The organism is Marinilabilia sp., from assembly GCF_016278715.1.
GTDB lineage: Bacteria > Bacteroidota > Bacteroidia > Bacteroidales > Marinilabiliaceae > Marinilabilia.
Map to the genome: position 1 here is coordinate 1 of NZ_JADQBH010000284.1, position 57671 is coordinate 57671.

The window sequence follows — 57671 nt, forward strand, 5'->3', positions numbered from 1 at the left end:
TCTGAGCCGCAACCTTAATCGCCAACACATCGCCAACTAGTCGCCGCACTCAAACGGCTTGCGCCGACGCAATTGAGTTTGCCTGCGCTGACGCAGTCGGGTTTGTGTTCAACGCTCTCTCCTTTTCACCTTTCCACCATCCCACCCTTCTACATTTGCTCCATCCAACCCTGAGCTCTCTGGTCATTTCTGATTAATTATACATCCCAAAATATCAGCAGAAACCATAAGCCTCTCCCTGGGAAGGGGTGGGGAGGCTTTACTCATCCCTCAACGCTTCAACAGGATTCTTTGTTGCCGCCCGCCAGCTCTGCCAACTCACAGAAACCAGTGCAATCAAAAATGCCAGAAATCCGGCCAAAGCAAAAATCCACCAACTCAAAGCAGTGCGATAGGCAAAATTTTCAAGCCATCGGTTTACCGCCAGCCACCCAAGAGGTGCAGCCAGGACAAAAGCGATGATCACCCATTTTACAAAATCCCGGTTCAACATAGTCATTATCTCAATTATTGTTGCCCCGTTAACTTTTCTAACACCTATTTCTTTGGTTTTGTAAAGACTTAGAAAAACAGACAACCCCACAATTCCCAGAATAGAAACAATGATGGACAGAAAGCTAAAAGCGATAATAAAACCAGCCTGCCGGCTTTCATTTTGATACAGCGCCTTCATGTGCTCATCCAAAAAGAAATATCTGAAGGGAAGTTCGGGACTCAGCTCCTGGTAAATATTGCGCGCATCCGAAAGTGCTTCTTTTACGTTGTCTCCTGTAAATTTCACACTCACATTTCCAAAGTACCGCGGATTGTCAGAATACCAAAAACAAAAGGTTCCACATTCTCGCGCAGTGACACAAAGTTAAAGTCCTTAAGAATCCCAACCAAAACACCATTATTCACCTGAGTGCCCAATGCCCAGCCATACTGTTTTGCCGCTGTTTCATTACTTATGATGTTGTTCAAATCTCCTTCACCCTCTCTAAAAAAACGCCCCTCCTTTAATTTAAAATCCATCATGGGAATATAGTCTGCACCAACCGCCCAATACCACACCTGGCATTTTTGACCATTCACTACAAAAGAATTCATCTCTTTTGCCTGTCCGGGAACGGCTCTTGAAAATCCCACCTCTCTTATGGATGGTGACTCTAACAACCGTTCCCTTAAATGAAGATATTTATCACGCAAGTCATTGTTCATCTGAATTACCAGGGTATTTTCTTTATTGTATCCCAATTTGCTGTCCTGCATAAACTTCACCTGCTTAATAACACCAACTGATGCAATGATCAACGCAATAGTAGCAGCAAACTGAGTAACCGTTAAGATGGCCCTCATAGTCCCTTTCTGACGTCCATTGAATCTTTTAAGTGAAATAACAGGGTTTTGAGTTGTTATTTGCCACGACTGGAAAACTCCGGCTAAAACTGCAAAAACAAAAACAGAGAATCCGAAAAACACGAAAAGCCAGGGATTTTGCATAATGGGTAATTCAAACCCCAAAAGCATAAAAGAGTAGTCTTTTATCAGAAAAAAGGCAAAAAGCACAGCAAGAATGAAAGAAAATCCAAATAAGAGGAGGGCTTCCAACACATGACTTTTTCCGATGCTCAAACGGTTGCCACCAAGAATCCGGAAGATACTAATACTTTTTATGCGTTGTGGTATCGAAGCAGTTGTGAGGTTTACATAATTAATAAGCGCTACAATAACAATTAATATCCCCACCAGAAAAAGCGCATCCACAAAATTTTTACTGTTCGAGGAGAACAGAGGTGTTTCGGCAACTTCGGTTGTAAAATGCATATCACTCAATGGCCGGAGTACCAACTGCACGGACTCTCCCTCATTCAGAAATTTGTTATATTTCTCGATACTCGCTGATTGGTCATTGATCTTTTTTTGCAGCATCCGGGCATCTGTTCCATCTTTTACCCTGATAAAAGTGGGGTAATTGACAATGCTCCATGTCTCTGCCCGCTGTATATGGTAGTGGTTCTCTCGCAATCGAAGAATAACAGGAGCCTGCACTACTGAATTCTGTGGCAGATCTTCAAAAACGCCGGTAACCCGGTAATACTCATCGTCATGTTTCAGGGTCTTACCCAACACATTGGTTTTGCCCCATGCTTTGGTGGCAAAGTGCTCCGAGATTATCACTGTCCCCGTTTGGGAAAGGGCCTCCAGCTCATTCCCCTCCACAAAACTGAAAGAAAATATCCGGCAAAGGTTTTCATCTCCATACGCATAATTCTCGAATCCATCAGCTTTACCACTGTCTCTCTCCCACTGAAAAAACCCCTCTTCCCATGTTCCCCAAGGCATATAAATGGTGGAGACCTCAATTTCAGGAAATTCATTTGTAATTGTGTTCCCGGTTGGGCCCATCAAATAAACCGAAGTTTTTTCCTGACGCGGAAGCTTTACTTCAACCCTGTAAATCTCAGAAACATGCTCATTGTAGTTGTCATACTGATATTCATGCCATACATAAAGCATTATGAGAGTGAAAGCAGTAAAGGCACTCACCAGTCCCGCTAAATTAAGGAAAGTAGTAAGCTTCGACTTCTTGAGATTAGTTAAAACCAATTTAAATTGCAAATTCATGATGCGTTAGATCATTATAGATTTAGAAAATACTGATTAGCTGGCAAACTTCCTTCAAACGCTATCCAAGGGCTAAAACGCCAACCGGTCACCACGCCATTATGGACTGCGCTGACGCTCTTGGATTTACCTGGGCTGGTACAGTCAGGTTTGTGACCAATGTACTCACCATTCAACCCTTCTACTTTTCACCATCCGCCCCATGCTCCAGGCCCCATGCTCCACGCCTATGCCCTGTGCCCCTCACTCATACTTCAGGGCTTCCACAGGATTGCGACTTGCAGCCCTTACGCTCTGGAATATAACGGTAACGATGGCCACCGAAAGAATAAGCAATCCTGCCAACATAAAAATCCAAATATTCATATCAATCCGGTAGGCAAACCCCTGCAACCATTTGTTCATCAAAACCCAGGCTATAGGAATGGCAACTGAAAACCCCAAAAGTCCGGAAATCAGAAAAGGTTTTATCAACCGGGTTACAATACTTGAGACAGGCTCTCCCATGCACTTTCGTATGCCGATTTCTTTGGTTTTTTGCTCGGCCATAAACATGATCACACCCAGAAGCCCCATAATAAGAACAACGACAGAAAATGCAGAGAAGATCCACACCAATATTTTCAAATTTCTTTCCGATGCCAGAATTATATCCATTTCCTGATCAAAAAACCCATAATCCATGGGAATATCCGGTTCAATATTCCTCCCTGTGTCCTGAATCTGATTCAAGGTGGACTGAATATCACCACCCCCGGTTTTTATTACCAGAAAATTAATGGACCACTCGTCACTGAGCGTTTTAAGGGCCAACGGTTGTATTTCTTCAGAAAATGAGTTAAAGTGAATATTTTTCATTACACCCACAATACGAAAGGTTGAGCCATAAGCTTCCAGCGATTTTCCTTCAAAACTGTCCCATCCAATAAGATTGGCAAAAGCCTCATTTATAATTACCCCCTCCTGATCTGAAGCCCTGAAGTATGTCCCTTCTTTCATTTTAGCCCCAACGGTTTCCATCATGTCTTCATCAGCACGCCAATCAGTAACCAGAGGTTTAAATTCCGGATCTTTTCCTGCCCAGCTCCAGCCTTCTCCGTTATTACCAATTCTAAATGGCAGATATGACATCACCGAGACTGATTCAACATTGGTAAGGCGACTTATCTCTTTTTTAAAGACCTTGTAGTCATCTTTGAGCTTCCCTTCCAGATTAATATATATGAGCTGCTCTTTTTCATATCCCAGATCCATTTTTTGTAAATAGGCAGTTTGCCTGGAAATGATAAGTGTTGAACTGAGCAGCATAAGCGAAACCAGGAATATAACTGCCACCAATGCATTTCGAAAAAAACCTTTACTTTTTAATGACTTATTACTCGATCGCATGGTGCGAACAGGCGAAAACGAAGTAAGATAAAACGAAGGGTAACTGCCTGCAAAAAATACCGTTACCAAATAAATCAACCCCAAAACGAGAAGAGGCTTCCACGAAAAAATGGCCAGAGGATCAATGCTTTTACCTATAATATTGTTAAATACAGGCAACACTGCAGCGGCAATGAGTATAGCTACCAAAAAAGCGCCCATACAAATAACAGCTATATCATAATAAATCATTCTGATAAGGCTCTGACGAGTTGCCCCGAGTGTTTTTCTCAATCCGGTCTCTTTAATTTGCTTAAGCGAACGGGCGGTATTTAAATTAATGAAGTTCAGCGTGGCAGCCAAAAGGACCATCATAGCGATGAGTGCAAAAATATGTACGTTGCGGATATGATTTTCTTCAAACAAATAGCGGTTGGCAAATTTATAAGCCCTCAAATAATTAGTTGACTCAGGCATCTCCTGCTGAATTCGGTCAGTGATGGAAGAGGCAATTTTGTCAAAATTCTCCGGCTCATGCAACAACCCGAACGTAGCAAAACTATTATTGTACCAGGTGTTCAGATAGTTTTCGCGGTTGAACAGATTTGATAAATTAGCCACAGGCATTAACGCAGTAAACTGAATGGACGAGTTCTCCGGAATATCTTCAATTACACCCACTACCGTCAAATCAAGACTGTTATTATATTCTATCATCTTACCCACGGGATTTTCGCTGCCGAAAAACTTTTCAGCTGTGGTACTGGTCAATACCACTTTGTTTTTAACACCTTCTTCCCCACGACCTCCCTTCATAAATGGAAAAGACATTACATCGAACAAAGAATAATCGGCAAATGCCACCTTCTCCATATATTTTTCATCTCCGAACTCCAAAAGGTATTCAGTATATGGTGGCCAGTAGCGGCTGGTGGTCTCAATCTCCGGGTACTCAGCACTAATCGCCGGACCAACAGCCGGGGGGCACCCTCCGAAGGTGACTTTTTCCTGACCTCCTTCAAGATAAGCATGTACCACAAATATGCGGTCAATTTTTTCATGAAAGCGATCGTAACTCACCTCATCAACTGTCCAGAAAAAGATGAACATTACGCAAATAAGTCCCACCACAAGCCCGGATATACCCAGCAAAGATGCCGTTTTGTTCTTTTTTAGTCGTCTGAATGTTAGCAGTATATCTTTCATTTTTTATCTGATTTTCTTTTAAATCACAAACGCCAATTGTGCTTCCTTAACGCCAACAGGTCCCAACGCTCAAATGGCCTACGCTGACGCAGCTGGCTTTGCGTCTTACACACTCACCATTCAACCATTTCATCCTCCTACCCTTCTACCCTTCTACCATCCAGCGCCCCATGCTCCATGCCCTAAAGCAACATCTCCCCCAGCTCCTTCTTCACTTCTTCTGTAATAATCTGACCATCGAAAAGATTAACCACCCGGTGGGCAAATTCAGAATCATGCAATGAGTGGGTTACCATCACGATGGTAGTTCCCTCGCGGTTGAGTTCAGTGAGCAGATTCATCACTTCCAGACCGTTTTTAGAATCCAGGTTACCGGTGGGCTCATCGGCAAGAATCAGTTTGGGATTGGCAACAACGGCCCGGGCTATAGCAACCCTCTGTTGTTGTCCCCCTGAAAGTTGCTGAGGGAAATGCTTCTTTCGATGGGCTATCTTCATTCTTTCCAGCACTTGCTCCACTCTCTGTTTTCGCTCTTTCGCCTTCATTTTAAGATAAATCAAGGGCAACTCCACATTTTCGAACACATTGAGTTCATCAATCAGATTGAAGCTCTGGAACACAAAACCAATATTCCCCTTTCTCATACTGGTACGATGTCGTTCTTTTAAGCTGCCCACTTCGCTGCCATCGAAAAAATACTCGCCCCCCGTAGGGTTGTCCAGCAATCCCAGTATGTTTAGCAACGTAGATTTGCCGCATCCCGACGGGCCCATAATGGCCATAAATTCTCCTTTTTGAACATGCAGGTTAACATGGTTCAATGCACTGGTTTCAATCTCTTCAGTGCGAAATACTTTTGATAGGTTTTTTGTCTTTAGCATAAAAAATGGTTTAAAGGAGAAAGGGTAAGAGGGTGTAAAGGTGAAAGGGAAGGAAGGTTGGATGGTAGTAAGGTTAAACGGTGAAAAAGAAGGTGAAAACCTTTCTCTTTTTGCCCTTTCACCCTCCTACCTTCTCATCGTCCCACCTTTTCTCTATCTTCTTTTCTCCCTGTAGGTTATCATTTTCTGGATTTTAGCGGATAATATTTTTGTTTTATTCATGGGATTCTCATCTTCCTGTACAACACCAACCCTTTCTGCTATTATTAGCTGAGTTCTTAATTCAGCACAAGAACCCTTAGCAATTCTCAAGAATCTCAAAAATTCATTGTTGGATTGACGGTCAAAACCCTCTGCAACATTCGATGGTATTGAAACTGCAGAGCGTTGAATCTGGTCTCGTAACCCATAATCCTTGCAGATTTTCAAAATGCGATAAACTTCAACAGCAAGACTAACTCCTTCTTGCCAGATTGTGAGATCTTCAAACTTTTCAATTCTGTTGTTCATAATTCGTAAGATTTAAGGTTAAAAAATGAAATATAAGAATTTACATTCTATAAAATACAACCTCAAATCCAAACCATTTCACCATTCTACCATCTCACCCTTCCACCCTTCCACCCTTCCACCCTTTCACCCTTCCACCCTTTCACCCTTCCACCCTTTCACCCTTCCACCTTTGCCATTCTCCCTGCCCACGCCCCCTCATCTCAGCTCCAGTCGCTCATTCTCTCCAAACATCTCATAGCCCGATGTAATAATCTTCTCTCCAGGTTCCAGCCCCTCAATTACTTCATAATACCGGGGATTTTGCTTTCCGATTCTGACCTCACGTTTGTAGGCAGCGGTTTCCGACTCATTAAGCACAAAAACCCAGCGGCCACCGGTGCTCTGGAAAAAACCGCCACGGGGGATCAAAACGGCCTTGGCGGGTTGACCCAGTTGCAACTGGACATGATAAGTTTGTCCGGTACGGATTTTTTCAGGCCTGGAACCATCAAAAACCAAGTCAATCTCAAACTGACCATCGCGAACTTCGGGATAGACCTTTTTCACATGCAGTTTGTAATCGTCCCCGTTGCGGTCGAATGCAGCAGGCAGTTCCCTCCTCACTTTATCGATGTAGTGCTCATCCACATTGGCCTCAATTTTATAATCCGACAGCACATGAACCATACCGATGCGCTGTCCCTGGGAAACAGACTGTCCAATTTCAGCATCCAGCATTCCCAACTGACCGTCAACAGGGGCTTTAACCTCAAGATTATCCAGTCTTTCCCGCACCAGTCCCAACATTTGGCGCATCTTCAGAAGGTCATTGTCCAGAGTTTTCATATTAGTCATCAACATAATAGAATCATTCCGGGCTTTAAGCCGGTTTATTTCCAATAACCCTTTCTCATACTCAAAATCTTCTTTGGCTTGCAAAAATTCTTCACGCGGTATCAACTTTTCTTCATACAACATTTGGGATTGTTCATAATTCCTCTTTTTTCGTTGCAGACGAAACTGATTATCAAGCAAACTCTTTTTTGATTGTATCATTTCTGATTCAAAGCTGATGCGGGTATTTCGCAAATAATTCTCTTTTTCGGCCAAAGAGGCTTCACTGTTGAGGATAGTCTGAAAAAGCTGCCGATTCTCCAACCTGAGAATTATATCTCCCTTCTGAACCATGGCGCCCTCTTCAATTATTTTTTCCTCAACCCGTCCTCCTTCAATCGCATCGAGATAGATAGTTGAAATGGGTTCCACCCGACCAATGATGGTTATGTAATCATTGAACATTCCGCTTTCCACGGTACCTATGGATAATTTTTCTTTCTCCACCCGCATCACCGAACTGTGGTCGGCCCAAATAATCTGGTACAAAAGAAACAGCAACACCACTGTTCCCAAGGCAATATAAATATGCTTCTTTTTAATTCCTTTTTTCTTTTCTATGACTCTGTCCATTGACATATTTCATCAATTTAAAATTACACTTTTCATTAGCTGGTGAGTTGAAAAGTTCAAAAACCTCCTTTCTTCTGCCTTGCAACTGAGTTCCTTTGAACCAATACCACCATTCTATCCATTCATCTTTTTACCTTCCTACCCTTATACCATTCCACCCTTTTAATATCCACTTCCATACCAAAAACCACTAAACATTGAACAACAGAACAATAACCTCATCAGAGCACATCGGTATGTAAAAAAAACATACGCACACCTGTAAAATATTTTGACACATTTTTGCTTTACTCTTTACAACCCCATACATTTGAATTATCAAAAAAAATATGCGATATGGTCAAAGGAAATATCCTGATTGTTGATGACAATAAGAGCGTTCTAACGGCTTTGGAGTTTCTTCTTTCATCCGAGTTTGATAAAGTTGAGTGCATTTCAAACCCCAATTTGATAACCTCCCAGCTGGAAAAAACTCCATACCACCTGGTTCTTCTGGACATGAATTTTAAAACAGGAGCAAATACGGGAAATGAGGGAATTTACTGGCTTCAGCACATAAAAACAAAGAAGCCGGAAATATCGGTAGTTATGATTACCGCTTACGGCGATGTGGAATTAGCCGTAAATGCATTAAAAACAGGGGCCACAGATTTTGTTTTGAAGCCCTGGGACAACACCAAACTTTTGGCTACCGTGAAAGCCGCCGTTCAACTCAGCCAATCGCGAGGAGAAGTCAACTCCCTGAAGCAAAAGGAAAAAGACCTGAAAAGCGGTCTCCAGAACAACCGGAAGCACATCATCGGCTCTTCTCCTAAATTGATGCAGGTATTAAATCTGGTCCGAAAAGTAGCAAAAACCGATACCAACGTGCTGATTACCGGAGAAAACGGAACAGGCAAGGAACTTATTGCTCAGGAGATACATCATCTGTCGGTCCGAAGCAATGAGATGCTTGTAGAGGTAGATATGGGGGCCATCAGCGAAACACTATTCGAAAGCGAACTGTTTGGGCACGTCAAAGGGGCGTTTACGGATGCCAAAGAAAACAGAGCCGGCAAATTCGAGGTAGCGAATCAGGGAACCCTTTTTCTGGATGAAATTGGAAATCTCCCCCTTCATCTTCAGGCCAAATTGTTAACTGTTTTACAAAACAGGGAGGTCACCCGCGTTGGTTCCAACAATTCCATACCGATTAACATCAGGCTTGTTTGCGCCACCAACCGGAATCTTACCTCGCTGGTAAATGATAGTCTATTCAGAGAAGACCTTCTCTACCGTATCAACACCATACACATTGAAGTGCCCCCATTGCGTGAACGCGGCGAAGATGTGCTGATACTGGCCCGGTTCTTCCTAAAAAAATATGCCTCAAAATACGATAAATCTCAATTGGAAATTAACAAACAGGCACAAGAAAAACTCCTGAAATACAACTGGCCGGGAAATATACGTGAACTGGAACATGCCATCGAAAAAGCAGTAATTTTAAGTGATAGCAACGTACTCAAACCCGATGATTTTTTCCTGAAGCCTGTTACAGGAAATCATTCCCGAACGATTGAAGATACCCTAAACCTTGAAGATATGGAGAAACAGCTTATTTCCGCGGCAATTGAAAAACACCCCGGAAACATTACCGCAGCCGCCAGTCAACTTGGAATAACCCGTCAGACACTCTACAACAAAATGAAAAAACTGAACCTGCAATGAAGTTTTCTTTTATAACACATTCCGTCATTGTTATTCTTCTGATTGCGACATCAGCAATTACAGCAGGATGGGGCTTCTTCGACTTAAACAGCCAACTGCTCGGAATGATGGCTTCACTTTCATTTTTGTTGCTGATCTGGCATCTGATCTCCTATCAAGCCCGGCTGTTTAGAAAAATAAACTATTTTTTTGATGCGGTACGAAATGAAGACTCTGCACTATCCTTTCCCAAAAATAACAATGACAAATTTCTTAACCAGCTTAGTTCAAATCTTGACAGAATTAACGAACAACTAAAACGAATAAAGACGGAAAGCCATCAACGAGAACAATATTTTCAAACGCTAACAGAACATGTAGCCACAGGAATAATCTCTTTTGACGAAACCGGTTTCATCCTTAATGCTAACAAAAGCCTGAAACGAATGCTGGGCCTCGAGCAACTTACCCACCTCCGGCAACTGAAGAAAGTGGACGGCCAGCTGGCCAATATGCTGTTGAACCTTCCCCCCGGAAATCAGCGAATGCTTACCATCAAAACGGCAGTCGGAAGAACTGTCAACCTCCTAATAAAATCAACTTCTTTTAAGAATGAAAACCGCACACTCAGGTTGGTTTCACTTCAAGACATCAATGACCAACTTAGCGAACAGGAGTTGGATTCATGGCTCAAATTAATCAGAGTACTCACACATGAAATCATGAACTCAATTGCGCCGGTTACTTCACTTTCTGAAAACCTCAGGAACCTGTACACCCGGGAGGGAAAAGTGATTACACCGGAAATGGTTTCCGAAACTGTTATCGCCAAAACAGCAAAGGGGCTGGAAGTCATTGAACAACAAGGCAAAGGACTCATTAGATTCGTGGAATCGTACCGAAAACTCACGCGGCTTCCAAAACCGGAAATAAAGCCGGTCAACCTCAAAAACCTTATTGAAAACACCGTACTCCTCAATAAATCCTCCTGGCCTGACCTGCGAATATCCTTGCAAATTCTGGATGCCGATTTACGCATCCCGGCAGATGAAAAATTATTCTCGCAGGTGCTGATAAACCTGCTCAAAAATTCAGCAGAGGCTCTTGAAGGTAATGATAATGGAAAAATATCAATTACAGTTTTACTCAACCCGGATAACCGGGTAGAAATCACCATTAAAGACAATGGTCCCGGCATTCCACCCGGCATCATGGAAGAAATTTTTGTGCCCTTTTTTACCACCCGTGAAAATGGCAGTGGCATAGGACTGAGCTTGTCCCGGCAAATCATCCGTCTTCATGGAGGAAAACTTAACGCCAGGTCGCAGCCTGGTAAAGAAACCGTCTTTTGCATTGAAGTTGATTCGGCAGATTAATGTTTCAGGAAACTTTTCAGACAACAATCCGTAATTACGACTTAACCCCGATTGTAATTTTGTAAGTTTATTAAACAATTTCTTTATGGGGGGTTCATCACAAAAATTCATACTTGTTCTAAGAAAAATCTATTCAAAAGTTATGTCTCTTTACTATAAATATTCGACACCTTCAGCGTCGAGATGCATAATATTGCAAACTACTATAATCATAGGAGCCTTTCAGGCTCCATTCAGATATAATTTAAGTCATGACCCCGTAAGCGGGTCAAATCTTTATAGAAATCCAAATGTGCCTGAAAATCGACCCAAAAGCGGGTCGTATCAACAATAATGTATTTAGTCTAATGATTATTTTCTACAAATTTGTTTCTTTCAAAGTCCAATAGAGTAAGCGTTATTACAATAAACAAAAAAATAAATCCATGACTGTTGACAATTACAGCAACCTCTAATAACAACATCAAATTTTTTATATAACTTATGTTTCAGACAATCAGCAAATATCTAGGGGCCTTCCTTTTCCTGTTACTGTTGGCCTTAATAGCCATACTTCCTTTCCCTGTTCTTTATGCCATTTCCAACTTCTTTTCATGGCTTTTGGGTAATGTTTTTAAATACCGCCTGAAAGTAATTGAGGAGAACCTGAAAAAATCAGACCTTCCTTTATCTGACAAAGAAAGAGAGCATACAGTAAAAGCATATTACCGCAATTTATCAGATATCATTCTGGAAGGTCTAAAAAGCTTTTCCATGTCGCAGCGCACAGTGATTAAACGCCACAGAGTAGTAAATCCGGAACTATTGAATCGGTTCCATGCTCAGGGAAAAAGTGTTATCGTGGTTACCGGTCACATTGGAAACTGGGAATGGGGAAGTCTCTCGGCAGGCATCTTTACCAATTACAACGTTGTGGCATTTTACAGTCCAATGCGCAACAAACCCATCGACAAAATGATGCGGTGGTCGCGCTCACGGTTTGGCACCATTCTCTCACCCACAAAAGGCACTACCAATACTTTTGCAGAAAATAAAGATTGTCCCACTCTATATGTGATGGCCGCCGACCAGAGTCCCTCAAAGGTTTCATCGGCTCACTGGATTCATTTTCTGGGGAGAACCACCGGATTTCTTCACGGCCCTGAAAAACATGCCCGCCACAACAATTATCCGGTGATTTTTGCCGAGATTGACAGAATAAAGAGAGGTCATTACGAATTAGAATTGAAGATTCTCACCGAAAAACCTATCGAGACAGCTCAGGGAGAAATTACCCGACAATATGCCAAAGTTCTGGAAGATTACATCCGCAGGCATCCAGACAACTGGCTGTGGTCGCACAGAAGATGGAAACGAAAACCACCACAGTAACATCCTCAACGATACATCTCATCAATCACCTCACGATATTTTTCTTCAATCTTGCGCCGACGCAGTTTCAGGGTGTTAGTCATGGTGCCATTTTCGATGGTGAAAGGTTCCTCCAGCAGCTTTACTTTTTTAACTCTTTCATAAGAAGCAAGGTGCTGCTGAGCTGCTAAAACATGGTCTTCGATAACCTCTAACAATCCAGGATGCGACAATAAATCCTGATCAGCTATATTTTCAATAATCTTTTGGCCGGCCATCTCCTTTAACTTACTCATAAGCGGAACAATCAAAGCAGTAACGAACGGACGGTTGTCGCCGACCACCACAATTTGCTCTACCAGCTCTTCCTGCTGCAGCAATGTTTCAATCTTCTGGGGCGACACATACTTCCCCACCGACGTTTTCATCAGGTCCTTAAGGCGATCGGTCATTATCAAATCTCCGTCCTCGGTCAATTTTCCTTCATCACCCGTATGAAACCAGCCATCGGTCATGACAGCAGCTGTCTCTTGCTCTTTTTTGTAGTAACCGCTGAAAACACTATCTCCTTTTACCAAAATTTCGTTTTCCGCACCAATTTTCACCTCAACGCCAGGCATCACTGTCCCACAGGTTCCATAGGTATATACATCATTACGAAAACAGGAAACAGATGCAGTAGTCTCGGTGAGCCCGTAACCATAAGTAACAAACAAGCCGAACGCATTAAAAAACTTCAAAATATCCTGACTTAAAGTCGCACCTGCACACGGCATAGAACGAATGTTCCCTCCAAAAACATTTCTTAATTTCCGAAAAACCAATTTGTCGGCCACTGCCAGTTTCCATTTTAAAATGAGAGGCAATTTAGCATTACGACTTCGATAGCCATTTGCCTGAAGCCCCTCTGCAATAGCCCATTTAAATATCTTCTGTTTCACAGGAGACCACCTCAACATCTCCTCCTGGATGCCCTGATACGTTTTATCAAAAAATCGGGGAACAACACACATTTGAGTGGGCCTGACTTCTTTCAGGGCATCCACCACATCCCGTGGATTATCAAGAAAAACAATAACCACCCTGCTGTAAAGCATGATATGCGACCAGATCCGCTCAAAAACATGACTTAATGGAAGGAAACTTAGAGAAACATCATCAGGACTAAGACTCAGCCGTTCCTCGTGAATTTTCCAGGCGTTTACAAAGTGAGAATGCTTTAGCATCACTCCCTTGGGTTCTCCGGTGGTTCCTGATGAATAAATGATGGTGGCAAGGTCATCAGGCTGATAAGAAACAAGTTTATCAGAAAGGGAAATATGAAAACTTTGTTCCTGGGACAGCCCCAAAAACGAAGAAAAAGACAAAATCCTGTCATCCACCGTGTTGCAATTATCAAACACAATAATCCGCTCAAGCGTGTTCTCCTCATCCAACAGGCATTTCACCATTTCCTTTTGCTCACAAGTACCAACAAAGAGGATTTTTATTTCTGTCTCATTCAGTATGTATCTGATTTGCTCCATGGAGGAAGTAGCATACATCGGAACCACCACTCCACGATTGGCCATTATCCCCAGATCAGTCAAAAACCATTCAGCCCGGTTTTGGCTGATAATTCCCACATTATCTTCTGCCCTGCTGCCCAGAATATGAAGTCCGGACAACACCTCCTCAACTTTTTCGCCCAACTGATTCCAGCTCCACGATTTTTTGGTCTTCTCTCTAAAACGAATTATTTCTTCAGATCCAAACTCCTCAATTCGACTCAGGAGCATTCTAATTACATGGTTTTCCATAAATATTTCTTTCCGGGGTATATTTCAAAAACTAAATAATTCTACGTTACAACTTCAATCAAGATTCGCTAAAAGCACAGGATGAGAGGTGTAAATCTCTATTTATCTCTTTCGTCCCCCGTTAAAACCGTCCTGAAATCATGTATCCTCAGAGTTAATCAAATTTCGATCCGTTTTTTTTAACGAAGAAAACTCTTTTGGGTTACATGAGGCAAGTGGCCATAGAGGTTATGAAAGTTAGCTGGTTCCAATTCCGGAATCGATCTATTTAATAAATGAGTAAAGGGAAGTTTTATTTATGATTGTTATTTTTCTTTCGCTGACCGTTTGTTATAAGAGACGTCCTTACCACATAAAACAATTTCAGCCGCAAGAGGCGACAGAACGATAACTTTCTTCTGTCACTGCTCCTCAGCTATTCGTGATTGCATTGAATGTTTGCTTGTTACAACTCTTTCACATCTCAGCGATTTATGTTGAAAAAGATTGGCTGGTTTAATTGAGCAAGAACCAGCCTTTTTGTGAAAGAAATCATTATCTTTAGCATTACCTGATGATTTTCTGAATTTTGCAAGCCTCTTTCCTTCCATCCCGAAAAAATTTAAACAATGAAACAAGCAATATATCTCATACTTTTCTTATTTATGATAGCAACAACTTCTTCCGAAGCTCAGGAAAAAACAGCCAATTTTAACATTCTGGCTTTCTCCAAAACAGCAGGATACCGACACGGCGCAATTCCTCAGAGCCTAGTGGCGTTGGGTCAATTGGCAGAACAAAACAACTGGAAAATAACAGCAACAGAAGAGGCTGAAATTTTTAATCCGAAAGATTTAAAAGCATTTGACCTGGTAGTATTTGTACATACCACCAAAGATATTCTGGAAGCAGACCAACAGGAAGCTTTGAAGAATTATATTGAAACCGGAGGCGGACTACTGGCCCTTCATACCGGTGCTGATACAGAATACGAATGGCCATGGTATGCAGAGGCTATCGGGGCCTCCTTTGTCGGGCACCCGCCATCACAGGAAGGAAAACTCATCATTGAAGACCGCTCACATCCGGCCACAGAACATTTTCCTGAATCCACCTGGATAGTCACGGACGAATGGTACAGTTTCGATCGCAATCCACGGGAAAATGTGCATGTATTAATTTCCATTGATGAAAGCTCCTACGATGTGGACGACGACCGTTGGTTTGAAGGTGCCAAACAACGAATGGGCGACCACCCTCTGGTATGGTACAAAGAAGTAGGCGAAGGCAAAGTTTTTCAGACTGCTTTAGGGCATGAACCCGGGCTTTATCACAATCCGATATTCCTTAAACACCTTGAAGGAGCCGTTCTATGGACAGCCAAAAGAGATTAGATTGAAAAACACTATGATCGGGAGAAACTAATTTCTTTTCTTTAAACGGACACCAGTGTTTCAATATATTTATTTAGGGTAAGTGTGATTTTCTGTACAACATAATATAAAATTTGGCACTATCTTTGGTTCCAAATTTTACATATTATAATACTAACATAAACCCTAACCAGAAAATGAGAATCGTTCTTCTGAATCTGTTATTCTTAACAGTTTTGGCAACCACCGCCTATGGGCAGCAATTCACCATTAGCGGAACCATTACTGATGCCAGCACCGGCGAACCGCTATTATCAGCCAACATCTACAACCCTGAAACACTAACGGGAACCGTAAGTAATGTTTATGGGTTTTACAGTTTTACACAGCCGAAAGGGACGGTTCCTTTAACCGTATCTTTTACCGGCTACCAGGCATTTCAGTCCACTTTTAATCTCTCTAAGGATACCATATTAAACATCGCTCTGAAACCTGTCATTGAACTTTCAGAGGTGGTAGTTTCAGCCCAAAGCCCCATGCAAAACATCAAAAGCAGCGAGATGAGCACCATACACCTCTCTCCTTCCAAAGCTGAATTGGTCCCCTCACTTTTGGGCGAAACCGACATCATAAAGACACTGCAGTTAATGCCTGGAACCCAAGGAGGTACGGAAGGCACCAGTGGATTTTATGTCAGAGGTGGAAGTCCCGACCAAAACCTGATTTTATTGGATGGTGTTCCCGTTTACAATGTCAATCACCTGTTTGGTTTCATGTCGGTTTTTAATTCTGATGCCATCAGGAATGTAACCCTTACCAAAGGGGGATTCCCGGCCCGGTACGGAGGTCGTCTCTCTTCAGTACTTGACATACGCATGAAGGAGGGAAACAACAAAGAGTTTAAGGGAAATGCCTCCATCGGACTAATTTCCTCAAAACTCACACTGGAAGGCCCCATAAAAAAAGACCAAACATCTTTTATGGTCTCCGGCAGACGGTCGTACATTGATGTATTGTCCTACCCCATTCAGATAATGGCCAATAATGAAAGTGATGACGAGAACCTTTGGATAGGCTATTTTCTGCAGGATTTCAATGCCAAGGTCAATCATATTTTCAACGATAAACATCGACTTTACCTTAGTATTTATACCGGTAAAGACAAGTTTTTCGTAAACGACAAATACGAATTTAGCACAAACGACGGTTGGAGTGATGAATATGAAACTTTTACTTACAAAAATAAGGACAAAGCCAATCTTCAATGGGGCAATACAACAGGTGCCCTGCGCTGGAACTATATCATCAACAATCAACTGTTTGCCAACATGACAGCTACCGTCAGCAATTACAAATTCAGCATCAGCGAAAACTATCAGGAAGAAAAAATTTCACACAGTAACAATGAGATTGAGAAGTCTGAATACTTCTACGAATATTACAGTCAGATTAAAGATTTTGCTGTCAAGGCAGATTTTGACTTCTTCCCTTCTCCTGCCCATCACATTCGCTTTGGGGCACAAAACACGCTCCATTATTTTTCCCCCGGTGTAACTGTAAACCGTGACAATTACGGTGGCAATGAAGCCGCCATCGACACCACCTACGGCAACAAAAATCTGGAAGCCAACGAATTTCTTTTATATGCTGAAGATGACATTACGCTCAACGATTTCCTGAAAGTCAACATTGGAGCCCATTATTCTGCATTCAGCATTCAGGGCAAGACTTACCAGTCACTGGAACCCCGTATATCGGCCAGAGTTATGCTATCGAACCGTATGTCCCTCAAAGCCTCGTACAGCAGGATGCAACAATATCTGCATCTGTTGGCCAACTCCTCCATGGGATTGCCTACCGACCTGTGGGTGCCGGCCACAAAGAAAATAAAGCCTCAAAACGCCTGGCAAAGTGCTATCGGACTTTCCTATTCACCAAATCCCAACTTCGAGTATTCTGTTGAAGGTTACTACAAAAAAATGAGTGGCCTGATTGATTACGCTGAAGGAGCCAGTTTCTTTGAGCTCAACCAGGGCAACTGGGAAGACCTGGTAACCAGCGGCGAAGGCGAAAGTTACGGTGTGGAACTGTTGGCCCAAAAACACGACGGCATCCTCTCGGGATGGATGGGATACACTCTTTCCTGGGCAAATCGCCGTTTCGATAACATCAGCTTTGGCCGGACATTTCCTTTTAAATACGATGCCCGTCATGATTTCTCGGTGGTATCGACCATCAAATTTTCAGAAAAGACAGACATGGGCGTTACCTGGGTTTATCGTACCGGCTATCCGATGACCATGGAAGACGAAAAATACAATTCGCCTTTTACCTTCTTCAGGGAGCCCAATTCAGTTGAAACCTTCCGAAGCAATGATATGATAGACCATTTCGACAACCGTAACAATTACCGAATGCCTGCTTATCACCGTCTGGATTTAGGAATAAATTTTCACAAGAAGAAAAAACGTGTTGACCGTACCTGGAGTTTTGGAGTTTACAATGCCTATGCCCGAAACAATCCGTTTATGATTTACAAATCGAATGAATGGGATGAAGAGAAGCAACAGGAGGTTTCCCGCCTCAAACAATTAAGTATCTTCAACATCATCCCTTATGTGCGCTGGAGCATAAAATTTTAATCCTCAAACCTCAATATACTTACCGATGAAAAAAGCATTGATAACAACATTGTCAGTAATTCTGATAATCCTGACCACCAATTGTGAAAAGTACGTTTCCGATTTCGAATATGATAAAAAAAATCCACGATTGGTACTGAATGCTATACTTCAGCCTGACAGCATCATCAAAATCAACATTTCCACCAGTCAGATATTCAACCCTCCCACCAAAACAACAACTATCAACAATGCAGAGATCTCGCTGTATGAGGATAAAACGGCTTTAGGAGAACCAACTTCGATTGGTGGAGGCTATTATATTTTCGAGAGCCACTATCCCAAGCCTGGCAGCACCTACAGAGTCGAAGTAACTGTCGAAGGTTTGGAAACCGTTAGCGCAGAGACAACCGTTCCACCCATCGTGGATTTTACAGCAACCAGTCACGGCCCTGTTGACAAACCCTTGCAGGATTGCACTGGATGTGAACCGGAATTACGTGCCGAATTTTCACTGACGTTAAATCCCGACACCGAAACCCAGTTGTTTGGTACCTCCATTATGATCAACAAAGCAGTAATAGAATACGATTACGAAAGTTGGGAATGCATACAAACTGAAAGAACATTAGATGACGGTAGCATTGTAATTTACGATAGTTGTTACTATAGCAGCGCAGACACATTGGGATATTATAATGAATATCCGAGCTTTTATACCAATAACAGGGCTGTGAAATTCACAAAAAACTGGAGAGAATATTACATTAGTTTCCAGGAATATGAGAGTCATGGCACAAAGGTTTACTATTCCACAAAGAACCAGCCTTCAGGTGCTTTCCAGCTTAATCTGACTGTTCCTTACTGGGCAATGAATGGGGACGAAGTGGACAAGATTACTTTCTGGGTAGATGCTTACGATGAGGCGCTTTTTCAGTTTATGTATTCACTGGCCCAGGCAGAAGAAGTTGATGGAGATCCCTTTGCCGAAAAAGTCCAGATATACTCCAATGTAAATAATGGATTGGGCATTTTTGGAGCTGTCTCGTCCTCTTCGGTTACCCTGGAATTTGATGTAAATACTTACAACAATTATTACTAATTTCTTTGGTGAATAATTCGTTAATAAAAACTTAAACGCAGAGACGCGATGACGCAAAGGTTTTATTATGAGTGAATTGCGCCGCAGGTGCATAGTCTTTTTAATGAATTAACTATCAGCTGTTTATAATCCAGAAACTTCTGGACAACGGAGTATTTTTGAAAAGAGAAACTAATTTATTAAAAAAATGTTGCGCGCCGCAACCAAAGCCCCTGTTTCTGTGACAAAGAAAACTTCAATGAGTAGTTGGCCTCCATTAGTGGATCCGGTTTATATGTTCTGACTATCCCTGGTTGCTACACGGAGATTTCGTCATTGCAAATCCCGACTATTCGAAAAAGCAATCTCTGCAAAGAAACAACTAAACAAAACCTCTCCTAAACAGTTATTCTGATATGACACACAAAACCGCAACAATCATTGGGTCCACCGGACTGATAGGCAGTCATTTGCTCGAAAAGATTCAAACAGATGACCAATTTAAGTCTGTAAAAGTCCTGGTGCGTCGTCCGGTAGGTTACTCACATCCCAAAGTAAAGGAGATGGTCATTGATTTCGAGGATCTGGAAGCATTCAAATCCGGAATCAAAGGAAGCGATGTGGTATTTTGTTCCGTGGGAACTACCAACAAAAAGGTAAAAGGCAATAAAACCGCCTACAAAAAAGTGGACTATGACATCCCCGTTCATGCAGCTCGGTTTGCAGAACAAGAGGGTTGCTCCCAATTTGTACTGGTTTCGGCCATCGGGGCCAACAGCCAAAGCAAAAATTTCTACACCCGGCTAAAGGGCCAGGTGGAAGATGCAATTAAACAAATGAATATCCCTGCCATACTGTTTTTCCGTCCGTCCCTGCTCCTGGGCAACCGCGAGGAATCCAGAATCGGAGAATCCATCGGGAAATGGGTAATGAAACCGCTTTCTTTTCTGTTGCCTTCAAAAATGAAACCTATACAGGCTTCCGATGTTGCCGGGGCTATGCTGAAAGCCTCAAATGCCATGTTTCAGGGAGTGCATATTTTTCATTATCGGGAGATGAAAGAATTATAACCGCATAAGAGATTAAAAAGTGCTTAAAGCATATTAACATTATACTAAGATAAAAGTAGCCCAGTCCCTGGGGCAGAAGGCAGCAGCTAAGAGTTGTGACGGATTCTTTGTGAGCAAAGCAGCAGAGTTGAGTGCTGACCAGCCACTCTTAAGCCGCAGAGTTAAACCTGCTTTGAGACAAGCCCCGACAAGATAAACTACACATCTTCAATAGACTACAACCCTTCTCGAATGAAAGTAAATCAGTCGTCAGGCAGTACTAACTACCGGCAAACCACCATACTGCTTTTATTAAACTAATCATACCCCATCTTTAAATGCCTTATAGCGTTCAATTCTCCGTTTAAAACATAATTTTTTTATCTTTGTCCAACCACAGACCACTTATTTTCTCCCCTGAGCGAACCACCATCATTCATTAAAAGCTCACACTGTGATGAAAAAACATCAAACTTCCCTTTCCCTGAAACTTCGTAGCGCTGCTATGATTAAGTCAGTTTTTACCTTACTTTTTTTCCTGATTGCCTCCTTTGTTCAGGCACAAACCACCATGCCAAAGGTTTTTAGCGACCACATGGTTTTGCAACGCGACATACACATTCCAGTTTGGGGAAAAGCAAACCCAGGAACCAAAATCAAGGTCACTCTTGCCGGTTACACCTCTACCTCCTTTGCTGATGATGAAGGACAATGGATGGTGCGACTTCCGAAGTTAAAAGCTGGTGGCCCATTTACACTGAATATATTCGAGGCTCAGAAACCCGGACCTGTTCTGACTTTTAAGGATGTGTTGATTGGTGATGTTTACGTAGCCTCCGGACAATCGAATATGGAATGGCAGGTACAGCAGGCCATGAATGCGAATGAGGAAATCAAAAACGTCAATTATCCCAACATCCGACTGTTTAATGTACCCCACAACAAAACCATTGCCCCTCAGGAGGACTTAAGAGACGGGAAATGGGCAGTTTGCGACACCTCAAGCGTTAAATCAGTCTCTGCTGTAGCTTATTACTTTGCACGAGAACTGAATAAAAATCTGGAAGTACCCATCGGAATTCTGCAATCGACCTGGGGTGGCACCCCTGTGGAAGCATGGACGAGCCGGGAGATGCTGCTGTCATCTCCCTTAACGCGGAACAACGTCCTGGGCTTTGACACCATAACACCTTCTCATTTTGTGAAAGACAGTTTGGATTTAATTCGTTTCTGGGATATTGTTTACAACCCACAAAACAACAGCGAACAAACTTATTCCGAACCTGATCTTGACGACTCCCAATGGGCCAAAATTAAAATGCCCACCACCCTCAAAAACATGGATATGCCAGCTTACGAGGGCATGGTCTGGCTGCGGAGAAACATCATTATTCCGGAATCAATGACCAACAGAGAGCTAACCATAAATCTGGGTCATCCTGAAATGAATTATTCGCTCTTTTTTAACGGAAAAGAGGTGTGTAAAAACATCTGGAATGCCAATCTGCCCCATGAGTATGTGCTTCCCGACTCGCTTATAGAAGAAGGAGAAAACACGATTGCCGTTCGTATGGCATTTCTGTGGGGCGGTGGTGGTTTTAATCCGCCGGCAGAAGAGATGTACCTGACCGATGGAAATATAAATATCAGTTTGACAGGCGCATGGAAATATCAAAAAGATCTGGAACCTGAAATCCCTTTTATCCAAAACTATCATCAATACCCGTCGTACTTGTTTAATGCGATGATTGCACCAGTCATTCCCTTTGGCATCAGAGGTTTTATCTGGTATCAGGGCGAAAACAATGTGGAACAGGCTTATGATTACCGCACCCTGTTCCCCATGATGATTGCCGACTGGCGCATCAGATGGCAGCAGGAATATCTGCCTTTCTTGTTCGTGCAACTGGCAAATTATATGGAGCGGGATTCTGTACCAACAGAGAGTAACTGGGCCCTGCTCAGAGAATCGCAGACCAAAACACTGAATCACCCCAATACCGGTATGGCCTGCGTCATCGACATTGGAGATGCCAATACCATTCATCCCCTTAATAAACAGGAAGTAGGGCGACGACTTGCGCTCATAGCACGAAATAGGATTTACCGAGAGCAAATTCAAGCATCAGGGCCCGTTTTTGAGGACTTTGAGATTGAAAACAGCCAAATCAGGATTCACTTTTCTGAAATTGGCTCTGGATTATCCATTCGCAATGAAAAAGAAATAAAAGGCTTTTCCATTGCAGGAAAAGATCAGCAATTCTATTGGGCAGAAGCTGAGATTAATGGCAATGAAGTGATTGTGCAGGCTGATGAAGTTTCGAATCCTGTGGCGGTTCGCTATGCATGGGCCAATAACCCCGATTGCAATCTAATTAACAAAGAGGGTTTACCGGCTGTACCATTCAGAACCGACCATTGGCCCGCAACGGAATAAAACCTTTAATCAGCTTATTTCAGGAAGACCACCGGCAAATAAACCTTCGATTTTTCCGGTTTGCCATCGGGCGATTGCGCGGGAATCCATGGCGGCATATCCATGACAATATCCACCGCCATTTCATCAAGCAAGGGTGACAGAGCTTTCTGCACCTTTACTTTTCGGATTTTCCCGTTTGATTTTACTTCAAACACAACCATTACCACCCCTTGCTGAGTGGCAGAATCCGGCATCTGAACAACTGAGGTTAAATATGCATTCAATCCCTCAATTCCACCGGGGAAAGAGGCCCGGGAAGTAAATCCCGAAATTAAAGAACCGAAAGCTTTTTCCGTACATTTCACATCATCTGTATAAAGTTTATTCTCCATTAACATTCGAGGAAAGTTTCCACGGCAATAGTTTCGGACAAGGATTGATTTCAAATCTCCCTCATTAAAAGTCCGTTGTTCGGTCAACAAAGCGTCGTCGTCATAAAGAAATTTCTCCCTGGTAACCGGACCTTTAGCCCCTGCTGATACGATTCTCTCAACAGGCAGGGAGTGGTCATTGTAATGAATATGAGTGTTGCTCATAGTAAACCCCTGGGCCTGTTTAAGAGAAATGCGCCCGGGAAGATTCGTTGCTGAATAATGAATTATTTGCCAGAAAGAAAGTTCACCGGCATAATTCAGCTGGCGTGTTTTGTAAAGATGCCCCTCTGCATTGAAGAAATAAAGTGTTTTGCCATCAACGGAGCCATCTTCGGCATATTCCACCCGCTCAATCAACTTTCCGGACACATCATAGAAAAAGCCCTCGTGCCATAACAATTTACCACCGGAATCATAGTGAGCCCGTTGAACCAGATTACCGGGATCATCAAAGGTATAGCATGAATAGTTTTCAGGTTGGTTGAAACGGTTAAACTCCACTGTTTTTACAATTCGCCCAATTGAATCAATAAAAACTGCAGAAAAATGGTTTGCCTCTCCGCGGGCTTTGCTGATTTTTCCTGAATACTGATAATCAATAAATCCGGAAACTCCCGATTCTGCCAGTTTTTGGCTACCTCTTCCCGGAACAAGGTCAAAAAAATCATCAATAATCTGGGTTTTGGCAGGAATTACAGAAATGAAAAGCAGCATACAAAAAGTAACCAGTAGTCTCATATCGGAAAGGATGGATTTGTCTTTTAAAACCATCAATTTACAGAAAAGAAAACCAGAAAATCCACACTTTTTACACCAAATGCATTTCTGCATTGGTCAATATAAAAAATGCCATGCAGATGGGTTACTTTCCACCTGCCATTCATTCGACTATATCCTTCAAAAAAAAATCCAATCAACAATTCTATTTCAAAATAGTCTTATTAACAGATAACCCTTTATCCAATTTGATATGGAGGAAATAAACTCCTCCGGGTATTTCGGGAAAAGTAACCTTCTCCTGTTTCTGAATTCCGGAGAATTCCTGCTGGAACAGGAGCTTACCCGCCAAACTGATAATCTCCACTCTTTCCAGAAACTCCGGACTGTCAATAACAAAGAAATCACTTACTGGAACAGGAAACACTTTTACGGAAGCATTCAGCGCGGATTGAGCGTCATAAGAATCAACCGTGAATTCCATATCTCCCAGGTTAAACCCTCCATTGCCCATATCCAAACGCAATAATTCATCCTCCTTGTAAAGATCAACTTTCGCCGTAATGGTAATAAAGCTGTTCCAACCAGTTGTTTTAGGAATTGTAACCTGGCCCCTCTCTTCTTCTCCCACATAAAATGTTACAGGCCCCCGCAAATCTGCATCACTGGCAATTCTAAGTTCCACAAGATATTCAGCAGTTTCCTGCACCTGAACAGTATATTCCAGCCATTCGCCGGACACAATCCAACCCACATTGGCATTTCCATTATCTCCGTATTCAGTATCCACCTGTTCATCCTGCCGGGGGCCGGCTCCCTCATTGGCAATGGATTTATCGAAATAAGCAATATTCTGACCTCCAATATCATAGTGAGTGGAATTGATGGTTCCGGGAATGAGATGCGGTTGATTAATGTCGGGATATGGATATTGCCCCTTAGGAAAAACGTTCATATTTATAGCAAATTGATCGAGACAGGCATTATCCACCACCACTTCAACACTTCCGGATTCTGTTCCCCAGTTTACTTCAACCTGATGGGTTCCGATGCCTGAAACCACTTCGACACCTGTAGGAAAAGTCCATGAATAATCAGTTGTATGCATCCCGGGAAGTGAATATTGCATCCCCGTTTGGTTCATATCAAAAAATACAGGCCCTGCCAGTTGTGGCATTTCCAAATTAACCGGAAACTCAATAATCTCTGAGATCCCGGCACCTGAAACCTGACATTTTACAGTGCCCGCTGTGCATCCCCAGTCCAAAACAACAGAACTTTCATTTACCCCGGTTTGTATGGTGGCATCATCAGGAACCATCCATTGATAAGTCCATCCCTCAACAGCGTCAAGGCTGTATTCCAGATTTTCCTGGTTGGGAACCACCGTTTCGGGGCCTTCAATGAACACGGTTTGGGGCGACTTAAAAACGCGAACATATTCCACCTCCATGGTTTTGGGAAATAAAGTCGCATCCACGCCTTCAGCACCTCCCCAGCTGCCACCAACAGCGATGTTTAAAATTAAATGGAAAGCTTTGTCAAACGGCCATTCCGCAAATGTTTTGTTTTCGTTGCTAAAAGAGAAATGCTTCACATCATCCACGAAGAAATCAACACGGTCGGGGAACCACTCAATGGCATAAGTATAGAAGTTGTTCTCAGGATCGTCCAGTATGGTGGAATTGCCCACCTGGGTGTTGATGGAATGGTTGTAAGCTTCGGTATGAACTGTAAAATGCACCACATTGGGATCGTAGCCCACGTATTCCATGATGTCAATCTCTCCGCTGGCAGGCCATCCGCCATACTCCCAGTTGGTGGGAAGCATCCAGATGGCGGGCCATGCACCACGTCCGCCTGGCAACTTCGCACGAACTTCCACCCTACCGTATAGCCAGTCGCCTTTGCCTTTAGTCAGCAATCTGGCTGAAGTATAAGCGCTTCCAAGGTACGATTCTTTCCGGGCTTCAATTATCAAACGGCCATTCTCAACCCGCGCATTTTCCTCTCTGTTTTTTGTGTAGTATTGTAACTCATTATTTCCCCAGCCATCGCCTCCTACATCATAAACCCACTTTTCAGAATCGGGCAATCCGGTGTAATCAAACTCATCGGCCCAAATGAGCGTCCAGTTTTGGGCAAAAGCACTTGTCACAATGGTAAACAGCACAAAAAACAGTAGGAATTTCTTCATTGGTAGATTTATTTATTATTCCCCAAAAATGAGAAAACATTTGCAAAACAGCACATTATTTAACACATCAAAACCTCATCAATGACCTCATAAAAAACTCATCTTTTCACATCTCTTACGCACCTGAAACCTAAGTGCATCATTCCACTGTCAGGAGTTGATTTCATTCTTGCCGAGGCTCTGTAACCCGCACAATATGAATCATTACAAAGAAATGAGCCTCCTCTGTTGCTTTTTTCGCAACACCCAACAACCCGGATTAGTTGAAACAAATCCAAACAACAAAGGTGAATTCTCCTGAATGAACAGGAAAACTCACCTTTATTTTAGAACTTTACAAAGACTAATCCTTCTGGCTATCCTTTACAACAACCCCAAACGATTCCAGTTCCTCAACATCATCAGGATTCAGTTGCCAGTCATGTTCAAAAACACCTTCCACCAGAACATTATGATTGCTCTTCTCGAACAACAGAAAATCCTTCATCCCCTTTAATGCCTGAGCACCTTTGGCTCCTCCAAAACGACTGCCGGTTTGTGGCATTTGTCCTTCCTCTTCGGGGATAAAAGTCCAGAAAGGCAACCCCGAACTTACCACCACCAGATTCCCATTGTTGGGAAAGCAGTAAACCAGCCCCAGGCTATCCTGCTCGTTTTCAAGCCGCATCGGCAATTCAGCCGACAAGTCGGCAATTACACTGTTGGTTTCCCGGGTGCCAAACAGCACAAGGTTGGCGTTCAGCAAATCATCACGACTCACCTGACTATCTGCAATCACACGTGGATTGACAGTGCTGTTCTGTTCAAAATAACCTCCAAAAGAAACAGAAAAATCGGCCGCTTCGCCGGCCACTGCTTTCCTGGCGGCAACCTCTTCCATTCCTTTTGCATTCTGTGTCCCATAAACATACAGATGCCGGCTTGTAACCACCTCATAAAGCGGACCTTCCAGCCCTTGCTTTTTAGCAACCACAGGTGCATGGTATTTTCCGCTCTTCCATTTCCCGTCAACTTTCGTGAAAGAATGATTGTATTTAGGAAGACTGGAAATGGTCTGACCATCGATATTAACCGCAACCTTTTCGGAAGCATTAAACAACTTATGACCATTCATCTCCAGGGTAAAAGCTTCCAGATTATCCGTTTTAACACTGATGGAATTGTTACCGGTAAACTGAGCATCAATACGGGCCAGTGTTCCGGGAGAAAGTTTATCAATTTGTACCCAATATGCACCGGGACGTTTGTACCAACGGGTCGCATACTTTATTCTGCCGGGAAACGGATCGCGTTTTATGTTATCGAACCATTTAAAAATTTGCCCGTTGGCATAAGCATTTGCCCAGGAATCATGCTGAACACCCGGATATTCATGATACTCCACCATGGTTCCCATATTTCGCAACTCTTCCACAATCTGACGTGTTCCTTCGGGACGAACCACAGGATCAGCTCCTCCCTGATGAATGGCCACAGGAAGATTGAGCGCATTCTCTGTCAAATCAAAATATTCCTGAGGTGGTGCAGGACAAACAGGGGCAATAGCAGCAAATAAATCCACATAAGCCATTCCAAGATAGAGGGTGCCACCACCTCCCATAGAGAGGCCGGTTAGAAAAATCCGGTTGCGGTCAATTTTAAAATCCTTCCGGCATTTGTCGATAATCTGCAACACATCATCTTCCGGAATGCCCACGTAACCCATTGTTCCACGGGCATAAGGTGCCACAACAATATACTCAACATCATCCCATTCGGGGAAATAGCGGGATGCCTCTGCATCATTCTCTCCGGGCAAATTTGTCTTCCCAAACACCCGCTTTAACGCAAGGCGGTGGTTCGACATTGCACCATGCAGCATTACAACCAAAGGATATTCCTTATCGGGATTAAAATTTTGCGGCAGGTAAAGCCCATAGGGTTGCTCCGAATCGTCAATTTCGGAATAGAAGGTCTCTACCTGAGGGCCGGGCTGGTAGTACTGGGCCGAAATTGCTGAAAAGATGAACAGGGTAAAAAGAAATAAAATAAGAAGTTTTCTTAAAGACATATCAGAAAGTTTACGTTATGGAAATTGATCATGCTTTCAAAAATAAATAAAGTTTTAGGATATTCTTTCCCACAAAGGAAATGTTTCTCAAACCAGTGTCGTTTAAAGCATAAAAAAAGGGGCCACCCACAAATTGCAGGCGCCCCTTTTATGGGATGTTTACCAGTAGTGCTAAAGAAATGTTTAAGATATGTTTATGGAATATATTTTAGAAAGATTGAGTTCTTATATCAGGTAAACTTAAGTTGTGCGATATTAGTTGTGCGAAGTATAAGAGCTCAAAACACAAAATCATTCCAAAGCATAAAACTCAAACAGTTTCTAAAGCTCTTTTAACTTAATGTTTCTAAACCAAACATCATCTCCGTGATCCTGTAAACCGATAAATCCCAAATGTTCTTCCCCTCCTGCATTAATCATTTCTTCCCAACCTTTAAACTTGCTGTTTTCAATCATTTGTTCCCATTCCGGGGTCCAAAGATTATATTGGACTACAATCTCATCATTTTGCTTATGAGTAACAACACCTTCTTTAACTGTCACTGACCCGGAATTCCACTCCCCCCAACCTTTACTGTTTTGAGGATTTGCAGGAATCAGATCGTACAGGGACGCCGATTGACGATTGCCATTTTTCCCAAGCTTTGCATCCAGGTGATTAACATTATCTAAAATCTGATATTCAGGAGCTGAGCGGTAAATAGGTAATTCATCAAACTCCCGCGCCAAATAAAAAACCCCACTGTTGCCTCCCTTTGACACTTTCCAGTCAAATTGCAATTCAAAGTTCTTAAACTTTTTACCATAAATAATGTCTCCTCCATCCTGCGCACCAGCTTCTCCTTCACCAGATCCATTTATTTTTATGGCATCATCTTCAATAGTCCAGGCACCGGGAACAATATTTTTCCCATACCCTCTCCATCCATCAAAATCCTCTCCATTAAAAAGTAAAACCCAACCATCTTGTTTCTCCGAATCTGTCAGAGTATTTAAAGAAATAGCCTCTTTTGTGATTTCCGATTTGTTTTTTTCGGGTAGCTCGGATGTTTCATCACCATTCTTCTTTTGACCAGATGAGCCACAGGCTGCAAGAAATAATAAAAAAACGAACAGGCTCAAAAGAATAATTTTATTTTGCATAAGACAAATTTTTTAATGTGTTCAGGTAAATGAATTTAATTTTGCAATACTGAAAAGCACCCTAATCGACAGGTGCTTTTCAGTCTCAGGTTTTTAAAAATAATACCTCAATTAATAACCATCATTTTGAGTCAAATCTTCATTCACATCAATGGCCGAAGTGGGCAGTGCAAAAACTGTTTTGGTTGCATCCGTAGCTGGCTTTTCCTGCCACGTTCCTGTAAATTTACCAAACCGGATTAAATCCTGACGACGGAAACCTTCCCAGTAAAGCTCAAAGCCCCTTTCGTCTAAAATATCATTAAGCGTCAAAGTCTCAAGTTCAGGAAGCTCCATCCCCTCAGCACTTCGGTGCGATCGGATAAAATTGATATCTTCAAGGGCCCCGGCCTCATCACCATTTCTAAATTTAGCTTCAGCACGTGTCAGATAAATATCGGAAATCCTCAGAATGGGAACATCGTTGGACGAGGAAAACTGACGTTCTGTTTCGGGTTTGGGTGCAAACTTAACCACCCTGACACCGTAATTTTCGGGAGAATCTCCCAGAACAATGTCCGGCACAAAAATCAGGGGATCACCATTCCTCATCTCCAAAGGTTCACCATCAGGTCCATATTGCTGGCCAATAAGAAATCCCTGATTAAAACCGGTTTCGTCCATAATACGATCGTCATAAAACCGTGCATCGTTATCCCGGTCCCAGGTATCTACAAATGTAGATGTTGTGGAGCCACCATTCCAAAGACTGGTATAATTCCCAAAGGTCTGGCTATAGTGCAAAGTAAAATTGACCCAAACACTGCCACCGCCCATATCAAATTCATCACTCATGGGTACAGTAAAAATAAATTCAGGATGATCACCGGTAACATCATGCTGAAACATTGACCAATAGTCGTCCGTCACTTCATATTCACCAGAATTGATAACATCATCTGCATAAGAGATTGCCTCACTCCACATTTCAGCGCCTCCATAAACCTCATAATTAAGATAAAGTTTGGCCAGCAAAGCGTTTGCAGCTCCCTGGGTAACACGTTCAGTTCCAACTTCCGTTCTGGTTTTGAGATTCGGCAAAACTGCTTTCACCTCTTCAATGATAAAATCAACGGCTTCTTTTCCTTCCAAAACCTGCGGTGTTACTGAAAAATCAAGCTGATCAGAAGGGCGAAATGGGACTTTACCCCAAAGATCATAAATGACATACATATAATAGGCTCTTAGGAACCGGGCCTCATTGATATACTGCTCAGTTGTTTCATTCTGCTCAAACTGTCCAATATAATGAATGGCTGTATTGGAACGTGAAAGCCCACGGCTCATGGCATCCCAAACGTTCTTAAGTCTGATGTGATCTGCATTCCAGGTATGAACATGCAACTGCTGCCAAGCACCATTGTCAAACCAGTCAGTTCCCCGCGTAGGAAAAACCGTCTCGTCGGTGGTAATCTGCTGAAGTCCCCAATAGTCATACCACTCAATAAGCTGTCGGAGACTTGCATAAGGCGGATTAATAAGTGACTGAACGTTATTTGGATTGCGAATCAGATCGCCTCCAAGTGTTTCATCTATTATATTTTCTTCCAAATCGGTACATCCCATCATTGAGAAGGCCAGGAAAAACACCGACAGTGAAAAAAGGATATTATTTCGTTTCATAATTTTTTATATTAAAATAATTTATCAACATCAAAACTGAAGATTTACACCAAAAGTAATTGTCCGGGGCAATGGGTAAGATGTATAATCAACGCCCATAGACGGAACACCATTTTCTCCTGCATCCACACTCACCTCAGGATCAAATCCCGAATAATCAGAGATTAAAAGCAGGTTGTTACCGGTGGCATAGATACGGGCCGTACTGATCCAATCCAAAGCATTGGTATCAAAGGTATAACCCAGAGTAAGATTTGAGAAGCGCAGGAATGAACCATCTTCCACAAAACGGGAAGAAAATGCATTGGAGTTGGCGGGTGACTCATTTGAGTTATAAACGGCCTCAGTTACATTTGAATTACGTTCAAGTGTTCCCTTCACAAAAATGGCATTAGCTGTGTTGTTATAGACCTTATTACCTTCTGAACCATACCAAAACATGCTAAGATCAAAACCTTTGTATGTGAAAGAAGTGTTGAAACTGTAAGTGAAATCGGGCAAGGCCGAACCCAGTGGCTCCAATACATCATTTCCTTCCTCATCTTGTTTATATTGACTGATTCCTTCTTCGTTGAACCCCTCAAAAACACGTCCATAGAAAGTACCAATAGGTTCCCCATTTGTAATTATCTGCACCCGGGTTCCCGATAATCCCTGACCGGAAGCATTTCCTGTTTCGATTAACGTCACAGGAAGGTCTTCCACCTCATTCTTTACCTTAGAAAAATTAAAACCCAGATTCCAGATCAAATCATTATTTTGAATTATATCTCCATCCAATCCAATTTCATAACCGGTATTTATTATTTTAAGATCCGGAACATTCTGCCACTGAGTGTCTGTAACGGCAGGCGCTTTTGCAAAAACTTCAAGTAATACATCTTCTGTTTGTTTACTGAAAATATCAAGAGTACCTCTCAGGCGGTTATCAACAAACCCAAAGTCCAATCCAATATTAGTCTGATAGGTGGTCTCCCACTGAATATCAGGATTCGGAGTTCGAAGAAAGGTGATTCCCGGTGTTAAAACTCCGTTGAAATACCCATTGGCTGAAGGAGTTGTTCCGACAGCCAACAAAGAAATTTTATCCTGGATTTCCTGATTACCGGTCATACCCCATCCAATACGAAGCTTCAGATTACTAATAGCATCAACATCGGCAATAAATTGTTCTTCTGAGAGACGCCAGGCAATAGCTGCAGAAGGGAAAAAACCATATTTATTATTTTCTCCGAACTTGGAAGAACCGTCGGAACGTGCTGTTAGGGTAAGTAAGTATTTTTGATCAAGAGAATAATTGAAACGTCCAAAAAACGACTGCAATTCTCTTTCATATGCATAAGAACCAGCCTCGGGAGAAGAGGGACTGCCATATCCGAGATTATTGGTATAAAGAATATCATCAACTTCAAAACCAGTTACCCTGATTTGTGTCCCCGAGACTTTAAAATACTGATAAGCATGGCCGGCAAGAACATTAACTCTGTGCCGATTATTCAAATCAGAATTCCATGTCACGAAATTTTCAACCAAACGGTTATTGGCCGCAATTGAATTAACATTGGCTTCCCCTTTGTTTGTCAGATAATTAAGCTCATATCCCTGATTAACTTTCCGCTCAGCCACCGACCGGTCCAATCCGATATTCAGTTTATACTTCAGATTCGTGAGAAGCTCTAACTCTACCGACATATTGGTTAATATGCGATTGGTACGAGTAACATCATCCGTCAGATTCATCATAGCCACCGGATTACGCTGTTCTATAGTATGCTGATAATAGCTGCCATCTTCTGCATAAATAGGAAATGTGGGATTAAGTTTGAGTGCAGTAAGAATCAGATCACCCTCAAATCCACCTGTTTCACCAATGGGGGCACGGCTGTCTTCTACATGAGAGGCAATCAGGGTTCCCTGTAAATTCAGTCTGCCATCAAATGCAGTCTGGCTTACTTTTATATTACCATTGATCTTCTCCATGCCGGTGGTGGTAATGATACCTTCCTGATCAAGATATCCAATCGATGCACGATACATCAGATTATCAGTTCCACCCCCGTAGGAAAAGTTGTGGTTTTGAGTTTTAGCGGTCTGGAAAATTTGATCCTGCCAATCGGTACTGGCACCCAGATCAAGTAACTTAGTTCCATCCTGCTTGGTATATTGGCGGAATTGACTAGCTGACAACACATCAATTTTTTCTCTTACCTGCGATACTCCATAGTATCCATTATAAGAAATGGTTCCCTCACCTTTAACTCCCTTTTTTGTGGTAATCAGAATCACACCATTGGCACCCCGGGCACCATAAATGGCTGTGGAAGATGCATCCTTCAATATATCAATAGATTCAATATCTTCCGGGTTCAAAAAACTAATCGGATTTTTATTGGACGCCTGGTTAATTCCCGCAGGTGCAGCCCCGTCAGGGGTAAGATCGGCATTATCAAGCGGTACTCCGTCCACCACATACAATGGCTCTTGTCCGGAACGGATCGAATTTGTACCCCTTACCCTGACTGACATTCCGGCACCAGGCTCACCGTTATTCTGGAAAAATTAACACCAGGAACACGGCCCTGCATCATTTCAGCGGGTGAGCTAGCCACACTCTTGTTCATCTCGTCTTCAGTAAGCCGGCTGGTTGCACCTGTCATATCCGACTTTCTCATTACGCCATAACCAATGGCAACAACTTCGTCCAAGCCAATGGAAGTCTGCTCCATAACCACATCAATTCGATTTCTGCCTCTAACTTCAATGCTTTGTTGAAGCATTCCTACAAATGAATAATTGAGAATCGCATTTTCGGGAACATTCTCAAGTACATAATTACCATCAACATCAGTAATGGTTCCATTCATCGTTCCATCTACCACAACAGAAACACCCGGAACCGGATCTCCGTTTTCATCTGCAACCTGTCCTCTCACCGAAATTTCCTGTTGCTGGGAAAGGTCACTGTTCAAATACCTCGGAACAATCACAATACTTTCATCGATTACCTTGTATGATACGTTTTCACCCTCAAGAAGCTGGTTTAGCACAATATCGACATCATAATTGTCCACCGAAATAGAAATAATCCGTTCATCATCCACCACATCCTTTTTATAAAATAGTGAATAACTTGTTTGAGATTCAATTGCATCAAACGCTTTTGACAGTTTAACATTTTCAAGATGAATCGAAACTTTCCCTACCTGGGAAAAAGAATTGTTTGCAGAGGCTGTAAATATTGCCACAAACAAAAACATAGCTGACATTTTCATGATCAACAGGGTTTTACTTGCACGAGAATTGTAGAACCTTCCCGCACAAAGTGCAAATTTTTTCATACATTTGGATTGTTTAAACGTTAGTAAATGGCCCCGCTTTCGGGGCGTTTATTGAATTCTGACAGGAATCAGCCCCCACTGATTCCTGTTGTTTTATAATAATGTCAGTTACTTTTTCAATAGTATCTGATTTCTATTTATTTCATATTTTATACCTGTAGAAACCCGCAACATCTCCAATGCTTTAAGAATTGATTTATCAAGGCTTACAGCGCCTCGGTAACGAAAGTTTTTCAAATCTTCAGTTTCAAAAACAAATTCAACATCATAAATTTTAGCCAGCTGCCTGGTAATACAACTCAACTTTTCATCTTTAAACTCCAGCAAACCTGAATGCCAGGAGGTAAATATCCGCGTATCCACATGGGAAACTTTCATATCCGAGTTCCTTACTACCACCTGCGTCCCTGGTTCTATCTCCACTTTTTTATCAGCACTCTCAACACTAACCTTCCCCTCCTCAAGCGTTATTGTAACAGGTTCTGAAGTCTCGTAAGCCTCAACATTAAAGCTTGTGCCCAAAGCCGTAACTCTCACATTTGCTGCTTCCACCAGGAAAGGAGCGCTTTTATCCTTTTCAACCTGAAAAAACCCCTCCCCGTTTAATTGAATAGTCCGGTTCTTTTGACCATATTTTGAAGAATAGACCACTGAACTACCACCGTTTAACCAAACCCGTGAACCATCAGGTAGTTCTATACTGGATGACTGACCGTTAACAGAGGAGACTGTATAAAAAAACTCTTTCTGAAAAATGCCTGTATACCCAGAATACCAAACTCCCACCGACGCCATTAAAATGATAATGGCAACAGCTGCAACTCTTGTCCAACTGTAAAATCGATGAAGAAGTGTATATTTTGATTTTTGTTCCTCTGCTTCGTTTAGATTTATTGAGTGGTGAATTTTATCGAGAACAGAGTCAAAATCCACACCGGTTTCTATCTGTTTTCCCTCCAATTCGTACCAATATTTACTCAAAAACTGATGCAATTCACCTGTGGAAGCCTTAGCCCTAAACTTGGCCAAAACCTGTTTTTCCTCATTCGGGTTGCATTCCCCTTCAATGTATTTTCTAAAAAGCTGCTCCATTCAAGTTTTCATGGCAGGGACATTCATCCCTTAATTAATTTCCTATGACTTCTATATAGTAAAACGCACAAGGTTCGATTAACCCCTGAATTATTTTAAATTTAATTTACATTTTTTTATAATTTCATTGTTTAAACCTCACGAAAATCACTTCAAATCAACCATTTTCGGGTATGTACAAACAAGAATAATCTATAATATTCACTTAACCTGAATTGCTCATAAACAATCTATTACAACGCCCAACTATCAGCAATCAAAAGCCTCCTCATCAAATTTAAATTGAGAATAATTCACTATTTCTTTTCTCAATTTGTTTGCTAGTACCAGTCATTTTGGGTATTTAATCATCTCCTAACGAAGATTCGTGAATCAAACAAGTTAATCACTATATGGTTACAATCATGCTTCGCTGAAAAGTGTTGACTTATTTATGTTTTTCATTAAATTTTCACGCTGCATACCTAATTGAATAAAAAAGAAAAGACACCCCTTTGTGATTTTTTGTTTAATTTTGCAAAAAACAGAAAAAATGCCGTCAATTCAGGAAAAAGAATTTATTACAGGCTTAAAGAACAATGATAAATCTGCAGTTGATTCATTGTACAAGCATTTTCATAGCCGAATTTACGCTTTTGCCTTTTCTTTAATGAAAGTTGAAGAGGATGCGATGGATATCGTACATGAAGTTTTCATCAAGCTCTGGGAGAATCGCAAAAGTCTGGATGATGACACAAAAATAGATTCTCTTATTTTCACCATTACAAGAAATTCAGTTCTGTCCTACTTTAGAAAATTATCCAGTCAAAAAAAGTATTATAATCAGATGATTTATACGACTTTCCAAAACGACAAGAGTTCTACGGAAGAAATGATAAATTACAACTTTTTAAAAGAAAAAGTAGATTCACTTATACTTCAATTGCCACCTAAAAGTCAGAAAGTTTTTATTTTAAGTCGCGAAAAAGGTTTATCGAATAAAGAAATTGCAAAAGAATTAAAAATCGCTGAAAAAACTGTGGAGGATCATATTACAAGAGCCCTCGTCTTTTTAAAAAAGAATTTAAAAGAAGTTGGTATCCTTGGAACATTGTTCTGGCACCTGTTCATTTGTTAGTCTTTGCATGAAAGCACCAAATCCGGCCCGAAGCAGACTCCGGACAGAGTGTTATTTTCGTATTTGAAACAGTTTTCCAGAGAATCAGAACGCCCTACTTCAAAAAACTTATCTTTGACACCTTCTTATAAAAAATAGAAAAACAGGAAATTTTCCTACTGTCACTGGTTTGTTGGTTTCCTATTTTTTCTTTGTTTTTAAACAAATTTTGTTCGCTCATGTCCATTCTATCACATATCCTTCCTCAGGATGCATTACCTATCCGACTGAGCGATTACGGTCCGGGAATTTTCCCGGGTCTCCCCACCAAATCAGCCTTCAAAAAAGCATTGAAAAAGGGAGAGATACTGGTTGACGGACAGTCAGGAACCACAGGACACATCGTTAAGCCCGGGGAGAAAATTACCTGGAAAGCAACTGTTCAAAGGCCTGTAAAACTCTACCATATTGATCTGATGGTAATTTTTGAAGACGATTTTCTGGCTATCGTGAATAAACCGGCAGGTGTGGTGGTCAGCGGCAATCAGTTCCGCACGCTGGAAAACGCCATACCCCTGCACTTGAAACCATCTCCGCATACGGATGCTCTGGCGTCACCAAAAGCAATTCACCGGCTTGATGCCCCAACCAGCGGATTGATTATTATTGCCAAAACAGCGGGGGCCCGCGTAAAGCTGTCCACCCGAATGCAACAAAAAGAAATTCATAAAACTTACACCGCCGTTGTTATTGGAGAAACTGAAGAATCCTGGAGTTCCGAGACTCCGATAGATGAAAAACCGGCGAAGACTTTATTTAAAAAAATTACCTCAACCCCTTCCCTGCGCAGTGGTACTCTAACCCTGGTGGAAGCAAAACCAATAACCGGACGTACGCATCAAATAAGAAAACACCTTGCAGAAGCAGGAACACCTATCCTGGGAGACAAATTATATGGCAAAGAGGGGTTGATCATGAAAGGAAAAGGATTGTTCCTTTGTGCAACACAAGTGGATTTCTCTCACCCCTCTTCAGGTGAACAAATGAGCATTGAAATCCCACCTCCTAAAAAATTTGAGAAGTTTATGCAGGATGAACAACGGAGATGGGAGAAGTACAGGGTGTGAGTTTTGGGTTCTGAGTTTTGGGTTCTGAGTTTTGAGTTCTGGGTTCTTAGTTCTTAGTTGAGTTCTGAGTTTTGAGTTGAGTTGCGGCTTGAGAGTTTATTTCGAGTGGCGTGTTTTGAGTTTTGGGTTTTGGTTGCGGGTTTGCAGTTCCCCTTTCAAGGGGTTAGGGGGTGGTGGTAGCGAAATGGGTTTTGGTTTTTAACCACGGAGCGGTGCCAGACCGGTAGAAATAGATCAGGCGCTAGAAAAAAGCTGCGGAGCTACAACAGATGTGAAAGATATTGTTGAGTTGTTGGTCGTCAGGAGAGTAAAGGTTAATGCCCCTCGTGCGGAAACGAGGGGGAGTTTAGTTTTTTCTTAACCTTAACCTCATTCTAAGCCTCAAATCTTATCTATTGAAAAAAGTGTCACCACTGCCGTGGCTATACTTCATTAATTGCAAATTTCTCATTCCCATCCCCATTCCCAACTGACTACTGATTATCCACTTAACCCCCGTATCTCTTCCACAATCTCTTTGGTGGGCCGGAAACCACAGTCATAAATGGGAATCTGGGAAGCAATATCCAGAATACGATCCAAATGCCGGCCGGTCATCTCTTTATCGTAGAAATGCTGGATGCCGTTGGCCATAAAACGCATGGCAGCATTGATACCCGTGAGTTTGGTGACTTCGTTTTCAGGCGACTGCCGAATAAGAAAGATTTCGTTGAGTGGCGCCATCTGTGGTTCCTGAGCATAATAAGGCATCGGAGTATTGAACATAAACCAGCAGCCATCGACCTTACGCAGCCACAGCCTGTCGTCGTTAATTAAAGTTGCCCCTTCATTTTTCCAGATACCTGCCATCGTACTTTTGCCTGTGCCTGATACGGCGGTAAAAAGGCGACCGGTGCCATTTTCTAAAACCCCGGATGCATGAACCAGCACATCGTCCTGAAAATGCGCCAGCACAACCATCAGTACAGAGCCAAAAGGTTGGAAAAGCGGGTCAATGATAATATTTTCAAGGCCTTTTCGGGGAACCAGTGTTCCCAAAATAGTCTCTTTTGTAAAATCAATGACACCCAAGACTTCTTTTAATTGAGGGTCATCATCAAAAATCACCTGAATGGCAATCTCCTTGTCTCTACGAAAAATAGTCCAGGAATAAGGAATTTCAGCTCCGGGAAAAGATTCCCCTGATAGAGCACGGGAAAAACCAGTTGAGTTAATAGATTCAGAAAGAGAATAAGATACCTCAAAGGATTTGTAATCTTCGGTAAGAGAATGATTGTATAAAGAACTTCCAAAAGAAGAAAGTTTTATTTCAGAGGAAAATGTTTTGAAATTCAATCGCAGTCCGGGAAGAAAAACATCCATGATGCAGTTGCTATTAGAACCTATCGTTCATAGGTAGGTGTACCACCACCGAAAGGATTGTCTTTGGGGTATTGTTGAGTCTCGTTGTAGTTCGGTTGATCTGTAGTTGTCAAGTCTTCCTGTGACGTAGATCCTGCAACAAATGGAGGATCAGTATTTGAAGTCATCACTAGGGAGATTTCTCTATCAATATCCACCACCTCCATCACCGGTTTCCGGTAGGCCTTTTTACGAATCTCTATATGTAAGTTATTCCCAATTCTCATTCGGGTTAAAATCTCTCTTGGTTAATTATTTCAACAACTTTTTTGTCAATGGCTGTCTTTAGGAAATCATCTATGTCAGCTTCAAGTGTTGCCTTATCTACGTCGTATAGGGTAAAAAGGTTTTCGGTCATCTCCTCAATGGTCTTCGGGTTCTCCAGAATTTTCAGGATATCAGCCCCCACCTCATTGAGCGTTAACACGCTGGTCATATCGGCTACCTTATCGGTCAACGGAACCATTACCATTTCGCTACCCATCTGGCGGGTAACAAATTGTTCAGCATTCAACCGGTAAAGTACTCTTTGTTTATCCACGCTCACTTCTACTCAATTTCAACGGGCAAAGATTGCAAAAAATGAGGAAACTGCATAGGTGATTAGACAAATACAGAGATTTCTTTGACTAATGAAGTGGAAATGAGGTTGAGGCTGAGGTTAAGAAGTTTTTATTGAACAGTCACATTTCTTAAAGATTTGCTGACTTTTGTATAAAGGCACATCAGCAAATTTAATAGTTGATCCCGGCCCGGAATGGAATCCTCAATCTCAACCTCAACCTCAACCTTAGCCTCATTCTTTTTATATTCCCATCCTGGCATACGGGGCCACTTCTTGTCCCACAAACTCTTGTTTCTGATATTTAAACAATCCCGTAATGGCAATCATGGCCGCATTATCGGTAGTATAGGCAAATTTAGGAATATAGGTTTTCCAGCCGTACTTCTCATTTCCATCCAGAAAAGCCTGGCGCAATCCCGAATTGGCAGACACCCCACCAGCAAGCGCAATCTCTTTGATTCCGGTTTTTTTTGCTGCAGCCACCAGTTTGTCCATCAGAATATCCACTATTGTTTTCTGCAAAGATGCACACAAATCGTTTTTATGATTTTCCACAAAATCGGGTTCTTCCTTAATGTGGTCCCTCAAAAAATAGAGAAAAGAAGTTTTCAAGCCACTGAAGCTGTAATCGAAGTTGGCAATACGGGGTTTGGAAAACTGAAATGCATCCGCGTTTCCCTCCTTAGCCAGTTTGTCAACAAGGGGGCCCCCGGGATAAGGAAGTCCCATCACTTTGGCGCATTTATCAAAAGCCTCTCCGGCAGCATCATCAATGGTCTGGCCGATAATTTCCATATCCAGGAAATCCTTTACCAGTACAATCTGACTATTTCCACCGGAGACCAGCAAACATAAAAAAGGAAACTTCGGTGTCTCATGCCTTTCTTCACGTTCCTGAATGTAATGTGCCAAAACATGAGCCTGCAGATGGTTTACTTCAATTAAAGGAATTTTTCGTGCCAGGGCAAACCCTTTAGCGAAGCTGGTGCCAACGAGCAAAGACCCCATCAACCCGGGTCCCCGGGTAAATGCTACAGCAGAAATTTCCTCAGGAGCAACCCCGGCATCCTTCATAGCTTTATGCACCACTGGGATAATGTTTTGCTGATGAGCCCGTGAAGCAAGTTCGGGCACCACACCACCATATTCCTCATGTACCTTTTGTCCGGCAATAATATTGGAAAGAATGACATCACCTTTTATGATTGCAGCAGAAGTATCGTCGCAAGAAGATTCTATACCTAGGATAATGGGATTCATGGTAATCTCGTTTTTTATTTAGGGCGGTAAAGATAATGAAAAAAAAGCGTCACTCCTTTCCTGGGTTTAACTGCTAATTGAAAAAGCCGGCTTGAAGCCGGCTAATATCTATCTTAGCCGGTGTTACCCTTTTGAGGTTGTCCAAAAAGTCATAGTTTTCGTTTTTTTTGTCATTCTGAACGTAGTGAAGAATCTCTTTATCAGCGACCTATGAGGCTATTGCCAGCACAATGCAAAAAATGTAGTGACTTTTTAGACAGCTTCCTAATCTCATTCAATAATGTCTGACTGACCGTTGAAAGAGTGCCGTCATTGTTGTAAATTTCCAAAACGCAAAAAATTGACACAAAAAGCATCATTCACATAACAAATTCATTATCTTTAAGCCTCAGAGATGAAAAACAATCACTGCTATGCGATTTAAGAAGAAGCCGCAATACCGAGCCGTTGTACCCGGAATCATCATCGTATTACTTGCCCTGTTTGCTACCCATGCTACCAATATTCCGTTATTGTGGTCCGGTTTTATGATGGGTTTTGGAACGGTTCTTTTTTTCAACGGTTTTATACAAGGCAAAAAAGAGCACGGGCGACTTCGTCTTTTCAGCAAAAAAACAAACAACAATCGTCCGCTAAAAAAAGCTTAAACGCAGAGACGCTATGACGCAAAGTTTTTATTATACGTGAGTTGCACCCTGCATGTATGGCTTTGCAACGGCCTCATTATCAGTTTATTATTACCCAAAAGCTATGGGAAAAAGGGAGTATTGAAACAAAAAAACCGATATTAAAATCAAAATATGAAGATTCAATTTGAAAAAGCCACGCTCAACGATTTGGTTCCCATCAAAGAGATATACGACTACTACATTGCCGAAACCACGGCTACTTTCCATACGCACCCTGTCAGTTTTGAAGAATTACGGGAAATCATCCCTTTTCACAACAAAAAATACCCGTCTTTTCTAGTTAAAGCCGATGGTAAAACAGCAGGGTATTGCTATTTGTCGCAATTTAAAAAGCGCCAGGCCTACGATCGTACAGCCGAAGCAACCATTTATCTGAAACCGGAATTCTGCGGACAGGGGATCGGATTCAAAACAGTAACCTTTCTGGAAGAAGCAGCCCTCAACCGTGGCATCAAAGTTCTTCTTGGAACCATTACGGGCACCAACGAGAACAGCATACGCCTTTTTGCCAAGTGTGGGTTTGAGAAATGCGCCCACTTCAAACAGGTAGGTATTAAATTTGACGAATTGCTGGATGTGGTTATTTATGAGAAAATTCTGGAATAATTTATAAGTCCAGTCTTAACCTGCATTCAATTATTATTGCTTCAGATATTTATCAAACAATTGTGCAATTGATTTGGGTTCTCCAATCAGTGTCAGGGCATCATGTTCCTGCAAAACAGTATCACCATGAGGAGCAAATGTTTCTGAATCACGCTCAACAAGGGCTACCAGCACATCAGGAGGAAGTTTAATCTCTTTCAGCTTCTTTCCAACCAGCTCGAACTGAGCAGACTGAGGCAGCAACCTCACGGTGAAGAACCTTTCGTTGTGTAACAGATATTCTTTTATTTTTCGATGGCTCTTATGGTCAAACATCTCTTCAACAAACTCATCGCGCTCAATAACATCCACCAGTCGGGAAAGCATACGCAATTGTTGTCGTGAATCACTTGGCGGATTTACCAGGAAAAAGAAAATTTTAATGTAATCTTCTGACGAAATACCTCCCTTGCCAACAGGTTTGCGAACGCCACGACTCGATAAAACAATATGCAGCGAGGGATGGTCTACCCCCTCACTTTTAGCGTATAAGATAGACACCTCAGGAATAATCAGCGCCGGCTCAATCGCCGAAGTCGTAAGAAATTCATTGACAAGAGTCTCTTTACTGGCATGCATCTCGGTGGAAAAAACTTCAGCCACTTGTGACACCAACTCATCAAACTCCATATCCTTATCCAGGTTGGTTATCCGGGCTCTTGTTATTGTTTCATCGAATGGATCACCCTGCCGGAGACCCTTTTCTTTCAGGATGGTCATAAACTCATTCTCCAGCTCTGAGTATTGATACTTACCCAAAAGCGCAAACCAATGGAATATTGCTCCCTCCCTTTTAACTTTTTCACGGGCATAGTAGTAATACCACAAAAACGAAATCAGCGTGACAATACCACTGAACAGAACGGCTGTCCATCCCATATAAACAATCAGCACCAGGGATACAAAAATACCGGCAATCTGCATCCCCGGATACAAGGGTGATTTATATCCCGGATCATAAGAATCAATATTACTTTTTCGGAAAACAATGACCGCAAAATTGATCAGCAGGAAAATAAAAAGCTGAAAAGCACTGGCAAGTTTGGCAATTCCTTCTTCCGAAACCACCAATATCAGAAATAATACCAGCGCAGAAGTAAATAAAATAGACAAAACAGGAGTGCCTGAATTCCCCACCTTCGCAAACCGTGGAGGAAAAAGCTTGTCCCGGGCCATGGCAAAGGGATACCTAGAAGACGAAAGCAATCCTGCATTTCCGGTTGAAGCAAAGGCAGCCATGGCAGCTCCTACCATCAGATAAGTTCCGGTCTGACCCGGCATCCATTTAAATAGTTGTTTGGCAGCAGTAGCAGCCGGGGCCAGTTCATTGGCGAAATCGGCCGGGTCGATCAATGCTACCATCACAAAAACTCCCAGAAAATAGATGACACTGGTAATGACCAGAGAAAGCAACATCCCAAGAGGAATATTTCGCTCGGGATTCTTGATCTCTTCAGCAACACTGGCTACTTTGGTCAACCCAAGATAGGACACAAAAACAAAACCAGCCGTGGTGATAATTCCTTCTATTCCATTCGTGAAAAACGGGGTGAAATGCTCATTGGTTGACGGGCCATCGATTCTTTCAGTAAAAAAAACGGTGTATAATCCATCAAAAATAAAACCACCTAAAACAACCAGAAGAAAAATAATAAAAAAGTTCTGAAGCCCGGAAGTTTTCTTAGCCCCTATCAGGTTCAGTCCGGTAAACACCATAGTTGCTGCAACAGCCACCAATTGAACCGGGACATCCCAAAAAATTGCGGCATAAGCACCGATACCAATAATGGCAAAAGCTGTTTTAAAAACCAGTGAAAGATAGGTTCCCAGTCCTCCGATGGTTCCCATCAACGGGCCAAGACTACGATCAAGAAAAAAGTAAGCTCCACCGGCACGTGGAAGTGCTGTGGCAATCTCGGCCATACTAAACATGGCAGGTAAAATGAGCAATCCGGAAACAAGATAAGCAACAAAAACAGAGGGACCGGTGTACTGTGAAGCCAGGCCGGGCAAAAGAAAAAAACCGGAACTAAACATAGCACCGGTACTGATGGCAAAGACATCAAACAGTCCCAACTCTTTTGTTAATTTCCTTTTCCCTTCCATGTATATTGTTTAATGCGTTAAACCACTAAAAGTGCTTTATTGTTCTCCGTCCAAATGAAAAATATTTTGTTCATCACCATAATCAACAGAACCCCGATCCCAAAATATAAGTGTAGAGTTTAATGATTAAAAGAATTGTATTTCTCAACGCTCATTACAATATTGAACCGGATTCGCTCAATTAACACAAATTCGGATTATACACTCAATTCTTTTATCAAATCAGAGATTTTGGCAATAACATTATTGGAAAGTTTTTCCATCCTTTGCCTAAGATCGAAATGTTCCTGAAAATATTGATGATCCGGAGTAATCGGAAAATCTTTGTTGTAATATTGAAGTTCCTGCTCCTGTGTTTTGATTCGTCCCATCATCTTTTTTAATTGCTCTTCCCATTCATCAAGAATCATCTCTTCAACAGCATTAAGTTCTTTTTTGCCCTTTCCGCCTGCGATTTCATGGTTACGCTCCCTGATGATTTTAAAGTCACGAAGAAACCATTCAATATGGTTTTTCCACATTTTATATTCAAAATCAAGGTCTATAAGGTGTATTTTACCCTCCTTCATAGCGACAGATTTATGGTGATTTTTGCTTACATAAGATACAGTTTTTTTCATTATTGTCAGAAAAAAAACAGGCAATGCGAAGCGAACAAAAAAAATTTGCCAGCTCCGCATTGCCCGTGTAAACGATCAATCTATGTCCGGTTACAATAAATCTTGCAACTTAAACATTAACCACCGATACCTCTTTCACAATTTCCAATCCACGCTTGATCGCCTTTTCATTCATCGGTATCAGATGGTGGTGTCTTTCGGGAAGTGATTTTTTCAATCCCAGGAGTACATTTTCCATTTTCATCACAGGTTTCAACTTCAGGAAAGCCCCCAGCACAATCATATTAAAAGTTTTTGCGGACTTCATCTGTGCCGCCTCTTCCGCAGCTTCAATCATAAAAATATTGATATCTTTCCTTTCCGGATGGCGGGTAATACCATTGGGATCGTAGAGCAACAGACCACCGGGTTTCACCAATGGTTCGAACTTGTCCATCGACTGCTGGTTAAGAATGATCGCCGTATCAAAAGCGTGAAGAATGGGCGAACTTATGCGATTGTCACTCAAAACCACGGTAACATTGGCTGTGCCACCCCGCATTTCAGGTCCATAGGAGGGCATCCAGGAAACTTCCTGGCCTTGCATTACCCCAGAGTATGCAAGAATTTTACCCATCGACAGGACACCCTGACCGCCAAAACCTGCAATTATTATTTCTTCCTTCATAACAAACTTTTTTTTGTGCATTCAAACACTCGCATCTCACATTTTAATTTTGAGAATGAAATTTTTGAATTCACAAATGTCTTGTTAAACATTTCACCGGTTTATTGACCGGTATTTTTAAACGTCTTTTATATCACCAAGTGGATAAAACGGGAACATATTTTCTTCCATCCAGTTATTGGAATCCACAGGATTCATTTTCCAGCCCGAACTACAGGTAGAAACCACTTCAACAAACGAAGTCCCGGTTTTCTCTTTTTGCTTTTCGAAAGCTTTCCGGATAGCCTTTTTAGTCCGTCTTACCGCAGCAGCAGAATGAACAGCCTGACGGGTAACAAAGTTAGTCCCGGGCAACTGAGCAACAATTTCCGTTATTTTCAACGGATTACCATCGGTTTGGGGATCCCTCCCAAAAGGACAGGTTGATGCCTTCATACCCTCAAGAGTAGTTGGAGCCATCTGACCACCAGTCATCCCGTAAATACCATTGTTAATGAAAATCATCACCATGTTTTCACCACGGTTACAGGCATGTATAGTTTCCGCGGTACCAATGGCCGCCAGGTCACCATCGCCCTGATAAGTCACCACAAACCGATCTGGACGTAACCTGGAAATGGCTGTTCCCAGAGCAGGTGCACGTCCGTGGGCAGCTTCCTGCCAATCGATAGCAAGATAGTTATAGATAAAAACAGAACATCCCACCGGAGCAACACCAATAGTTTTGTCCTGGATACCCATTTCCTCGATGACTTCGGCCAGCAGTTTATGAACAACGCCATGGCTGCAACCCGGGCAGTAATGCATCACCTTATCAGTTAGAACACTGCTTTTTTTATGAACCAGGTTCTCCGCTTTTTTTATATCTTCAATTAATACCGACATAATCTTATCCTCCAATCAGTTTTTGTTCCAGAGCATCAGCAACCTCATCAGGCGAAGGAATTACTCCGCCATAGCGACCAAAATGCTCAACCTTTACTTTTCCTTCAATAGCAAGTCGGACATCTTCCACCATTTGCCCGCTACTCATCTCAACCGACAGAATACCCTTCATTTTTGCACCCAGTCTCTGAATTTCTTTGGTAGGAAACGGATACAGGGTAATGGGGCGCAGAAGACCAACTTTAATACCTTTGTCCCGAAGAATTTCAATAGCTGCTGCCGAAATACGGGCGCTGCTGCCATAGGCAACAATCAGGTATTCTGCATCTTCAACATCGGTAGTTTCGAACCGCACTTCTTTCTCTTCCATCTCCCGGTACTTTACCTGAAGCTTATTATTGAAAACCTCATGAGCCTCAGAATCCAGCTCTACGGATGTAATGATATTGTAGTCGCGGGAAGCCGGCTTTCCGGTAGTAGCCCAGGGATGCATTTTCTCAACCTCTTCATCCGTCCAGCGCTTCTGCTGAGGTTTCAACTCAACCTTTTCCATCATTTGTCCAATCATTCCGTCAGACAAAATCAAGGCAGGATTACGATATTTAAAGGCAAGATCAAAACCAAGTTCTACAAAATCGGCCATTTCCTGTACAGAGGCAGGAGCCAGAACAATTAGCTTGTAATCGCCATGCCCGCCACCTTTTACCGATTGAAAATAATCGGACTGGGAAGGCTGGATAGTACCAAGCCCCGGACCTCCTCGTACCACATTGACCACCAGACAGGGCAACTCAGCCCCCGCCATATACGATAATCCTTCCTGCATGAGGCTGATACCCGGACTGGAAGAAGATGTCATCACTCGTTTCCCGCATCCGGCACCGCCATACAACATATTAATTGAGGCAACTTCACTCTCGGCCTGAAGAACAACCATTCCGGTTGATTCCCACGGACGCAATTCCATTAGTCTTTCCATCACCTCCGACTGGGGTGTAATGGGATACCCGAAATAACCGTCCGCGCCACAACGAATTGCTGCTTCGGCAATGGCTTCATTGCCTTTCATTAACCTTAGTTCACTCATTTGTTTATTATTTCTGTGATTCTGACCGGATTGATAAAAAATCAGGCCATTTCAACTTTTTTACGATAAACTGTAATACAACTATCCGGACAAACCAATGCGCAATTGGTACATCCGTTGCAAGCATCAGGATTTGCCATAAATGCATAATTATACCCCTTACCGTTCACCTCATCTGCCAGGGCTATTACACTTGTCGGGCAGGCTTCGACGCAAAGCGAACAACCTTTGCAAGTCTCAATGTCCACCTCTATTGCTCCTATCATTTTTGCCATAACAAAATTTGTTTTTTCTTTAAACTATATTACGAATTTAGAGAAAAATTGTAATTAACCTTCATGATTCTCGTCATTATTTCCTATAAACAAAGCGAATATAATGAATTACAATTTGTAAGCTTAACGAAAATCAGAGAGTTAAGATTCTAGTTTATATGCATTCTATATTGCCCTAGCACCCGGAGTATTAACGGCTGAAAAGTGCTGTAATCTGCGTCCTAGTTCATCCATTCTGTCCAATGGCGTATGGGAGACACAAATTCTCAGCCCTTCACTTCTGGAACTACCTGTGGTGTCGAGTGTTATGGCACTGATTCCAAATCTCAACAACTGCCCAAGCAGCTCTTCTCCCGTCATTCCCGGGTAACTGACTGTAAAATAGAAACCATCTGCCACATCGTGTTCTTCATCCTTATCGTACACCAACTTAAATCCATTGTTCAAAAAATGCTTCTTCATTATTCCCGCCCGATCACCATATTCCTTGACATAACTCCGGAAATCAAAATCACCATCATTCACTGCTTTCAGTAAAGCAGTAAGACCAACCTGCGCCGAATGAGCCGTGCCCGCAGTCGTGGAATAGAGGGCATCCTGTAGAATGGCCGTTCCAAAGCGGTCCGAATTGAAAACGGCACCCAAATCAGGATAAGATTTATTAAACAAGGTGTCTGAAATCAGCAAACTCCCTATGCGCTGACCGGCATAGCTGAAAATTTTGGAACTTGAAAAAAGTAACACATAATTATCAGTATATCGGGCAACAGTGGGCTGGTGCGGAGGTTTTCCGGGTGCTCCGTAATTGTGGCGAAAATCCATTCCGAAATAGGCCAAATCCTCCATCACAATCACATCATATTGATTGGCAAGCTCTCCGATTATTTTCAATTCTTTATCGGTAAAACAGATCCATGCCGGATTGTTGGGATTGGAATAGAGAAAAGTGCTGATATTTCCTTTTTCCAGATAGCTTTCCAGCTTATCCCGGAGCTTATCACCACGATAATTGTAAATATCAAAACTCTCATATTTCATGCCCTGCACCGCAATCTGTCGCTTATGAACCGGAAATCCGGGGTCAATAAACAGGGTGGTGTCCTTTTTTTTGTCACGCTTATTGGCAACCATAAAAGTGACAAACGACGATTGCATGGAACCAACTGTCGGCACACAGGAGTTGGGACTTATCTCCACATCCAGAAAAAGTTTAACAAACCGCGAGAGTTCAGTTCTCAGCTCCCGCCGCCCTTCAATAGGGGGATAAACTGATGCCACGCCCTCATTCAGGGCCGCTATTTCTGCCAACACCCCTTCTTTTGGAGCTTTGAGCCCCGGAACGCCCATTTCTGTACGTATAAATGATTCCCCACTGAATTCCTGCAACCGGTTAACCAACTGCACTATCTGCCTGATGGTACAAAAAGACAGACTTTTAACTCCCAACTCTTTACGGAGTTTCTGCATTACATTCTCTGAGATGGGGAAAAGACTGTTTTGTGTCATTTTAATTTCCTTTTATCAATAACTCTTTTGGCTTTTCCTTCACTTCGCTCAATAGTCTTGGGCTCCACCAGTTTCACATTCACACTCAATCCAATGGTGCTTTCAATCTGGTTCTTTATCTTTTTTCCAAGATTTTGAAGTTCACTGATTTTATCCTGATAAAAACGGTCTTCCACCTCCACATGCAATTCAAGCGTATCCAAATTATTAACCCGATCCACCACTAACAGATAGTGAGGCGTGGTTTCATCCATTTCAAGCAACACGCTTTCAATTTGTGAAGGGAATAAGTTCACGCCCCGGATGATAAGCATATCATCACTTCTTCCGGTACATTTCTCCATTCGGACAAGCGTTCTGCCACATTTACAGATACCGGTGTGTAACCGGGTAAGATCGCGTGTACGATAGCGAATAATAGGCAACCCCTCCTTAGTAACGGTGGTAAAGACCAGTTCACCCAGTTCACCCGCAGGCAGCACCTCCAATGTTTCCGGATCAATAATTTCAGGGATAAAGTGATCTTCATTAATGTGAAGACCATTTTGATATTCACAGTCAAAAGAAACCCCGGGACCAATTATTTCACTCAATCCGTAAATATCAAAAGCTTTAATCTTTAGTTTCTTCTCTATTTCCTTACGCATGTTATCCGTCCAGGGCTCAGCACCAAAAATCCCAACTCTGAGTTTCAGATCCGCACGATCAATTTCGCTTTCATCAATCGCTTCGGCAAGATAAGATGCATACGATGGCGTACAGGCAAGAACCGTTGAGCCAAAGTCATTCATCAATTGTAACTGTTTCCGTGTATTCCCTCCTGAAATTGGAATTACAGAGGCTCCAACTTTTTCGCCACCATAATGAAGCCCCAATCCGCCAGTGAATAGACCGTAACCGTAAGCAATCTGGATAAAATCGTTATTGGTAACCCCTGCGGCAGTAAGTGTACGCGCCATTACCTCCGACCATACCGCTATATCTCTACGCGAATAACCAACCACAGTGGGTCGTCCGGTGGTTCCGGAACTGGCATGAAGGCGGATAATTTCACTCATGGGCAAAGCAAAAAGTCCGAACGGATAATTGTCGCGCAAATCCTGCTTGGTGGTAAAGGGCAATAGTTTTAAATCCTCCAGTGACTGAATATGCTCCGGTCCAATTCCCTGCTCCTGCATCTTGGCACGATAGTAAGGCACATTATAATAAACCCGCTCAACAGCCTCTCTTAAACGCTCACTCTGAACATTTTTCATTTGCTCTCTCGGCATTGTTTCAAAATGCCGGTTCCAAATCGATATTTCCATAAGATTTTTAAAATTTGTAGAGGTCACTTGCCGAAATCAGCTCCATCTCGTGTTTTTGAAACTCTTCCACAGCTTTTTTTGCATCATCGGGACATACAACAATAAAAGATTTGTCGTCCGGAGAAAAACCATAGAGATATTCAATTCCAATATTGGCATCTGCAAGAATTTTCAAAGCTCTGGACAATGCTCCGGGAGAATTTGGAGCAGCGAATGAAATCACCTCACTGACATTGACCGAAAAAAGATTCTTTTTCAGAATTTCCCTGGCTTTAGAAGGATCGGATGGTATTAATCGCAAAATACCGAATTCGGAAGTATCAGCCAGACTACATGCAGAGACGTTAATATTTGCATTTCCAAGTATCTCAAACACTTCGTGCAATCGTCCTGAACGATTTTCCAGAAACACCGACAGTTGTTCGATTATCATAACATTGACTTTTTAGGACCTGTTGAATTCATCGCTGACCGATTTTCAATAACCCCGGTTCAGAAATATAAGGAATCAATGATAGAATCTGATTAAATGCAAATATCACTGAAAAACCTGCGTTACACGAATAATTGAACATCGTGACGGAGGCGATGAATTGACCAGGTAGGTTAAAACGACGGAAAATTACAAATTTTTAACAACTTTATTTTATTTGAAACCAAATTTATTTGAACAGAAGACATGGAGCATGGGGCACAGAGGGAATGGAGAAGGAGGCCCGGGAAAAAATGCTGTATTCACTGCTACAACCGGAGTCAAATCATGTTCGATATTTTTTTTCAATCTAACCTCTTATTTATTAGAAAACTTAACAGGTTTGCACTATTTTTGCATAAGAACATATCAATAGTCCGTTAAAAAAAGGCCTAAACGCAGAGGTATAAAGCCGCAAGGTTTTTAATTATCGGAGAGTTGCATTCAACTCTTGCTTCCTTGAAAATAAGTTGTAATCAGGTATTTACAACAAATTAACGGAGTATTGACATTTAAAACATGAATTTATTACGTTTTGATTCCACCCCTTCCTAATCCGGCAAAACGATTCACCATAAAACCGCGACGGACATCAAGAGTTTCAATAAAATAGTTTACATCCTGTTGCTTGTAATCATCGGATTACCGCTCCTAGGCTCCATCATTTTCATGTTGCCGGGGGTGCAAACCCGTGTCGTTACCAGTGTCACCAATCGTTTGAGCCATGACCTGAACACAGAAATATCCATCGGACGCATTCAGGCATTGCCATTTTCAGGAATTCGCATTAAAGACCTCCTGGTGCGCGATCTCCATAACGATACTCTCATGTTTGCTCCGGAAGTACACTCAGAGATTGATTATTTCTCATTCTTCAAAAAACACATATTTCTTGGACGGGTGAAGCTCACCTCACCAAATTTGAATTTGAAACAAGAAGGAGAAGCGATGAATTTCACCTTTTTGTTGGATTCCCTGAAAAAAAACAAGCCAGATACTGTAAAGTGGCATTATTCAGTTCGGGGAGTGGACATCGAAAATGGAAGGATAACCTTATCCAACAGCATATTCCAGAATGAATCTTTCAAAATTGATGCACTCGAGTTTTCGGAACTTAATCTAAGTGCCACCAGAACCTCCAATGTCAATGACTCTCTTAATTTTAAATTGGAAAACCTGAGTCTTGTGGAGAAAACCGGCTTGAAAATAACAGGTGCAGGAGCAGAAGGAAAAATCAGGGAAGATAAAATCAGCATTCAGGATATCTTTCTTACCACCGACAAATCTGATTTGAGCATAAAAAAACTGGAGTTCACCAGAAATCCTAAAGAAACGGGGCCCTCAGCCGAACAACGATTTCACACCGAACTGGATAAACTACTCATCTCCCCAAAAGAGTTGGCGCTATACTTCCACGGCATTCCTGTTCCCGACAATCCGTTGGTTCTCTCAGGCGAAATTTCCGGATCTCTGAAAAACATTAAAGGACGTAATATTGTGCTCTCCCTGGGACGTCGCACCCGATTGAAAACCTCTTTCGACCTGACAGACCTCAGTAATTTCAGGGAAACCTTCATTTTTATGACGATTGAGCAACTTCAAACCACTTCAGATGATATATTAAAGTTCAGCAAAAAGTCACAAGATCCTCCTGCGTTTCTGGAAAACCTCGGCATGATTCACTACACCGGCAACCTCACCGGATTTTTTAGCGACATGGTAGCTTTTGGTACTTTCGACACCGAATTTGGCTCTCTGAGTACAGATATAGGAGTCAAATTCAGTAAAGAAGAGGGCATATCTTTCAGCGGATCCCTCTCTACCAGAGATTTTCAGACAGGAAGAGCTTTCAGCAACAAGAATAATCCGGGAAATCTGAGTATGGATATTGAACTTAACGGATTCTGGAAAAACCGAAAAAGTTATTTTGCCTATTTGATGGGAGACATCAACTCTTTTGAGTGGAACGAATACATCTATCAGGATATAAACATTAATGGATTATTTACCTACCAGCGCTTCGACGGTTCGGTGGAAATGCTGGATCCCAACGGAATTTTTCGCTTTAACGGTGAGATTGATGCCTCAGGAAAAACTCCGGTCTTTCAATTTCGTGCCGAACTGGAAAATGTGTTGCCCGACAGGCTCAACCTCGTTCCTTCCATGAAGAATGCAGTAGTCACCCTTTCGGCAGGTGCCAATTTCAAAGGAGACAATATCGATAATTTATCTGGTAAAATAGACATTACGGAAGGCCTGATATACACCCCAAAAACATCGCTCTCACTGGATTCATTATCCCTTCATGCATATCAGAAAGGAGCCGTAAAGAAAATAGAACTCACTTCAGACTTTATTGAGGGAGAAATTTCAGGGCATTACAATTTTTCGAAATTCAGGCAATCATTTCTCGACATGGCTTCTCATTATCTGCCCTCACTTACCAACAGAGAACCAGGCAGAGACCTGCCGGAGAATAAGTTTGATTTCAATTTCAACTTCAATGGTTTCGACAGGGCTGCTGCCATTATTCTGCCCGGCCTTGAAGCAGCATCGTCCGGGACTTTAAAAGGAAGGGTTGATTCGGAAAACAAAATCCTGATCATTGATGCTAATTTTGAAAAAATAGGATACAAGGGCATTTCGGTAGACGATATTGAGTTTCATGCCAATACTCTTGAAAAAAACAATCTGGAAGTTATTTTGAGAACATCAAAAATAGAAAGAGACAATACTATTGCGCTCTATAACTTTTCCATGCACAATAAGGCCTCCAAAGACACCCTTGGCGTCAATTTATTCTGGAACAACTGGGATGAAGTCACCAATAGCGGAGCAATATATACCACAACTGCTTTCAGAAGAGACAAAAATAAGAAGTTCTATTCAGACATCCGACTTGGGCCATCAACCGTTATTTTACGTGATTCTGTCTGGAATATCAGTGAAGCCCACGGGTTTATCACCCCCGTTTCCTTCAGTATTCAGGGGCTTGAAATCGACCATTCCGGTCAGCGACTTGCCCTCAATGGCTTTTTGCACAAAAAATCGATGGATGGGTTACGATTGGAAATGGACAATATTGACCTTGCACAATTTCTTGGAAAAAACAGTCAGCTAAAACATAGATTTGGAGGAACAGCTGATGGCAGCATAGAACTTAAAAATTTTTATCGCACCCCCCTATGGACAGCAAACTTTTCCATCGATCAATTTAGCTTTAATACCGATACAATGGGCTTTTTCACCCTGGGTTCACGATGGAATTCGGAAAAAGATGTGCTGGAAGTCAACACCTCTCTAATGCAAGAAGATCGGCAACCGCTGATTGGGGAAGGCTATATCAACCCTTCAGAAAACAAGATGAATATTGGCGTGAAACTCGACCACTTTGAAATCAATTTTGTTAACACCTTCATCAGCAATATCATCCAGGATTTGAACGGCACTGCCTCGGGCAATTTATTTCTAACCGGACAGCTAACCAAGCCGCTTCTCTCCGGAAAAATAAATTTAGATGAAGGGGAGTTTGATGTGGATCTGCTTCAGACAAGTTATGAAATTAGTGATTCGGTGTGGTTTTATCCAAACGAAATCAGGTTTCGCGACCTTACCTTAAAAGACCGCCATGGCAAAAAAGGGAATTTCAAAGGCTCCATCTATCACGATAATTTTACCAATATGGTTTACAACCTGCAAATGGATGTAAATAAAATGCTGGTACTGGACACAAAGATTAAAGACAGTCCCTATTATTACGGAACTGTTTATGCCAATGGCCAGCTAATGGTAACAGGAACCACCCGAACCATTGAATTGAACATAGAGGGTGAAACATTGGAGAACACCAGATTCTTTATACCAATGGCCAACAAGGAAGAGGCGGTACAAAGTAACTTCATCCAGTTTATTGGCAAAGAGGGAGACAACCAACAAATCAGGGTTAATTCGGGTTCAGAGGAATACCAAGTGGACCTTTCAGGCCTGGCACTAAATATGGAAATTGATGTAACGCCTCAAGCCCGCATAGAAATTATCTTTGATTCCACTCTGGGAGATTTGCTTAGTGCATCAGGTGATGGCAATATTCAGATTCAAATCGACCGACAGGGGAATATTAGTTTTTTTGGCGATTACATTATTGACCGTGGAGAGTATCTTTTCTCCCTGCAAAACCTTGTAAACAAGAAATTTGCCATCAATAAAGGGGGAGTGGTTTCATGGCAGGGGGCACCCTACGATGCGAAAATTGATCTCACTGCAGTTTACAAAGTAAAAGCCTCTCTTTCCGATTTGGTAGGTCCCATGGGTAATGGCTCTTCAGGTGAAGAAAGCAGCGACCTCCAGCGACGCATCCCTATCAATTGTAATCTGATGCTCAATGGCCCTCTGGAAAAACCAGGGATCAAATTCGGACTGGAAGCACCTACGCTTACTGAAAGCCGGGAAAGCTACATGCTTGATTTCATCTCCACGGAAGACGAAATGAACAGGCAGGTCCTGTCATTGCTGGTTTTGAATCGTTTTTACACTCCCGAATACATGCGTATGGGCAGCGACGCCGGACTCCAAACCAACAACGCCGCCCTGGTCACCACCACAGAGATGCTCTCGAACCAACTAAGCCGCTGGCTTTCCAATATAAGCAATGATGTAGATATAGGTGTCAGTTACCGACCCGAAGATAATATCTCAAGTGAGGAAATTGAGGTGGCCTTGTCAACCCAAATGTTTAACAATCGCGTGAGCATCAATGGTAATGTGGGTTATGGAAGATATCAGACCAATACAAGTAAAATGGTAGGGGATTTTGATATGGATGTAAAACTCAACCCCAGCGGAAACATCCGGGCAAAAGCATATACCCGTTCAAACGATGATATCATTTACGAAACATCTCCGACCACCCAGGGCATCGGACTTTCTTTCAAAGAGGAATTCGACCATGTTATCAATTTATTACAGAGATACTGGCAGGCACTAACCGGGAAAGAGAGTGACAATGAACAATGAGCAATTATCAATGAGCAATTATCAATGAGAACACTATTGTGTGATACCCAAAACCGAAAATTACCACCCTGTAATTGGCAACTAATAACTGATAACTGATAATTGAATCCCGTTAACTGATAACTGCTTCCTGATCCAATAACCAAAGACTCTTGTCTCTGTTTACACGTGCTGCCGGATACTTTTGATAATCCTCCTTTTCATTAAGAATCTCATCCACTTTCTCTGCCTTATTCTTCCCGGTCACCAGAAAAACAATCTCGCGGGCGTTATTAATCACTTTACCGGTCAGTGTTATCCTCTTTTGTCCGGAGGTTGGGTGCGTTCCGATTTCACAAAGTTCTGATGAATCCCAGAGGTCAATTTCGTGAGGAAAAACAGACGCTGTATGTCCATCATCACCCATTCCGAGCAGTACCACATCAAAAAGTGGAAGTCCCTCCTTTGAAGGCAGCTCTTTAGCAATCACCTCGCGATAATCTTCAAGGGCCTCCTGGGAAGGTAACTCCCCCTTTACCCTAAAAATATTCTTCTCAGGAACAGACAAAAGAGAAAAGAGATGCTGATGAGTCATATTAAAGTTGCTCTCCGGATCACCTGGGGGTACACAACGCTCATCGCCCCAGAAAAACCGAATTCTGTCCCATTTTATAGTCTCCCTGTATTCCTGAGATAAAACATCGAAAATAGTTTCGGGTGTGCTGCCTCCCGACAGGGCAATATTAATTTGGTCATTTTCCTGTGTCAGCGAAGAGAGATAATCGCCAAAGAAACGAGCCAGTTGCTCCTTCGAATAAAAAATCTTTGTTTCCATAATGCTATATTTTTGGGTTCAGAGAATTCTTAATGCTGGAGGTTAGAAAAAATTCTCCACAGCTGACAGCCTAACCCCGTTCGGCAATAATCACATCGAAGCCTGAAGAACAAACCCTCCCACAACTCAGAACTCAGAACCCAGAACTCAGAACCCAGAACTCAGAACCCCTATCAACCTAACCATCTGCTATGTTTACAATGCCCTCTATTTGCCAGTCCCTTTATGATGAATTTAGGGCTCCTTAAAGCTCACAATACAATCCGTCATCCGACAGGTTTTTGCATGGATATCTCCAGGTCATTTTTCCTTCAATCAAATCATCACTTACATCGGGCCCCCATGTACCGCCGGGATATCCGTGAACTTTGATACCGGGATTCTCTTTCCAGGCTTTCAAAATGGGGTCAATAAATTTCCAGGCAGCCTCCACGGCATCTCCGCGTGAATAAAGCGTTGGATCGCCAAGCATACAATCCAACAACAAACGCTCGTAAGCCGAAGGGAGGTATGTGTCGCCCAGATCGGAGTAATGGAAACCCATATTCACATCCTGAACCCTGAAACCGGCACCCGGCACTTTCATACCGAATTTCATCAACAAACCTTCGTCGGGCTGAATCCTGATAACCAACTGATTCTGTTGTCTCAGGATTTCCTGATCTTCCGAAAACAGGTGATGAGGAGTTGGCTGAAAATGAATAACAATCTCCGTCACCCGGGTAGGCAACATTTTGCCGGTTCTG

At 42.3% G+C, this 57671-nt stretch carries 44 protein-coding genes (1 of these 44 running past the window's edge); 13 read left to right on the forward strand and 31 right to left on the reverse strand.

Going from position 1 to position 57671, the window contains the following annotated elements; all coding sequences use genetic code 11:
• Positions 1-259 precede the first annotated feature (259 nt).
• From QZZ43_RS17220 to QZZ43_RS17245, 6 genes are all read right to left on the reverse strand, one after another.
• The gene (locus QZZ43_RS17220) at positions 260-781 is read right to left on the reverse strand and encodes an FtsX-like permease family protein (protein ID WP_291861901.1); all 522 of its coding nucleotides are present in this window, start codon (positions 779-781) and stop codon (positions 260-262) included.
• 2 nt (positions 782-783) lie between these two features.
• Positions 784-2607 carry an ABC transporter permease gene (locus tag QZZ43_RS17225; RefSeq protein ID WP_291861903.1) on the reverse strand — a complete coding sequence of 608 codons (1824 nt, stop codon included), beginning with the start codon at positions 2605-2607 and terminating at the stop codon, positions 784-786.
• Between the two features lie 243 nt (positions 2608-2850).
• Positions 2851-5181 (reverse strand): ABC transporter permease, encoded by a 2331-nt coding sequence (locus tag QZZ43_RS17230; protein WP_291861905.1) that lies wholly within the window; start codon positions 5179-5181, stop codon positions 2851-2853.
• 182 nt (positions 5182-5363) lie between these two features.
• A complete protein-coding gene (locus QZZ43_RS17235; protein WP_291861906.1) occupies positions 5364-6062 on the reverse strand; it encodes an ABC transporter ATP-binding protein in 699 nt (232 codons plus the stop codon).
• Positions 6063-6215: 153 nt separating this feature from the next.
• The gene (locus tag QZZ43_RS17240; protein ID WP_291861908.1) at positions 6216-6572 is read right to left on the reverse strand and encodes a four helix bundle protein; all 357 of its coding nucleotides are present in this window, start codon (positions 6570-6572) and stop codon (positions 6216-6218) included.
• A gap of 198 nt (positions 6573-6770) precedes the next feature.
• On the reverse strand, positions 6771-8021 hold the full coding sequence (locus tag QZZ43_RS17245; protein ID WP_291861910.1) for an efflux RND transporter periplasmic adaptor subunit: 1251 nt from the start codon (positions 8019-8021) through the stop codon (positions 6771-6773).
• Positions 8022-8357: 336 nt separating this feature from the next.
• On the opposite strand from QZZ43_RS17245, the gene QZZ43_RS17250 reads away from it, so the two are divergent.
• The 3 genes from QZZ43_RS17250 (at position 8358) to QZZ43_RS17260 (ending at position 12457) form a co-directional block, all read left to right on the forward strand.
• Positions 8358-9731: a sigma-54 dependent transcriptional regulator gene (locus tag QZZ43_RS17250; protein ID WP_291861912.1), complete on the forward strand. Its 1374-nt coding sequence runs from the start codon at positions 8358-8360 to the stop codon at positions 9729-9731.
• Entirely contained in the window at positions 9728-11086 is a 1359-nt protein-coding gene (locus QZZ43_RS17255) for an ATP-binding protein (RefSeq protein WP_291861914.1), read from the forward strand. Before QZZ43_RS17250 ends, QZZ43_RS17255 begins: the two co-directional genes overlap by 4 nt.
• Positions 11087-11569: 483 nt before the next feature.
• Positions 11570-12457 carry a lysophospholipid acyltransferase family protein gene (locus QZZ43_RS17260; protein ID WP_291861916.1) on the forward strand — a complete coding sequence of 296 codons (888 nt, stop codon included), beginning with the start codon at positions 11570-11572 and terminating at the stop codon, positions 12455-12457.
• Positions 12458-12462: 5 nt separating this feature from the next.
• Here QZZ43_RS17260 and QZZ43_RS17265 read toward each other — a convergent pair whose 3' ends face one another.
• Positions 12463-14235 carry a long-chain fatty acid--CoA ligase gene (locus QZZ43_RS17265; protein ID WP_291861918.1) on the reverse strand — a complete coding sequence of 591 codons (1773 nt, stop codon included), beginning with the start codon at positions 14233-14235 and terminating at the stop codon, positions 12463-12465.
• 608 nt (positions 14236-14843) lie between these two features.
• Between QZZ43_RS17265 and QZZ43_RS17270 the strand changes: the two genes are divergently transcribed.
• The 5 genes from QZZ43_RS17270 (at position 14844) to QZZ43_RS17290 (ending at position 22775) form a co-directional block, all read left to right on the forward strand.
• Positions 14844-15608, forward strand: coding sequence for a ThuA domain-containing protein (locus tag QZZ43_RS17270; protein WP_291861920.1), 765 nt, complete (start codon positions 14844-14846; stop codon positions 15606-15608).
• A gap of 176 nt (positions 15609-15784) precedes the next feature.
• Positions 15785-18229, forward strand: a complete 2445-nt coding sequence (locus QZZ43_RS17275; protein ID WP_291861922.1) for a TonB-dependent receptor — start codon at positions 15785-15787, stop codon at positions 18227-18229.
• Between the two features lie 25 nt (positions 18230-18254).
• Positions 18255-19310 (forward strand): DUF4249 family protein, encoded by a 1056-nt coding sequence (locus tag QZZ43_RS17280; protein ID WP_291861924.1) that lies wholly within the window; start codon positions 18255-18257, stop codon positions 19308-19310.
• A 395-nt stretch (positions 19311-19705) separates the two neighbouring features.
• Positions 19706-20359, forward strand: a complete 654-nt coding sequence (locus QZZ43_RS17285) for an NAD(P)H-binding protein (protein WP_291861926.1) — start codon at positions 19706-19708, stop codon at positions 20357-20359.
• Positions 20360-20795: 436 nt separating this feature from the next.
• Entirely contained in the window at positions 20796-22775 is a 1980-nt protein-coding gene (locus QZZ43_RS17290) for a sialate O-acetylesterase (protein WP_291861928.1), read from the forward strand.
• A gap of 14 nt (positions 22776-22789) precedes the next feature.
• On the opposite strand, the gene QZZ43_RS17295 is transcribed toward QZZ43_RS17290, so the two are convergent.
• The 9 genes from QZZ43_RS17295 to QZZ43_RS17335 all read right to left on the reverse strand — a co-directional run bounded on the left by QZZ43_RS17295 (position 22790) and on the right by QZZ43_RS17335 (position 35390).
• Positions 22790-23929 (reverse strand): energy transducer TonB, encoded by a 1140-nt coding sequence (locus QZZ43_RS17295; RefSeq protein WP_291861929.1) that lies wholly within the window; start codon positions 23927-23929, stop codon positions 22790-22792.
• A 184-nt stretch (positions 23930-24113) separates the two neighbouring features.
• Entirely contained in the window at positions 24114-26105 is a 1992-nt protein-coding gene (locus QZZ43_RS17300; RefSeq protein ID WP_291861931.1) for a family 16 glycosylhydrolase, read from the reverse strand.
• 98 nt (positions 26106-26203) lie between these two features.
• Positions 26204-26383, reverse strand: coding sequence for an SUMF1/EgtB/PvdO family nonheme iron enzyme (locus QZZ43_RS17305; protein ID WP_367221706.1), 180 nt, complete (start codon positions 26381-26383; stop codon positions 26204-26206).
• A 65-nt stretch (positions 26384-26448) separates the two neighbouring features.
• Positions 26449-28155: a dienelactone hydrolase family protein gene (locus tag QZZ43_RS17310; RefSeq protein ID WP_291861933.1), complete on the reverse strand. Its 1707-nt coding sequence runs from the start codon at positions 28153-28155 to the stop codon at positions 26449-26451.
• Positions 28156-28476: 321 nt separating this feature from the next.
• Entirely contained in the window at positions 28477-29298 is an 822-nt protein-coding gene (locus tag QZZ43_RS17315) for a DUF1080 domain-containing protein (RefSeq protein WP_291861935.1), read from the reverse strand.
• Between the two features lie 111 nt (positions 29299-29409).
• Positions 29410-30960, reverse strand: a complete 1551-nt coding sequence (locus QZZ43_RS17320; RefSeq protein ID WP_291861937.1) for a RagB/SusD family nutrient uptake outer membrane protein — start codon at positions 30958-30960, stop codon at positions 29410-29412.
• A gap of 30 nt (positions 30961-30990) precedes the next feature.
• Positions 30991-33486: a SusC/RagA family TonB-linked outer membrane protein gene (locus QZZ43_RS17325; protein ID WP_291861939.1), complete on the reverse strand. Its 2496-nt coding sequence runs from the start codon at positions 33484-33486 to the stop codon at positions 30991-30993.
• The gene (locus QZZ43_RS17330) at positions 33471-34232 is read right to left on the reverse strand and encodes a SusC/RagA family TonB-linked outer membrane protein (protein ID WP_291861940.1); all 762 of its coding nucleotides are present in this window, start codon (positions 34230-34232) and stop codon (positions 33471-33473) included. Before QZZ43_RS17330 ends, QZZ43_RS17325 begins: the two co-directional genes overlap by 16 nt.
• A 174-nt stretch (positions 34233-34406) precedes the next feature.
• Complete coding sequence (locus tag QZZ43_RS17335; protein ID WP_291861943.1) at positions 34407-35390, reverse strand: FecR family protein; 984 nt, start codon at positions 35388-35390, stop codon at positions 34407-34409.
• A 532-nt stretch (positions 35391-35922) separates the two neighbouring features.
• Between QZZ43_RS17335 and QZZ43_RS17340 the strand changes: the two genes are divergently transcribed.
• Together QZZ43_RS17340 and QZZ43_RS17345 are read left to right on the forward strand one after the other, a co-directional pair.
• A complete protein-coding gene (locus QZZ43_RS17340) occupies positions 35923-36507 on the forward strand; it encodes an RNA polymerase sigma factor (protein WP_291861945.1) in 585 nt (194 codons plus the stop codon).
• Between the two features lie 218 nt (positions 36508-36725).
• Entirely contained in the window at positions 36726-37613 is an 888-nt protein-coding gene (locus QZZ43_RS17345) for an RluA family pseudouridine synthase (protein WP_291861947.1), read from the forward strand.
• 480 nt (positions 37614-38093) lie between these two features.
• On the opposite strand, the gene QZZ43_RS17350 is transcribed toward QZZ43_RS17345, so the two are convergent.
• From QZZ43_RS17350 to tsaD, 4 genes are all read right to left on the reverse strand, one after another.
• Positions 38094-38975, reverse strand: coding sequence for a hypothetical protein (locus tag QZZ43_RS17350; protein ID WP_291861949.1), 882 nt, complete (start codon positions 38973-38975; stop codon positions 38094-38096).
• Positions 38976-38995: 20 nt separating this feature from the next.
• Positions 38996-39142 (reverse strand): hypothetical protein, encoded by a 147-nt coding sequence (locus QZZ43_RS17355; RefSeq protein ID WP_291861951.1) that lies wholly within the window; start codon positions 39140-39142, stop codon positions 38996-38998.
• A 104-nt stretch (positions 39143-39246) separates the two neighbouring features.
• Complete coding sequence (locus QZZ43_RS17360; RefSeq protein ID WP_291861953.1) at positions 39247-39555, reverse strand: PqqD family protein; 309 nt, start codon at positions 39553-39555, stop codon at positions 39247-39249.
• A gap of 264 nt (positions 39556-39819) precedes the next feature.
• A complete protein-coding gene (gene tsaD / locus QZZ43_RS17365; protein ID WP_291861955.1) occupies positions 39820-40839 on the reverse strand; it encodes a tRNA (adenosine(37)-N6)-threonylcarbamoyltransferase complex transferase subunit TsaD in 1020 nt (339 codons plus the stop codon).
• A 413-nt stretch (positions 40840-41252) separates the two neighbouring features.
• Between tsaD and QZZ43_RS17370 the strand changes: the two genes are divergently transcribed.
• Positions 41253-41486 (forward strand): hypothetical protein, encoded by a 234-nt coding sequence (locus QZZ43_RS17370; protein WP_291861956.1) that lies wholly within the window; start codon positions 41253-41255, stop codon positions 41484-41486.
• A gap of 153 nt (positions 41487-41639) precedes the next feature.
• Positions 41640-42134, forward strand: coding sequence for a GNAT family N-acetyltransferase (locus QZZ43_RS17375; protein WP_291861958.1), 495 nt, complete (start codon positions 41640-41642; stop codon positions 42132-42134).
• A gap of 33 nt (positions 42135-42167) precedes the next feature.
• Here QZZ43_RS17375 and QZZ43_RS17380 read toward each other — a convergent pair whose 3' ends face one another.
• The 9 genes from QZZ43_RS17380 to QZZ43_RS17420 form a co-directional block, all read right to left on the reverse strand.
• Complete coding sequence (locus QZZ43_RS17380) at positions 42168-44279, reverse strand: amino acid permease (protein WP_291861960.1); 2112 nt, start codon at positions 44277-44279, stop codon at positions 42168-42170.
• Positions 44280-44476: 197 nt separating this feature from the next.
• Positions 44477-44848, reverse strand: coding sequence for a hypothetical protein (locus tag QZZ43_RS17385; protein ID WP_291861962.1), 372 nt, complete (start codon positions 44846-44848; stop codon positions 44477-44479).
• Positions 44849-45008: 160 nt separating this feature from the next.
• A complete protein-coding gene (locus QZZ43_RS17390) occupies positions 45009-45566 on the reverse strand; it encodes a 2-oxoacid:acceptor oxidoreductase family protein (RefSeq protein ID WP_291861964.1) in 558 nt (185 codons plus the stop codon).
• Between the two features lie 117 nt (positions 45567-45683).
• Positions 45684-46451, reverse strand: coding sequence for a thiamine pyrophosphate-dependent enzyme (locus QZZ43_RS17395; protein ID WP_291861966.1), 768 nt, complete (start codon positions 46449-46451; stop codon positions 45684-45686).
• Positions 46452-46455: 4 nt separating this feature from the next.
• Positions 46456-47538, reverse strand: coding sequence for a 3-methyl-2-oxobutanoate dehydrogenase subunit VorB (locus QZZ43_RS17400; RefSeq protein WP_291861968.1), 1083 nt, complete (start codon positions 47536-47538; stop codon positions 46456-46458).
• A gap of 41 nt (positions 47539-47579) precedes the next feature.
• Complete coding sequence (locus QZZ43_RS17405; protein ID WP_291861970.1) at positions 47580-47813, reverse strand: ferredoxin family protein; 234 nt, start codon at positions 47811-47813, stop codon at positions 47580-47582.
• Between the two features lie 165 nt (positions 47814-47978).
• Positions 47979-49319, reverse strand: coding sequence for a pyridoxal phosphate-dependent aminotransferase (locus QZZ43_RS17410; protein WP_291861972.1), 1341 nt, complete (start codon positions 49317-49319; stop codon positions 47979-47981).
• Entirely contained in the window at positions 49316-50626 is a 1311-nt protein-coding gene (locus tag QZZ43_RS17415; RefSeq protein WP_291861973.1) for a phenylacetate--CoA ligase family protein, read from the reverse strand. The genes QZZ43_RS17410 and QZZ43_RS17415 overlap by 4 nt, the downstream gene beginning before the upstream one ends.
• A gap of 7 nt (positions 50627-50633) precedes the next feature.
• The gene (locus tag QZZ43_RS17420) at positions 50634-51059 is read right to left on the reverse strand and encodes an ACT domain-containing protein (protein WP_291861975.1); all 426 of its coding nucleotides are present in this window, start codon (positions 51057-51059) and stop codon (positions 50634-50636) included.
• Between the two features lie 663 nt (positions 51060-51722).
• On the opposite strand from QZZ43_RS17420, the gene QZZ43_RS17425 reads away from it, so the two are divergent.
• Positions 51723-56111 carry a translocation/assembly module TamB domain-containing protein gene (locus QZZ43_RS17425; RefSeq protein WP_291861977.1) on the forward strand — a complete coding sequence of 1463 codons (4389 nt, stop codon included), beginning with the start codon at positions 51723-51725 and terminating at the stop codon, positions 56109-56111.
• Between the two features lie 112 nt (positions 56112-56223).
• Here QZZ43_RS17425 and pgl read toward each other — a convergent pair whose 3' ends face one another.
• Both pgl and zwf read right to left on the reverse strand, forming a co-directional pair.
• Positions 56224-56925: a 6-phosphogluconolactonase gene (gene pgl / locus QZZ43_RS17430; RefSeq protein ID WP_291861979.1), complete on the reverse strand. Its 702-nt coding sequence runs from the start codon at positions 56923-56925 to the stop codon at positions 56224-56226.
• 244 nt (positions 56926-57169) lie between these two features.
• The coding region annotated (gene zwf, locus QZZ43_RS17435) for a glucose-6-phosphate dehydrogenase (protein WP_291861981.1) crosses the window boundary (this coding region is incomplete at its 5' end): on the reverse strand, positions 57170-57671 show 502 of its 1334 nt. Its footprint extends 832 nt past the window's final position.

Coding starts and splice junctions, on each gene's coding strand:
- QZZ43_RS17295 (WP_291861929.1), bottom strand. CDS start 23,929: ATGAGACTACTGGTTACTTTTTGTATGCTGCTTTTCATTTCTGTAATT.
- QZZ43_RS17290 (WP_291861928.1), top strand. CDS start 20,796: ATGAAAAAACATCAAACTTCCCTTTCCCTGAAACTTCGTAGCGCTGCT.
- QZZ43_RS17335 (WP_291861943.1), bottom strand. CDS start 35,390: ATGGAGCAGCTTTTTAGAAAATACATTGAAGGGGAATGCAACCCGAAT.
- QZZ43_RS17315 (WP_291861935.1), bottom strand. CDS start 29,298: ATGCAAAATAAAATTATTCTTTTGAGCCTGTTCGTTTTTTTATTATTT.
- QZZ43_RS17300 (WP_291861931.1), bottom strand. CDS start 26,105: ATGAAGAAATTCCTACTGTTTTTTGTGCTGTTTACCATTGTGACAAGT.
- QZZ43_RS17355 (WP_291861951.1), bottom strand. CDS start 39,142: ATGACTTCAAATACTGATCCTCCATTTGTTGCAGGATCTACGTCACAG.
- QZZ43_RS17275 (WP_291861922.1), top strand. CDS start 15,785: ATGAGAATCGTTCTTCTGAATCTGTTATTCTTAACAGTTTTGGCAACC.
- QZZ43_RS17225 (WP_291861903.1), bottom strand. CDS start 2,607: ATGAATTTGCAATTTAAATTGGTTTTAACTAATCTCAAGAAGTCGAAG.
- QZZ43_RS17250 (WP_291861912.1), top strand. CDS start 8,358: ATGGTCAAAGGAAATATCCTGATTGTTGATGACAATAAGAGCGTTCTA.
- QZZ43_RS17420 (WP_291861975.1), bottom strand. CDS start 51,059: ATGATAATCGAACAACTGTCGGTGTTTCTGGAAAATCGTTCAGGACGA.
- QZZ43_RS17325 (WP_291861939.1), bottom strand. CDS start 33,486: ATGTCAGTCAGGGTAAGGGGTACAAATTCGATCCGTTCCGGACAAGAG.
- QZZ43_RS17345 (WP_291861947.1), top strand. CDS start 36,726: ATGTCCATTCTATCACATATCCTTCCTCAGGATGCATTACCTATCCGA.
- QZZ43_RS17270 (WP_291861920.1), top strand. CDS start 14,844: ATGAAACAAGCAATATATCTCATACTTTTCTTATTTATGATAGCAACA.
- QZZ43_RS17330 (WP_291861940.1), bottom strand. CDS start 34,232: ATGAAAATGTCAGCTATGTTTTTGTTTGTGGCAATATTTACAGCCTCT.
- QZZ43_RS17395 (WP_291861966.1), bottom strand. CDS start 46,451: ATGTCGGTATTAATTGAAGATATAAAAAAAGCGGAGAACCTGGTTCAT.
- QZZ43_RS17280 (WP_291861924.1), top strand. CDS start 18,255: ATGAAAAAAGCATTGATAACAACATTGTCAGTAATTCTGATAATCCTG.
- QZZ43_RS17415 (WP_291861973.1), bottom strand. CDS start 50,626: ATGGAAATATCGATTTGGAACCGGCATTTTGAAACAATGCCGAGAGAG.
- pgl (WP_291861979.1), bottom strand. CDS start 56,925: ATGGAAACAAAGATTTTTTATTCGAAGGAGCAACTGGCTCGTTTCTTT.
- QZZ43_RS17405 (WP_291861970.1), bottom strand. CDS start 47,813: ATGGCAAAAATGATAGGAGCAATAGAGGTGGACATTGAGACTTGCAAA.
- QZZ43_RS17320 (WP_291861937.1), bottom strand. CDS start 30,960: ATGAAACGAAATAATATCCTTTTTTCACTGTCGGTGTTTTTCCTGGCC.
- QZZ43_RS17240 (WP_291861908.1), bottom strand. CDS start 6,572: ATGAACAACAGAATTGAAAAGTTTGAAGATCTCACAATCTGGCAAGAA.
- QZZ43_RS17390 (WP_291861964.1), bottom strand. CDS start 45,566: ATGAAGGAAGAAATAATAATTGCAGGTTTTGGCGGTCAGGGTGTCCTG.
- QZZ43_RS17265 (WP_291861918.1), bottom strand. CDS start 14,235: ATGGAAAACCATGTAATTAGAATGCTCCTGAGTCGAATTGAGGAGTTT.
- QZZ43_RS17285 (WP_291861926.1), top strand. CDS start 19,706: ATGACACACAAAACCGCAACAATCATTGGGTCCACCGGACTGATAGGC.
- tsaD (WP_291861955.1), bottom strand. CDS start 40,839: ATGAATCCCATTATCCTAGGTATAGAATCTTCTTGCGACGATACTTCT.
- QZZ43_RS17350 (WP_291861949.1), bottom strand. CDS start 38,975: ATGGATGTTTTTCTTCCCGGACTGCGATTGAATTTCAAAACATTTTCC.
- QZZ43_RS17255 (WP_291861914.1), top strand. CDS start 9,728: ATGAAGTTTTCTTTTATAACACATTCCGTCATTGTTATTCTTCTGATT.
- QZZ43_RS17400 (WP_291861968.1), bottom strand. CDS start 47,538: ATGAGTGAACTAAGGTTAATGAAAGGCAATGAAGCCATTGCCGAAGCA.
- QZZ43_RS17375 (WP_291861958.1), top strand. CDS start 41,640: ATGAAGATTCAATTTGAAAAAGCCACGCTCAACGATTTGGTTCCCATC.
- QZZ43_RS17230 (WP_291861905.1), bottom strand. CDS start 5,181: ATGAAAGATATACTGCTAACATTCAGACGACTAAAAAAGAACAAAACG.
- QZZ43_RS17380 (WP_291861960.1), bottom strand. CDS start 44,279: ATGGAAGGGAAAAGGAAATTAACAAAAGAGTTGGGACTGTTTGATGTC.
- QZZ43_RS17340 (WP_291861945.1), top strand. CDS start 35,923: ATGCCGTCAATTCAGGAAAAAGAATTTATTACAGGCTTAAAGAACAAT.
- QZZ43_RS17410 (WP_291861972.1), bottom strand. CDS start 49,319: ATGACACAAAACAGTCTTTTCCCCATCTCAGAGAATGTAATGCAGAAA.
- QZZ43_RS17310 (WP_291861933.1), bottom strand. CDS start 28,155: ATGTCTTTAAGAAAACTTCTTATTTTATTTCTTTTTACCCTGTTCATC.
- QZZ43_RS17385 (WP_291861962.1), bottom strand. CDS start 44,848: ATGAAGGAGGGTAAAATACACCTTATAGACCTTGATTTTGAATATAAA.
- QZZ43_RS17245 (WP_291861910.1), bottom strand. CDS start 8,021: ATGGACAGAGTCATAGAAAAGAAAAAAGGAATTAAAAAGAAGCATATT.
- QZZ43_RS17370 (WP_291861956.1), top strand. CDS start 41,253: ATGCGATTTAAGAAGAAGCCGCAATACCGAGCCGTTGTACCCGGAATC.
- QZZ43_RS17235 (WP_291861906.1), bottom strand. CDS start 6,062: ATGCTAAAGACAAAAAACCTATCAAAAGTATTTCGCACTGAAGAGATT.
- QZZ43_RS17260 (WP_291861916.1), top strand. CDS start 11,570: ATGTTTCAGACAATCAGCAAATATCTAGGGGCCTTCCTTTTCCTGTTA.